Source organism: Streptomyces sp. B8-7, from assembly GCF_058833805.1.
In genome coordinates this window covers 228,393-285,264 of sequence record NZ_JBYRRL010000004.1, presented here as the reverse complement: position 1 = coordinate 285,264, position 56,872 = coordinate 228,393, and the positions used below count along the sequence as shown (strand labels likewise).

Here is a 56,872-nt window from a genome sequence, read left to right as displayed (position 1 = left end):
GCGTTGACCAGGGGAGCGACAGCATCACTGTCCACGCCGTGGATGTGCGCGTTGCCGCCGCTCACCGCGACCGCGCAGGCCAGGGTGCCTGCCTCGATCTTGTCGCCGGGTACCCTCCACGCGATGGTGTCACCGGAGACGGACCGAGGCGGCTGGAGCGCGAGGACGGTCTCGTTGACCCGGCACTCCCACCCCGCCGTCCGCAACGCCTCTACGACACTGAGCACTTCGGGCGACAGATTCGGCTGGCCCAGACGCAGCGGCCGTCCGGCGACGGCCGCACGCAGGAGGGCGGCGATGCTCGCTCCGCGGGACCGGAAGGGCAGCATGACCGACACCGTCCCGCGTCCACCCGGGGCCGCTTCCACGAGGTAGCCGTGGTCATCGACGGTCGAGCGGTCACCGAAGCGCTCGTACACCCTGAAGTGCTGTTCCATCCCGCGTTCCCCGATGCTGCACCCGCCCGGCCAGGGCAAGCGGGCCCGTCCGTACGCACCAAGGAGCGCGGGCACGAGGTAGTACGAGGCGCGGATGAGGGCAGCGACCTCGGGATGGGGGTCCGGCTGCGGCTTGTCGCTCGGCAGGATCACGGTGGTGTGCGGGTCGCTGACCGGGCGGGCCGCGTGCCAGCCGGCCTGCTGGAGCAGGGTGAGCATCGTCTCGACGTCCGAGTTCGCAGGGACGTTGCTCAGGTGTACCGGGCGGTTCAGGGCTGCCGCGGCGGCCAGCAAGGGCAGCGCCGCGTTCTTCGATCCGTCGACGGTGATGGAGCCGGCCAGCGGAATGCCTGGTCGTACGGCGACCACTTCCGCGGCGACTGGGGGAATCCGTACGGCTGTCAACAGTCAACTCCTCTGCAAGGGCAGGTGTGATGCGGCGGGTAACAGTGGGGCGCTGAACTCGAACTCGGCCCAGCAGCGCTTGCCGGACGGCAAGGGGTCGAAGCCCTGGCGATCCGCGAGCGCCGCGACGAGGAACAGACCGCGTCCGCCCTCCGCGTACTCCTCCGACAGTCCGACCTCTGGGGCGTTCGAGCTGGTGTCCGTCACCGCAATCCGCAGTCCCGTGCCGTTCAGGCAGACATGGGCCGTGATCGGGCCATCGGGCGCGTGCCGTACGGCATTCGCGATCAGCTCAGCGGCTACCAGCTCCGCCGATTCCAGGAGCTCAGACCCGAGCAGGGTTCCCCAGGCCCGTATCCCTTCCGCGAGCCGCCGCCGCGCGGACGTGGCACCCGCAGGTGTGCCGGAGACGGGAATCCGGATCTGATGCGCTTCCATGAGCGGCCTCCTGGATCGGTACGGCCACTCCAGGCAACCGCTGCACGGACAGCTCGAACCAGTCCGTGTGCCGGTGCCGCATCGTCTATGCAGGAGCTGCATCACGGTGAACTGCCATTCCATTACGCTCGGTTGAGCAGGCAGGATCGGCGACGGCGGGAGGAGCCGTGGCTCAGATGGCCGAAGCGCAGAGCGAAGCGAGACAGATCGGTGAAGTGATCCGCCAGGCACGCGTGTTACAGCGGCGCTCACAGAAGGACGTCGCCTCCGCCCTGGGCTATCACCAGTCCAAGGTGAGCCGTCTGGAGAACGGCAGAGGCACGGAGGACGTCCGCATGCTGCGCGAGGTCGCCCAGGTACTCGCGATTCCGCTACACCACCTCGGCCTCGCCGCCACTTCGGACATCAGCCCATCGAACATCAGCCCTTCCGACCCCGAGACAGAGGACATGCGCCGCCGTACCGTGCTCGCCGCAGGCATCGCCGCGCTCGCGGCCCCGACCATCCCCAGCGCCGCCCACCAGGACCTGGTCCAGGCTCTGCTCCCCGGAGCGGCCCATACGGCCACCGAGCGAGTGCCGGACGTCCGGAAACTGCGTGATCAGGTCGCCGACGCGCGCCGCCTCTTCTACACCTGTGACTACACGCAGCTGGAGGGCACGCTGCCCGGCCTGATCGGGCAGCTACGGCAGGCCATCAGCGATGCCCCCGGCTCGACCGGTCTGTCCGGGCTCCTCGCGACGGCGTATCAGACCTCGGCGAGCCTGCTGCTCAAGCAGAGCGATCAGGGCAACGCCTGGCTCGCGGTCGGACGGGCCATGGCCGAGGCCGAACGCTCCGGCGATCCCGTCGTCCTCGCCTCCAGCGTCCGTGTGCACGCCCACGCCCTGGCCCGCGACAACCACACCGCCCAGGCCGTTTCCCTGGTCCGTCACACCACCGACCAGCTCACGGGCTCGTACGACCAGCGCTCTGCGAAGTACCTCGCGGCACTCGGTCTGCTGCTTCTGCGCGGGGTTACCGCTGCCAGCAGCGGTGGCGACCGCGCCTCCACTCAGGATTTCCTCACCGAGGCGAAGGAAGTCGCCCGCTACGTCGCGCTCGACAGCCCTGACGCCTGGGCCAACTTCAGCCCGACGAACGTCGCCCTGCACGGCCTCAGCGCGGCCGTCGCCTTCGGGGACGCGGGCGTCGCTCTGGAAACCGCCCGGCCTCTCATGCGCCGGCACATCCCGGTCCCCGAGCGCCGTGCTGCCCTTTGGATCGAAGCGGGCCGCGCCTACAGCCAGCAGGGCCGCTTGGCCGACGGGTACCAGGCACTGCGCATCGCCGAAAGCTGCGCGGCCCAGGACATCCGCCGCCCCGCAGTCCGCGAGCTGGTCGCCGACATGGCCGCCCGCGACCGTCGCCGTACGCTGCCCGAACTGCACCGCTTCAGCCGTCAACTGGGAGTCCCCGCGTGAATGACCAGCCAGACCGGCCAGACCGGCCAGATCAGCAGGCCGAGAAGCCCTTCCTGTACGTCATCGTGTGCGCGTCCGGCATCGCCGGCGACGTCGGCAAACTGATCACCGCAGCCCAGGAGACGGACTGGGACGTGGGCGTCATCGCCACCCCACAGGGCCTGGGCTTCATCGACGCCGAAGCCGTCGAGGCGCAGACCGGCTACCCGATCCGCTCGGCCTGGCGCTCACCCGGCGACCCCCGACCGCTGCCGCCCGCCGACGCGATCGCGGTGGCCCCGGCCACCTTCAACACGATCAACAAGTGGGCTGCCGGGATCTCCGACACCCTCGCGCTCGGCATCCTGTGCGAGGCGTACGGATTCGGCATCCCCACCGCCGTCCTGCCGTACCTGAACTCCGCCCAGGCCGCCCACCCCGCGTACCGGCAGAGCCTGGACCGGCTACGCGAGATGGGCGTCCTGACCGGCTCCTACGAGCCGCACCGCCCGAAGACCGGCGGCGGGGCCGACCGTTTCCGCTGGGAGGAGGCGCTCGAACTGCTCACGCCCAAGCTGCCTGTGCGATCGTGATCAGCGTCGCCGTGCGTGTGACGGCTGGGGCCGGGGCGGCGGGGTGGCTGATGATGGCTGTACGTGCGTGTTCGGAGACTGTGCTCCACTCCGGACCTGTGCCGCAGGTGCGTGGGCGCTGGGTACCGTCCTCGTACTGAGGCGTTCGACGCGCCACGTCAGCACGCGCGCGGGCTGGCGGGCGTCGTCGAGTGCTCGCTGGTCGGCGGCCTGTTGTAGGAGTTGCTTCGGGTCGTGTCCGGTCTTCTCTGCGTCCGCGAGTGCGGTGGCGAGCGCGTCGAAAGCCGGGTCCTCCAGCACCTGTTCTGCGTGATTGGGCACGGTCTGCCGGATGAGGAGGATGTGTCGCTCCACTACCTGGGTGGGTGGCCGGCGTTGGGCGAGCACGGTCAGTGGCGCGACGGCAGTCTGTTCGTAGGCGGCCTGGAGGTGGAGCAGGGTCTGCTGGGCTGCGACGACCTGTTGGTCGTGGTGGCGTTGCTGGTGCCAGCGGGCGGCGGCGATGACGGCGAGGATCGCGGCGTCGAGGAACATCGCCAGCAGGGCGCCGTCCTTGGGGGCAGGTTCGCGGACCATGGCCCGCACAGCGCCGCGTAGGGCGCGGGCGTGCTGGTGCTCGGCCTGGATGCGGGATCGGGTGGCGCGCTCGAACGCCTCAGCTGCCTGACGGAGCTGGGACTGAACTGCCTGGGGTGCGCGAAGGGGCAGGACGTCGAGGGCTTCACCGAGGACAGCCAGATGGGCCTGGGCCGCTGTGTCTTCACTGTGCTCTAGGCGGTGGGGGATGCGTTCTGCGGCGGCGGTGGCCTGGTGCCACGGGTTGGTCCTGCGGGGGCCTTGCTGCGGTTCGGTGGCGCCAAGGCGCTTACGGATTTTGGGGAGGGACAGGTCCGGGGAGAGGACGGAGCCCGAGTACCAGATCGGTTCCTGCGCGGCGTTGACGTCGCCTTCGAGGGCGACGGTGTAGCCGCGTACGTCTCCCGACGGGAAGTGCTTGACCTCGACGAGGATGCCGTCGGTGTGCTCCAGCAGGTAGACGAACTCCTCGGTGCTGGTTGCGGCGGCCACGGCGGTGCGCACGGTGGTGCGCAGGCGTTCGCGGGCGGTGCGGGCCTGGCCGGCGCGCTTGGCCTTCTCCTGCTCGGCGCGGGTGAGCCGTTTGGCAGCGGTGCGGTCCCCGCGCACGATCTGGTGCAGGCCGTGTTCCTTCTCGATGGCGGCGAGTTCGCGGTCGGCGGTGAGGTAGTCGTTCCAGTGCCGGGCGGTGCGTAGGTCGGCGCGGACGGTGGTCGCGGCGATGTGGATGTGGTCCGGCGCGTGGCGTACGGCGACCCACCGGCAGCTGTCCGTATCACCGCCGGGGGCGATGCCGGTGGCGGTGACGACGCGGCGGGCGATGTCGCCCCACTCCGCGTCGCTGAGGTGCCGGTCGGTCCCGGTGGCGCGGATCGAGCAGTGCCACACATGCTGCTTCGGTGCGCGGCCGAGGCGCTCGGCCTGTTTGACGTGTAGGTCGAGGTCGGCGACGAGGAGCTTCTTGGCGGCGTCGAAGTCGTCGGTGCGGCCGGGGTCGGGGGCGAAGCCGTCCCAGGAGGCGACGAGGTGGGGGTCGGTGTGGTCCTTGGCCTTCTTGGTGTCGTAGAGGTAGCGGATCAGGCCAGCGGTGCTCTTTCCGCTGCTGATCTTCGCGATCATCGGGCCGCCTTGTGGCTGACGGCCTGGTTGGCGGCTGCTGCGATGTGGCGTACGGCTGTGCCGACGGCGTCCAGGGTGCGGTCGGTCTGGGCCAGTAGGGCGCTGTCTCCAGGGTGTGGATGGCCGCCGGAGTTGAGCTTCGTGGCGATCTGGTTGACGTTGTGGCCAACGAAGGCGACCTCGCGGCGCAGGGCGTTGAGTTCGTCGATGTAGTCGTCGAGTTGGGTGCGCTGGCCGGGCACGGTGAGGTCGCCGTGGACGTGGGCCAGGGTGACGACGGCGACGTAGTGGGCGCCGCTGACGTTCAGCGACCTGGCCTTGGCGAGGATGACGGCCTTCTCCTCGGCGCTGTAGCGGGCATCGACCCGCTTCTTGCGCTGGCCGTTCGGGTCGGGCTTGCGACGTCGGGCGACTCGTTGCAGGGCGGCGGCGTCGGCGGCACGTGGCAACGGCGCGTCGGCAGCAGCGGCGATGTCGTCGGCGGCGGGCTGTTCCTCCTCGGGCACCCCCTGGTGCCCGAGTGCCTCCGCCACCCCCGGGGCGGAGGCATCCCCGTGAGGCCGGCCTGTGGACGGTCCAGCGGGATACCTTGCTGACGCGGTCGTGGGTGCTGTGGCCTTGGTCATCTCCAGCTGTGCGGTGGGCAGTTCGTGCTGCGGTGTGGGCATGGGTGTCCTACTCAGCGGGGTGTTGGCGGGGTGGGTCGGTGATGTCGAGCCGACTTGTTGCGCAAGGGGGGCTCGCCCCCGCGCCGTTCTGCGCGGGGACGAGTGATGCCGACGTGGGCGGCAGTGGCGGGTGGTCAGGAAGCGATGGCCGTCTTCGAGAGCTGGCTCGGCTCGGCTGCGGCGGCTTCGTCGAGTTCGGCCTGGAGCGCGTCCTTGACGCGCTCGGCCTCGTCCTTGCCGATCGGGCGGCCGGTGCTGCGGACCGTGTCCTCGATGTGGCGGCGCGAGGCTTTGCCTCCGCGCCCACGCGGCGCACGGCGGGCAAGGGCGAGTAGATCGGGATCGATAGTGCCCATGTCCACTTCGGGATCTGCTGTGGAGGTGGCGCTGGGCTCCGCCGCATCGGCAGCGGCTTCCGCCACGTCTTCCGGGGTGCCCGCCACCTTGAGCTGCGTGGGCAGGTGGATGCCGGGCGTGGCGGCGACCGTCTTGGCGGGCTTGGTCGGCTTCGGGTTGTGGTGCAGCGCCTTGGCCACGAGGTCCGATCCGAAGTAGATCGATCCGACCGGGAGCGAGGTCGCCAGCAGCACGAGCGCGTAGTTCACCGGGTCCCAGTCGGCCAGTCGGCTCCATCGGGCTGCCTCGGTGTGCAGGGCCGGTATGAGGCCGTGGATGTAGTTCAGCAGGAGGCTGGCGAGTGTGTAGGCCGCCAGGACCCGCAGAGCGAACTTCCGGTCCGGGCCGGTCAGTACGAGCGTGGAGATGAGTGCGAGGGCCATCAGCCCGTCGATCACGATCGGGTAGAGCAGGGCGGCGGTGGAATCGGCGCCGATGGCCCGGGCCACGTCGGACAGGGCGTTCCACGAGACCCGGAAGGCCATGAGGACGATGGCCGCCAGGCCGAGGACAAGGGCGGTGCGCGTGTGTGTCCGTAGGGCAGTTCCAGGAGCGGCAGCAGGTTGCCGTCGACGTGACGTGATCCGGCGGAACCACGTGGTGAAGGCGTTGATGCGGGCGAACAAGCGGGGTCCTCCGGGTGGGCTTGGGGGCGGCGGCGGTCTCGGCGCAGGGCAGGGCGTGGCCGCCGTGGGGTGCTGGGACTCGTACCACTCGTCGCGTGCCTGCTCAGCACAGGTACGAGTGGCGTGGTGATGCCGAGACGACTCGTTGCGGGCCGTTCACTCGTCCCCGCGCTGACCTGCGCGGGGACGAGTGATGCGAGTGGTGTCGAGTCAGGCTGCGGTGCCGGGTAGCGGCCCGCCGGCCGGTGAGGCGGGAGCGTCCGCCTCCTTCGGCTCGGGGCAGTAGCGCGCCCAGGTGTCGAGGAACTGGTTGCGCGCGAAGCCCTTGGCCTGGGCGCCGTCGGGGAAGCGGCGGTTGGCCGAGCCGATGCCGTACGGCTTGAGCAGCAGCTGCAGGCCCCGCGGGGTCAGGCCGTTGGCGCCGTACTCCGCCCACGGCGCTTCCTTGTCCGCGTTGAGCGCCTCCAGCAGGTGCTTCGTGCTCAGCACGGCCGGATCGCCGACGGCGGCGAAGGCGCGGCGGATACCGGTCAGGAGGCGGGGGCGCAGACCGCCCTCCTCGTCCTGGCCGGCCTCGTAGTCGGTCATGGCGCGGCAAGCGGCACGGGCCAGAATCGGCCAGTCGCCCCCGGCGAGGTCGGCGATGATGACCAGCGGCTCCCAGGTATCCGCCGCGCGGTCCTCGACCGGCATCGGCGGCTCCACCTCCATCGCCTGCTCGTAGAGCGGCTGCAGCCAGGCGTGGAGACGGTCACGGATCGCGTTCAGAGCGGGTGTGTCCCGCCCGGTGCGGAAGTGCGCGACCTTCTCCCCCGCCGCGCGGCGCCGCATCCGGATCACCACCGCCCGATCCATGATCGTGTCCGGCAGGTCACCGATCCCGGCGAGCGCGGCCATGGCGAAGGTCGGGAACTCCTGCACCTGGTGCTCGGGCCCCGACACCCGCAGCGTCGGTCGGCCACGCTGGTGCCCGGCGTTGATCAGACCGCGCACCTCCTCGTTCCTCTCCGCGACCCTGGGGCTGCTGAACATGGCGTCCGCCTCGTCGACCAGAAGCGTCGGCGGGTCGTCCCCGTCGATCGACCGGAAGATCGCCGCCGCGCTGGCGTTGACCGTGATCAGCCGGTGGTGCACCGTCTCGGTCACCACATCCAGCAGCCGCGATTTACCGCACCGCTTCTCCGGAGCGACGATCGCCAGGCGCGGCGCGTGCTGCCAGGCACGCTGCAGATGCGTCGCCGCGATCCACAAGGCCACCGCCGTGACGGCTTCCTCGCTGGGCATCGCCACGTACCGCTTGAGCTGTGCCCGCAGATCGTTCAGGATCTGCACCCCCTCGGGCAGCGGTGGCGCCGAGGCGGCGGCGTCACGGTCCTCCTCCGCCGGAGGTGCGGTGGAGCCAGCCGGTTGGCCGGGCACGGCAACTGGAGGCCACGATGTGCCAGGGCCGTCGGGAAGGGATGGCGTATTCGGCTGGGCATCGGTCATACTGGGCATCAGCTCCTCTGCTTGCGGGCCATATGGGACGGCAATCCCGGTCTCCGCAGGTTGATCGCTAGGGATGGCGGTTGAGAGGTTTGCGCTTGAGCCCCCGGCATTGTCGGGGGCTTCTTTCATGTGATGTGCGGGCGTGCGGACTCCTGAGGTCGGTGGGGTGGGGGTGCCACCAGTATGCCACATGAATTGCAGATCGCAGAAGTGTTTTGCATCTCGCAGTAGAGATGCTACTGTTTAAGCTGTGCTGCAAACCGCAGTGCAGTGCTACGAACCGAAGGAGGTGGCAGTGACGGAAGAAGAACCGTCCGAGGGCGTGCTGCTCAGCGGCGAGGCGAACGTCGCGACCCGCATCAGGGTGGAGCGCGAGGCGCGCGGCTGGAGCACGAACGCCCTGTCCGACCGGCTCAACGAGGCCGGATTCGACATGAACCCGTCCGCGGTCTGGCGGATCGAAAACGGCAAGCGCCGCATCAACCTCGACGACGCCATCGGCTTCGCCGAGGTCTTCGGCATCGACCTGCGCAACCTCGTCGGGCCACCCCAGCTGGCCGCCAAGGCTCGCGCCATGGAGCTCATCGACGAGGTCGTGGACGCTTTCCGCGCGACGCAGAGAGCCAACATGGCCTTCACCGAAGCGCGCGACGCTCTCGACGCCTACCTCGCCGAGCACCCCGACATCCGGGAGGAAGCCGACCTCATGGTCCAGAGCGCCATGGCGGAGGAGGCCAGCAAGACCATGCTGAAGATGCACGGTCCTCCGTCCGGCGAGCACGGTGACACCGGCTCCGCCGCCGAGGCATAGCTTCCGGCTCCCACTCCCGTCCTGGGCCCGCAAACCCCCAGCACGGGCATCTCATCCACATCCCTAGCGATCGACCGGCGGGTCGGCGTTGCCGCGCCCTCGACCCGCCAGAAGAGGACTCACCCCTTGCGTCCACCCGCGATAGCCCCTGCCTCCGAACCGACTTCGCCCGTCGAGGCCGGCCTGCCGCGCCTCTACGTCCCCGAGGAAGTCGCCGCCGTCCTCGGCTGCTCCGCCTGGTGGGTCAAGGACCGCGCCCGCCGCCGGCTCATTCCGTTCACCCGCGTCGGGCGTGCTTACCGCTTCTCGGACGAGCACCTCGCGGAGATCATCCGCATGCACGAAGAGCGCCCAGCCGTGAATGCGCAGCGCCCTGGCGTCGCCGTTGCGCCGACGCGTAAACCTCCCGCTCGGCACCGGCCGGATGCGGCTGTGCCCACCGTCCGGCTCCAGGCCCGGCCGCCGCGCCGGATGGCCAAGTCCCAGTACGGAACCGCTGCTTAATGCACCCCACACGACAGAAGGGAGGGAAATCTGTGGGGTACGCGGAGAAGCGCAGCGGCTACTGGCGAGGCCGCTACAAGATCGAGGACGGCAGGTACGGCACCGTCGCCGATTCCACGGGCGCCGTGATCAAGTTCGCCACCAAGCGCGAGGCCAAGCAGGCCGCAGACGCCGAAGAGGTGACGGTTCGCCGTGGCCAGTGGCGCGATCCGGGCCTCGGTCAGGAAACCTTCGGCGAGTACGCGAGCCGCTGGTACGCCGCCCAGGACCTGGCCGCCTCGACGATGCAGAACTACAAGCGCCACATCGAGGAGCACCTGCTTCCCGACTTCGAGGACAAGGCGCTCGCGGGCATCCTGCGCACGGACGTCGACGCCTGGGAGAAGAAGGAGCGGGCTGCGTACGCGGCCTCCAGTGTCAAGACCTGGCGCTCGACGCTCCACCTGATCTTCGAGGACGCGATCGACGAGGGCCTGCTCACGTCGAACCCGGCGGCGAGGCGGCGCGGGCGGGGCAAGCGCGCCGGCCGCTCACGGGACCGTGGCCCGGAGAAGGTCGTCACCGACGCACTCGGCATCCTGCTGACCGCCGAGCGGGCCGCCCTGCTTTCCGGACGTGACGACGAGTTCGTCGCCACGGTCCTCAAGGGCTACACGGGCAAGCGCTGGGGCGAAATCGTCGGCCTGCAAACGGAGTTCGTGCGCCGAGACGCCTTCCGCGTCGAGTGGCAGCTGTACGAGCTGGACACCGGCGAGCTGGTGCGCTGCCCGCCCAAGGACGACAGCTATCGCGACATCGACTCGATGGACTGGCTGTCGGCCCTGGTCTTCAACCACATCGCCCGTACGAAGCCGACACCCTGCCCGTGCCACGGCAGGACGTACGTCTTCCGGGGCCAGGGCGCGGCGCGCACCGGCGGCCACCAGGGCGCGAAGCTGGTCGACGTCGCCCGTCGTGCCGGAGTCTCCACGGGCACGGTCTCGAACGTCCTCAACCACCCCGACCGGGTGCGTGAGGACACTCGCGTACGCGTCGAACTTGCCATCGCAGAGCTCGGGTTCGTACGCGGAGGTGCCACGTCGGAGCACGCGGCCCACTGGCGCCGCAACGGCTTCGCCACCTGGCTGTTCACCCCGGCGGTCTCTGGCTGGTACCCGAAGAAGGCGCCGCAGGAGGCCCGCCCGGTGCCGATCCTCGGCGAGCCCTGGCCCGGCATCCCGGCCCGAGGCCGAGGGGCAGCCGCACGGGCGGACGCCTGCTGGGTTCCGATCGCCAAGGGCCTCACACCCCATGGCCTCCGCCACACCCACCGGACGATGATGGAGGACCTCGGCACCGAGAAGGTCCTCATGGACCAACGCATGGGCCACATCGACGGTTCAGTCTCGGCGCGCTACGCGCACGTCACGCCGGGCATGCGCCGGCGCCTCCTGATTAGCCTGACGGAGCAGTGGGAGGCCGCCCTCGACGCGCGGCGCGCCATGTGCTCTACGTCGCCAGTTCGAGTTCTCGATCGCCTGCTGCGGTTGTAGGAACCGGGTACCTGGCAATCAGTGACAGGCGGGGTTGCCGTCAAGACAGCCCCGCCTCGTCCGATTTGGGCCGCTAGTCGTCTCCTCCTAGCGAAGGGTCAGGACCAAACGCAGTGACAACCATGCGGGCGAGCCCGCCGGGTGGACTGGTCAGTGTGCCGCTCACACGGACAGGGATGCCGGCATCGTGGCAGTGAACAGCCGTGTGATAGTCCCTGTCGGCGAGGTCCATCCATACCGTGCGGCTGCGACGCTGAATGAGCGTTTGTACTCCGACGCGGCCGGTGTCGTCATCGGGGTGGCGGCTGAGGTCTGTGACCACGCCGTAGATCAGGTGCTCGCGTGTGTAGACCTTGGTTTTGAGCTGTTCCGATACCAGGTCGACGATCTCGATCGCATCGCGGTTGAACTCGACACATGCTGGCGTGCCTGGTGGTGGTGCAGCCACGCGGGACCAGTTGAAGGCCACGTCGAGCGCGCTGACGGACTCTGTGTTCACGACTTTGGCGAGGGCCCGACACAGCTCGTAGGAGACCCCCTCGCCGATAGAGTCATTGATCTCGCTAGGAGTAGGCTCGCGGTCGGCACCCGCCATGTCCTCCAACACGCCTAGCGCGCGAGACATCGTGGCAGTTACCCGGCGGTCGAAGAGAGTCTCCTCGACCTGGACGTCGATGTGCTCCTGACGCGGCGCGTAGACGTCCTCGGGGGAGCGTGCCTGGCTGATGATGGGCACGATGTAAGAGCCGCGACGTGTCTGTCCCAGGCGAACCTCTGTTGCCTGGTTCCGCGCCCGAGTAGGGAAGTTCCGGAAGTGCCCTTGGCGTCGGATGGTCGCCGCAGCAGAGGCCACACGGAGGCGCTTCGCGGAGACGAAGAGTTCATAGCCGGACTCAAGTGGGATCGATCCATCACTCATCGATGGGTGAGAGGCCCGGAGGTCAGTGACGTCGTTATAGACCGTTGCGATGGCATCGTGGACTGTCTGGACGTCTTCGCTCCCGACCCTCGCCAGGTCCTGGATGAGGATACGTGCCCTCTTGGCGAAGTCTGGTGCGCCAGGTTTCATTGGGACGAGGACGACTTCGTCCGCTGGCCCTGGGAGCCTCCAGAGTTCGGCTACGTCCCCGCCTGACACAGGGGCCCAGCCGGTGACCTTGAGGTAGCTGCGAATCTCTTCGGGGCCGAAGTCTGGGGTGTTGTCCGCCATGTCAGCTCAACCCCAGATCGGTGCTGTTGGTCATGCGTCGCGCAGCATCGAACATGGTCCCCATGGCCTTCGCGGTGAGCTCTTGGTGCTCAGGAAGGTGGATCGCAGTAGTTGATCCACCAGGGGCGTGTCCCATCCCGTAGAGGGAGGGGACCTGTCCCCGAGTGGTGGACACCTCTGAGCCCGGCCCCGGCAGGGGCCGGGTAGGAGGCATCTTTTATGGTGATGAAGGTCTACTCGCCCGAGTTCAAGGCGGACGCCGTCGCGCTGTACCTGTCGGACCCGGGCCACACCTTCGAGGGCATCGGCAAGGACCTGGGGATCAGCCGGGAGACGCTGCGTAACTGGGTACGGACCGAACGGGCCCGCCACGGCGGGGGCAGTACGACGAGCACGAGCACGGAGAAGAACACGGTGGATTCCCCGCCGACGGCCGAAGAGCTTCAGGCCGAGAACGAGGCCCTGCGCCGTGAGCTGGCGACGGTGCGCAAGGAGAACCAGAAACTGGCCACCGAGCGTGACATCCTGCGCAAGGCCACGAAGTTTTTCGCACAAGAGATGACCTGGTGACCAGCCGCTTCCAGTTCGTCGAGGACCACCACCACGCCTGGGGCGTGAAGCGGTTGTGTCAGGTGCTGGAGGTCGCCCGCTCCAGCTTCTACAAATGGCGGGCCGGACGCGCAGCCCGTGCCGCCCGCGAGCGGGCCGATGCTGCTCTCGCCGAGCGGATCAGGGCCGTGCACACCGAGTGGGACGGCACCTACGGCCGCCCCCGTATCACCGCCGAACTGCGCGACGAAGGCGAGCTGGTGAACCACAAGCGCGTCGGACGGGTCATGCGCAAGTACGGCATCGCCGGCCTGCGACTGCGCAGACGCCAGGTCACCACCGTGCCCGAACCGTCCGCCACCCCGGTGCCGGACCTGTTCCGGCGCGACTTCACCGCGAGCGCCCCGAACCTGAAGTACGTCGGGGACATCACCTACCTGCCGGTGGGCGACGGCGAGTTCCTGTATCTGGCGACAGTGATCGACTGCTTCTCGCGCCGCCTGGTGGGCTGGGCGATCGCCGACCACATGCGCACCTCACTGGTCGCCGACGCACTCCGGGCAGCCGCCCGGGTCCGCGGCAGCCTGGCCGGATCCGTCTTCCATAGCGATCACGGAGCCCAGTACACCTCCCGCCAATTCGCCGATGCCTGCGCCGAGTTGGGGGTACGGCAGTCCATGGGCGCGGTTGGCACGAGCGCGGACAACGCACTCGCCGAGAGCTTCAACGCCGCCCTCAAACGCGAGACGCTCCGCGGCGCCCGCCGCTTCGACGGGACGCACGCCTGCCGCCTGACGGTCTTCCGCTGGGCCACCCGATACAACACCCGCCGACGGCACTCCGCGAACGGCCAGCAGGCACCGATCGCCTACGAACAGCAGTCAGCTACCCTGACACTCGCCGCATAACAACACGAACAGGTGTCCACTCCTCGGGGACAAGGCCCGAGGACCAGTAGCCGTGGCAAGCAAGGACGATCGAGTCTGGCTGGTGGATCACCCAGCGACCGATGTCGGGCGGGACTATGAGGAGCGCAAGGTGAGCAGGTGCTGAGCGCTCAGGGTCACGCAACTTGTCGTAGGTCTCGATGTCCAGGTCGAAGCTGTAGCCGCTTCTGATGGCGCGTGGGTTCTGTGTGCATTTGAGCTGGATATCGACCATGAGGCCGCGCGAGCGCAGTGTGACGTCGACCCCGTCCTTGTCCACGTTCCAGTCGCAGATCGTGTACCCGCCTTGTGTTGCTAAGGCATGCACATACGCGCGACTGACTTGTTCCTTCTGCCAGCTCGTTGCCCCAGCAGCCATGCCCACCCCCCCCGGTCGCGTGATCGCGAGGATAAGTGGGATCGGAGGGTGAGGGAATACCGCATCCACGACCCATCACTGGGCGTCCTCGCTGCCTTGCTCTGGGGTATCCCGATTGGCGAGTGCACAGGTTCAGCCGTGTGACGGCTGCTGGGTGCTGCCCTCACGATGTAGGACCGTCTGGGAGAAGCCGACCAAGATCTTCTCCCAGATTTCTCCCAAACGATCACCGGAGACGCAGGAAGGGCCTGATCCGTTTCCGGATCAGGCCCTTGACCTGGTATTTCTCTGTCGGGGTGGCGGGATTTGAACCCACGACCTCTTCGTCCCGAACGAAGCGCGCTGCCAAGCTGCGCTACACCCCGATGTCGCTGCTTGTCGCGGCGACGACGTTTACTTTAGCCCACCGGGGGCTGGAGACGAAATCCGGTTCTGCCTCGATGGCGGACCGGGTTCGGGCGGATGCGGTCGAGGACGACCAGGAGGACGGCCAGCGCGTAGAAGGACAGGCCGAGGAGGAGGGCGTTGCCCAGGACGGCCTTGTAGCCGTGGGCGTCGACGTCGAGGAAGGAGTAGAGGTAGCGGCCCTGCGGGGTGCCGGGCAGCAGGAGCACGCCTCGCGTCAGGGAGAAGACCAGGTAGGCCATGGGATAGATCAGCCAGGTCGCCGCCTGGCGCAGTTGGAGGCGGCCGGGAGTGGTCAGCAGCAGCCAGTCGAGGACCGCGGCCGCGGGGACGACGGTGTGGAGGACGTGGTTCGAGACGGCGTGCCAGCCCGTGGGGGCGGCGGCGTTGTCAGCCATCGAGAACGGGCTCGACGCGTTCGCCAGCAGCAGGTGGTAGACGAGGCCGGTGATCGCGGCGTAGAGCAGAGCGGCTCCGGTCAGGCCTCCCGGCAGCGGCCGGCGTGCGCTCCAGGCGCGGCGCGCTGAGGAGAGCATCACCAGGGCCAGCAGCAGACTGGCCTGGACGGTGAAGAAGCTCAGGACGCGCAGCGGGGTGCCCAGCAGCATCTCGATGGTCACGCCCCCGATCGCCAGCAGGGCGGTCAGCAGGCGGAACGCGGCGATGAGGGGCCGGCGGACCGGCGCCACCACGGCCGCTGCGGGGACGGGCGAGGGGAGCAGCGCGGGCGTGCCCGGGATCGCGGGGAGGTCCGGCATGTCCCTGGGTATCGGGGCGGTCATGCTCACACGCTAGGCATGTCCGTCATATCGGGCGATGCGGAGCGGGCTGTACGGGTTACTCCCGCCTCGGTCGCGTCCCCGGCCCCGGTGGCCCCCCCCGGACCCGGCCCCGTCTCATCCCGCCTCGGCCCTCCGACGTCGGCCCCTGCCCCCTGCCCCCTGCTCCGCCCCGGCTCCGGCTCGTGACCTGGGCGGCTCGGATCGGGCCGAGACCGGGCTCAGGTGTGGATCCCACCGGCCCGTCCGGACCCGGGGGCCGTGCCCGGCGTGGTCCGGCCGGTTCCGAGGGGATCCGCGGCTACGGCAGCCGGGCCCCGCCGCGCTACTCCCGCCCCACCAGCGTCAGCAGCGTCGCCTCCGGCGGGCAGGCGAACCTCACCGGGGTGTAGCGGCTCGCACCGCAGCCCGCCGAGACGTGCAGGTGCGCCGTACGGCCTTCCGCGGTGTGGGTGGACAGGCCCTTGACCCGGTCGGTGTCCAGGTCGCAGTTGGTGACGAAGGCGCCGTAGAAGGGCAGGCAGACCTGGCCGCCGTGGGTGTGGCCGGCCAGGATCAGCGGGTAGCCGTCGGCGGTGAAGGCGTCCAGGCTGCGCAGATACGGTGCGTGCACCACGCCCATCGAGAAGTCCGCCGTGCCGGACGGGCCGCCTGCCACCTCCGCGTACCGGTCCCGCTTGATGTGGGGGTCGTCCACACCGGTCAGCTCGACCGTCACACCGTCCGCCTTCAGCACGCCCCGCGTGTTCGTCAGGTTGATCCACCCGGCCGCGTCGAAGCTGTCCCGGAGGCCTTCCCACGGCAGGTGGACGACGCCCTTGGCGGGCGGGTTGCCGTTGAGGCCGTGCCGGCCCTGCACCTTCTCCACCAGGTAGAGGGCCGGGTTGCGCAGCTTCGGCCCGTAGTAGTCGTTCGAGCCGAAGACGTACGCTCCCGGGAACTCCATCAGAGGCCCCAGCGCGTCCAGCACCTCCGGCACCCCCTCCGGGTCGGACAGGTTGTCCCCGGTGTTGATCACGAAGTCGGGGCGCAGCCCGGCCAGGGACCGCAGCCAGCGCTGCTTCTTGCGCTGACCGCTGACCATGTGGATGTCCGAGACGTGCAGCACGCGCAGCGGGCGCATGCCCGCGGGGAGCACGGGCACGGTGACCCGTCGGAGGCGGAACGAGCGGGACTCGAAGCCCGCCGAGTAGAGGAGGCCGGCGGCCGCGACCGCCGTGATGCCGAGGGGTACTCCGTAGTGCGCGCGCATGCGTCCATCGTGTCAGACCCTCAGGTCCGGCCGTGTGCGCGGCCGTCCGGGCACACGCGCATACGAGCGCACGCGCATACGGGCGCACGCGCACCCGGGCGAACGAGGAGAGCGACCGGAGGACCGGAGGAGAGGAAGCGGGCGTGCGAGGAACCGGGCGTGCGGCTGGTTGCCGCCGGGCCCGCCCTCCCACCGTGCCTGCCGCCTGCCGCCTGGAGTGTCACCGTGCTGCCGCTCTGCCATGTCATCGTGCTGCCGTCGCGGTCGGGGGCCGGTCCGGGGCCGGCGTCGGCAGTGCTGCCGCAAATGCGGGGGCGGCGCTGCCGTCGCACCTGCGACAATCAGGCCATGACCACGCTCAAGTCGAAGCTTCAGGAAGACCTCAACGCCGCGATCAAGGAGCGCGACGAGCTGCGCTCCTCGACGCTCCGGCTGACGCTCGCCGCGATCACCAAGGAGGAGGTCGCGGGCAAGGAGAAGCGCGAGCTCTCCGACGACGAGGTGCAGAAGGTGCTCACCCGCGAGGCGAAGAAGCGCCGCGAGGCGGCGGAGGCCTTCGCGCAGGGCGGCCGCGCCGAGCAGGCCGAGCGGGAGAAGGCGGAGGGCGAGGTCCTTGCCGCGTACCTGCCCAAGCAGCTGTCCGACGAGGAACTGGAGCAGATCGTCGCCCAGGCCGTCGAGGAGGCCAGGGCGGCCGGGGCCGAGGGCCCGCGGGCCATGGGCGCGGTCATGAAGATCGTGAACCCCAAGGTGGCCAGCCAGGCCGAGGGCGGCCGGGTCGCCGCCGCGGTCAAGAAGCTGCTCGCGGGCTGACACCCGTCCTCGGCGCCGGCCGCGGCCATCGGGGCCGGCCGGCCGAGTCGTACGACGGCGGGGCGCCCCTCCCAGAAGGGGGGCGCCCCGCCGTCGTGTGCTCCGGACCTGTTCCTCGGCCTCAGGCCTCGGCCCCGGCGGGCCTCGGTTCCGGCCTCAGCCCAGGGCCTCGGCTCCGGGCTCAGGGAAAGATGCCGGAGTTGCCGTTGCCGCCGTCGGCGGTCCCGTCGTTCCCGCCGTTGCCGGTGCCCTGGATCCAGCCCTCGGGGATGGTGAAGGAGGGCGAGGGGAGCCCGCCGCCGCCGAGCAGGCCGCCCCGGTCGTCGCCGTTGCCGTTGTCGTCACGGCCTCGGCCGCCTCGGCCCCCGTCGCGGTCCCGGTCCCGGTCCTGGTCCTTGTCCTCCTCCTTCGGCGGGTCCGGGATGTCGACGAGGTTGAAGGGGGGAGCGTCCTTGCCCGCCAGCGCGCCGGTCATCATGTCGCGCCAGATCGGGCCGGGAACCTGGCCGCCGAAGACCTTGTCGTGCCAGACGCCGCCGATGGTGATGCCCTCCATCTTGCGGCTGTGCGCCGGGTCCCCGACCCAGACGGCACCCGCCATGTTCGGGGTGTAGCCCACGAACCAGGCGGCGAAGCGCTCGTCGGTCGTGCCCGTCTTGCCCGCGCTGGCGCGGCTGCCCAGGCCGGCCTGGGTGCCCGTACCGTCCTCGACCACGCCGCGCAGCAGCGTGTTCACGGTGTCGGCCGTGGTCTCGGACATCGCCCGCGAGCAGGTCGACTTCGGGACCTCCAGGGACTTGCTCTCCCCGCCGACGCGCTGGCTGATCGACTCGATGGCGATCGGCGTGCAGTACATGCCCCGTGCGGCGAAGGCGGCGTAGCCGTTCGCCATGGTCAGCGGGGACATCTCCTGGGTGCCGAGGGCGATCGACGGGCCTTCCTTCATCTTGTTGCCGTCGGCGCGCTCGACGCCCATCTTCTTCGCCATGTCGATCACCGGACAGATGCCGATCTCACTGATCATCTCGACGAAGTAGGTGTTGACGGACTTCGCCGTCGCTTCCTTCATGTCGTACGGGCCGGACTCGGACCTGTTCTCGTTGGTGAGCGAGATGCCCTTCTCGTTCCACGTCCTGCCGTCGCAGGCCTGGACCGGGCTCGGGTAGTCCATCTCGTACGGTGAGTCGTAGACCTTCGTCGCCGGCATACCGCCCTCCATGGCGGCCGCGGCCACGATCGGCTTGAACGTCGAACCGGGCTGGTAGCCGACGCCGCCGCCCATCGCCTTGTCGACGGAGAGGTTGATCTGCGTCTCGTTCTTGCCGAAGCCGTACGGCCGTGACTGGCCCATGGCGAGGATCTTGCCGGTGCCGGGCTCGACGATGGTCGCGGCCGTCGCCACCTCGTCGTTCTGGTTCACATGGTCCTTGACGGACTGCTGCACCGACTGCTGGGCCTGCGGGTCCATGGTCGTGCGGATGGTCAGGCCGCCCTGGTTCCAGATCTTCGCCCGGTCCTCCCTGGTCTTGCCGAAGACCGGGTCGCTCAGGAACACCGCGCGGACGTAGTCGCAGAAGAAGCCCGCGCCCTTCACGGCGGTGATGCAGCCGTTCTTGGGCCGGCTGACCTTCAGGCCGAGCGGCTTCTCCTTGGCCTCGTCGGCCTCTTCCTGGGAGATGTCGCCGACCTCGGCCATGCGCTGGAGCACCGTGTTGCGCCGCTTGGTGGCCTCCGTCTCGTCGTTGACCGGGTCGTACCGGCTGGGCGACTGGACGATGCCGGCGAGCAGCGCGGCCTCCTGGACCTCCAGGTCCTTGGCGTGCTTGGAGAAGTAGCGCTGGGAGGCGGCCTCGACGCCGTAGGCCTGCTGGCCGAAGAACGTGATGTTCAGGTAGTTCTCGAGGATCTTCTTCTTGCCGAGTTCCTCCTCCACCTGGATCGCGTACTTCAGCTCCTTGATCTTCCGGCCGATGGTCTGCTGGGTGGCCTGGGCGACCTTGGTGGGGTCGTCGCCGGCCTCCTCCACGAAGACGTTCTTCACGTACTGCTGGGTGAGGGTGGAGGCGCCCTCGGCGACACCGCCGCTCTGCGCGTTCCGGTTGACCGCGCGCAGGACGCCCTTGAGGTCGACCGCGCCGTGCTCGTAGAAACGCGCGTCCTCGATCGCGACGATCGCCTTCTGTACGTACGGCGAGATGTCCTTGAGCTCGACCACCGTGCGGTCGCGCGAGTACACCGTGGCGATCGCTCCGCCCTGGGCGTCGAGGATCGAGGTGCGCTGGCTCAGCGGCGGCGTCTTCAGGTTGGCCGGGAGTTCGTCGAAGCTCTCCGCCGACCCCTTGGCCGCGAGCCCCAGCGCGCCGACTGCGGGCAGCGCGATACCTGCCATGACGGCACCGGCCAGCACACTGACACCGAGGAACTTCGCGGCCTGCTGCGTGGGCGACAGGCCCCCGCCCGAGGGCTTCTTTGGCATAGGGGCAGCCTACGTTCTCATTCGCCGGACACGCGTATAGGCCTTGGCCTAAGCTGCTCTCAACTGTCACAACAGCGCGGTCATGTATCAATACGTCCGGCGACGCCGAATCGTTTCGGATGTGACCGACTTTTTTCGTGACGGCGTGTCCGAATCCGCCTTGTGTGTCACAGGGTGTCCGTTGTGGCACGGCTGAAGCATCCCCTTTTGTGGGGATCGTCACGCATGTCGCCCGCTCACTCCCGCGGGTGATCTGCCGCTTACGCATAGTCCGTTCGGGCCATTCAAGATTGGGCCCGAAGGGGGTGTTGCGCTGCCCCCACCTTCCGTAACGTCCTCAACTGGCGGCGGTGAATATGCCGCTGCCGCCGTGGGGGAGCCTCGATTCGGGAGAGGACGGCGCCGGTATGGGCTGGGTAACCGACTGGAGTGCGCAGGCGGCCTGCCGCACTACCGATCCGGATGAACTGTTCGTTCAGGGAGCAGCGCAGAACAGGGCCAAGGCGGTGTGCACGGGATGCCCGGTGCGCACCGAATGTCTGGCCGATGCGCTCGACAACCGCGTCGAGTTCGGCGTGTGGGGAGGCATGACGGAGCGGGAACGCCGCGCACTGCTGCGCAGGCGCCCCACGGTGACCTCCTGGCGCCGACTGCTGGAGACGGCTCGTACGGAGTACGAGCGCGGGGCCGGCCTGGTGCCCCTCGACGACGACCAGGTGTACGAGAACTACGCGGCGGTGAGCTGAGGCCGAGTGCAGGCCCCTCCTCGCTGACGGCCTGCGGACCAGGCCCATCGGCCGAGGGCAGACACGGCCACCGCCGTCCAGGCCCTGCCGAGCCCCGGCGCCCGCTGCCGAGTGCCGCTCCGGATGCTGCCCGGGGCTGCCGAGGCCGCTGAGCCGAGTCCTACCGGACTCCGCGCCACCGGTCCGACTCCGCGCCACCGAACCGGCTCTGCGCTGGTCTGCACGCCTGCCTGTGACGTGCTTCCTGCGCTTCCCGCGCCGCGGAGTGCCTCCTGTCCGTTCCCTGCTTCCGGTCCGTTCTGTGCCTCCTGGCCGGTCCGTGCCTCCTGTGATTCCTGTGTCTCTGTTGCCCTCGCCGTCCGGTGTCCGTCCGGGTGTCCGTCCGGGTGTTCGTCCGAATGTTCGCCTTTGGTGCGCGCCGTCGTGTGCCTTCGGCCGGCGTGTGGTTCGGCCGGTCGGGTACCGCGGTGCCCGCTGCCGATGCCAGGGTCCGGACGCGATCCGGGCCCACGACGCGGCGGCCCGTGACACGGCGACCCGCGGCCCGCGCACCGTCGGCCGGCGACGCGCCGTTCACGACCCTGCGCCCTGCCCCGGGCACCGGGCGGCGCCCCGGCCGTCGGCCGCGGGGCAACGGCGCGACCACAGGACCGCGTGACCGTCGAGGTCGTACGGCCGGCTCGCTGCGGGCCCGCCGTCACCGCCGTGCGGGCGGCCGCGGCGCCTTCCGCCGCTCGGCCGGGTGGCCGAGGCGTGGCTCCGCCGCCCGGACGAGCGGCCCCGGGCGGCCTGCGCCGGCACTGGCTCCTGCTCACCGGCTCCTGCTCACCGGCTCCTGCGCACCGGCTCCTGCGCACCGGCTCCTGCGCACCGGCTCCTGCTCACCGGCTCCCGGGTTCGGGCAGCTCCGGCCGGTTGGCGGCGAGCCGCTCGCCGATGTCCCGCAGCCCGGCGAGGTCGTGCACATCGCTGGGCAGCGCGGCCACTTCCGCCACCGCCACCTCGGGGTGGAGCGACGTGAAACGGTCACGCGTGCGCTGCTCGCGGGACAGCAGATGCATGCGGTCCGCGTGCAGCCTCAGCAGGCCCGCGGTCAGTTCTTCCGCGGACCGGTCAGGTTGTGGGTCGGGTCCGGTGCCCTGGGCGGCACCGGCGACGGCGTCCGGTTCGGGGGAGTGGGAACAGCCGTCGTGCTCGGGGGAGTTACGAACGTCAGCTTTCCCGTCCCGCTGATCGACAATGCGGGACTCCTCAAGATTTTCCGCGGCGGCCAGCGCCCGCTCGGCCGACAGCCGGGCGGCGCCGCTGCCATGCACCCGGTTGAGCACCAGACCCGCGAGCGGCATGTCCTCGGCGGCCAGGCGCTCCACGAAGTAGGTGGCCTCGCGCAGGGCGTCCCGCTCCGGAGCCGCGACCACCAGGAACGCCGTCCCGGGCGCCTGGAGGAGCTTGTACGTCGCGTCCGCACGGGTCCGGAACCCGCCGAACATCGAGTCCATGGCGGCCACGAACGTCTGGACGTCCTTCAGCAGCTGCCCGCCGAGCAGTTTGCCGAGGGCGCCGGTCATCATCGACATCCCGACGTTCAGGAACTTCATCCCCGCCCGGCCGCCCACCTTCGCCGGCGCCAGCAGCACACGGATCAGCTTGCCGTCCAGGAAGGAGCCCAGCCGCTTCGGCGCGTCCAGGAAGTCCAGCGCCGAACGGGACGGCGGCGTGTCGACGACGATGAGGTCCCACTCGTCCCGCGCACGCAGCTGGCCCAGCTTCTCCATCGCCATGTACTCCTGCGTGCCCGCGAAGCCCGCCGAGAGCGACTGGTAGAAGGGGTTGCTCAGGATCGCCGAGGCCCGTTCGGCGTCCGCGTGCGCCTCGACGATCTCGTCGAAGGTGCGCTTCATGTCCAGCATCATGGCGTGCAGTTCGCCGCCCGCCGTGTCGTCGATGCCCTTGACCCGGCGCGGGGTGTTGTCGAGCGAGTCGATGCCCATGGACTGAGCGAGGCGGCGGGCCGGGTCGATGGTCAGCACCACCACCTTGCGGCCCCGCTCGGCCGCCCGCAGGCCGAGGGCCGCCGCGGAGGTCGTCTTGCCGACCCCGCCGGAGCCGCAGCACACGACGATGCGCGTCTGCGGGTCGTCGAGCAGCGGATCGAGGTCCAGTACGCGTGCGGGGGACAGATGCCGGTCCTGGGCGGTGTCCGCGCTCATGCGATCCCCTGCTTCCGCAGCTCGGTTGCCAGTTCGTACAGCCCCGCCAGGTCCATGCCCTCCGCCAGCAGCGGCAGCTCGTGCGCCGGCAGGCCCAGCTCGCCGAGGACGGCCCGCTGCTCCTGCTCCAGCGCGTGCCGCTCCGCGTACTCCGAGGCCTGCTCCAGCAGCGGGCCGACCAGCCGCTCCGCGTTCCCGCCGCGGCGCGCGCCGCCGAGACCGGCGGCCGACAGCGACCGTGCCACCGCCGTGCGCGGCAGCCGCCGTACGAGATCCAGGCCGGCCGCGTCCAGCACCTCCGGCCGCACCATGTTCACGATGACCCGGCCCACCGGGAGCCGGGCGGAGCGCAGCTCGGCGATGCCGTCGGCGGTCTCCTGGACCGGCATCTCCTCCAGCAGGGTCACCAGGTGCACGGCCGTCTGCGGCGACTTCAGCACCCTCATCACGGCCTGCGCCTGATTGTGTATCGGGCCGATCTTCGCCAGCCCCGCGACCTCGTCGTTGACGTTCAGGAAGCGCGTGACGCGGCCGGTCGGGGGCGCGTCCATCACCACGTGGTCGTAGACGAATCGGCCGGCCCGGTCCTTGCGGCGGACCGCCTCGCACGCCTTGCCGGTCAGCAGCACGTCCCGCAGTCCGGGCGCGATCGTGGTCGCGAAGTCGATCGCGCCCAGCTTCTTCAGGGCTCTGCCGGCGCCTCCGAGTTTGTAGAACATCTGGAGGTAGTCCAGCAGGGCCAGTTCGGGGTCGATGGCGAGCGCGTGCACCTCCCCGCCCCCGGGTGCGACCGCGATCTTGCGTTCCTCATAGGGCAGCGCCTCTGTCTCGAAGAGCTGTGCGATGCCCTGCCGGCCCTCGACCTCGACGAGGAGCGTCCGCTTCCCCTCCGTGGCCAGGGCCAGCGCTAGGGCTGCGGCCACCGTTGTCTTGCCGGTACCGCCCTTGCCGCTGACAACCTGGAGCCTGCTCACGTCTTCGAGCGTAACCAGTCCGGCCGCGCAGCAGTCAGAGGCTGTGGACAACCGGCCACGCCCGCCTGTGGAGAAACGGTTCCTGAGCAGGGCGGACAGGGCGTGCGAGCCCGTTTCGGCCGGGTTCGCTCCTGCTTCCGGTCCGGTCCGGGCCCGATGCGGCCCCGCCCTGCCCTGGCGCGGCCCCGCCTCACTCTGCCCTGCTGCATAGTATGTTGCGGTTTGCCACGATATGGGCGAGGGGGGTTCCGGACCGTCCGGGACGGCGGCCGCGGGCCCCGGCGGCGCGGGGCGGACCCGGCGGCCACCCGCTGCGGCGGGCCCCGCCGCAGCGGCTACAGTCGGCCCCATGACCAAGTGGGAATACGCAACCGTGCCGCTGCTCGTCCATGCCACGAAGCAGATTCTGGACACCTGGGGCGAGGACGGCTGGGAGCTCGTCCAGGTCGTGCCGGGCCCGAACAACCCCGAGCAGCTGGTGGCCTACCTGAAGCGGGAGAAGCAGGCGTGAGCGCGGTCGAGGCGAAGATCGCCGAACTCGGGCTGACGCTGCCGCAGGTGGTGCCGCCGCTGGCCGCGTACCAGCCGGCCGTGCGCAGCGGCGCCTACGTGTTCACCGCGGGCCAGCTGCCCATGGTGGACGGCAAGCTTCCGCTCACCGGCAAGGTCGGCGCGGAGGTCACCCCGGAAGAGGCCAAGGACCTGGCCCGGGTCTGCGCCCTGAACGCGCTCGCGGCCGTGAAGTCGGTCGCCGGTGACCTGGACCGCATCGCGCGCGTGGTGAAGGTCGTCGGCTTCGTGGCGTCGGCCTCGGACTTCACCGGCCAGCCCGCCGTCCTCAACGGTGCCAGCGAGCTCCTGGGCGAGGTCCTCGGCGACAAGGGCGTGCACGCGCGCAGCGCGGTGGGTGTCGCGGTGCTGCCGCTGGACGCGCCGGTCGAGGTGGAGATCCAGGTGGAGCTCACCGAGGCCTGAGCGCCTGCCGCCAGGCCCGCGGCCGGGTCCCGGAGCCCGGCGCGCCCGCGCCTTCCCGGCCCGGCCGCGGGCTGCTGCGGGGCCCGCCGACGGCCCACCGGTCCCGGCGCGGCCTCCCGGCCTCCCCCGACGGCCCGGGCTCCCCATCAGCCCTCCGGCAGGGATCCCGGCCCCGGAGGACGATCCCGGCCCCGGGCCCGGAGGACGCCCGGCGGCAGCCGGGCCGCACCCGCCGACGACATGGCCGGCCTGCCGGGCGCGGCTCCTCCGGCTCCCGCCACGGTGCGCCCGGCCCGGCCCGGCCCGGCCCGGCCCGCTCGACCGGTCCTCCGCCGGGCCCCTGGCGCGGCCGCCCTGCCCCCGGACGCGGTCCGGCCCCGGCCTGCCTGCCAGGCCGCCTCGCCGGCCGCTCACGTCCGGCTCCGCCGGCCGTCGGCGCCCGTCGGCGGCCGTGGGCCGTCGGGCGTCGGCCGTCAGCGGTCCGCCGTCGTCAGTCGTCCGCCGCCGTCCGTCGGTCCGCCGGTTGCCGGCCACCGGCCACGGGTCGCCCTAGGCCAGCCGTTCGCCTGCCGCCTGCCGCCTGCCGCCTGCCGCCTGCCGCCTGTCGCCTGCCGCCTGTCGCCTGTCGCCTGCCGCCTGCCGCCTGCCGTCCGTCGCCGGTCCGCCGGTCCGGCCTGTTGTCGGCACCGGCCACTGGTCGCCTGGCGCCCCCCGCCTGCCGTCCGTCGTCGGTTCGCCTTTTGTCTGCCGCCCTCGCCTGCCGTCCGTCGCTGTCGTCTGCCGCCCGTCCCCCGTCCCCCGTCCCCCGTCCCGTGTCGCCGGCCTCCGCCGCTCGCCGCCGTGGCCCGCTGCCCGGCCTCCCGGCGAGGCGCGTTCGCGCGCCGCCGCTGCCGGTGGTGCCTCCGCCCGCTCGCCGCGCACCGTGGGCGAAGACCGTTCCGTCCTCGTCCCCCGTCGCCGTCCCCCGTTTCCATCCCGTTCGTCGTCGCACCCGCACGGTGCATCCCCTCCGCGGCCCCCGGCCGGCCGCGTGTCGCCTCCGTCGGACCCCTCTCGAACATCCGCCCGCCACGGGATAGCCTCCGGCCATGGCGAACGGTCAGTGGTACCCCCCGCAGTGGCCCGACCGGATCCGCGCGCTCGCGGAGGGCACGCTCACCCCGGTGCAGCCCCGGCGCGCGGCCACCGTGATGCTCCTGAAGGACGGGCCCGGCGGCCCGGCCGTGCATCTGCTGCGCCGACGCACCTCCATGGCCTTCGCGGCCGGCGCGTACGCCTATCCGGGCGGCGGCGTCGACCCGCGTGACGACGACCTCCGGGTGAGCTGGGCGGGCCCCACGCGCGCGTGGTGGGCCGAGCGGCTGGGGGTGGACGAGCCGGGCGCCCAGGCCATCGTGTGCGCCGCCGTCCGGGAGACCTTCGAGGAGGCCGGTGTGCTGCTCGCCGGGCCCGCACCGGACACGGTCGTCGGCGACACCACCGGCGACGACTGGGAGGCCGACCGGGTGGCCCTGGTCAGCCGCGAGCTGTCCTTCGCCGAGTTCCTCGACCGCCGCGGCCTGGTGCTCCGTTCCGACCTGCTGGGCGCCTGGACCCGCTGGATCACCCCGGAGTTCGAGGAGCGCCGCTACGACACCTGGTTCTTCGTCGCCGCCCTGCCCGTCGGCCAGCGCACCCGCGACGTGTCCACCGAGGCCGACCGCACGGTGTGGCTGCGCCCGGCGGACGCCGCGGCCGGCTACGACCGGGGTGAGCTGCTGATGATGCCGCCCACCGTCGCCACCCTGCGCCAGCTCACCGCGTACGCCGCGGCCGCCGACGCGCTCACCGACGCCCCCGCCCGGGACCTGGCACCCGTGCTCGCGCAGGCGCGCCTGGAGGGCGGCGAGATCATCCTGACCTGGCCGGGCCACGACGAGTTCACCAAGCACGTGCCGGCCGCCCCCGCCGCGTCCCCGGCGGCCGGCTCCCGTACGACGCCTCCGGCAGCCGCTCCGGCACAGCCCCCGGGCCCGGCACAGCCCCCGTCCCCGTCCCCGGCCCCGCCTTCGACCTCGACGGGTGGAGCCTCCTCATGACCGACGCGAGCACCCTGCCCGGACAGCCGCGCGGCCGGGTCCTGTCCGGCCCCGCGACCGCGCGGGCCGTGAACGTACTCGCGCCCAACCCCTCCGCGATGACCCTGGACGGCACCAACACCTGGATCCTCGCCGAACCCGATTCCGACCTGGCCGTGGTCGTCGACCCCGGCCCGCTGGACGAGGGCCATCTGCGCGCGGTCGTGGACACCGCCGAGAAGGCCGGGCGGCGCGTCGCGCTGACCCTGCTCACGCACGGCCACCCCGACCACGCGGAGGGCGCCGCCCGGTTCGCCGAACTCACCGGCACCCGGGTGCGTGCCCTCGACCCGTCGCTGACCCTGGGTGAGGAGGGCCTCGCCGCCGGGGGCGGCATCGAGGTGGGCGGCCTGGAACTGCGGGTCGTACCGACCCCGGGGCACACCGCCGACTCGCTGAGCTTCCACCTCCCGGCCGACCGGGCGGTCCTGACCGGTGACACCGTCCTCGGGCGCGGCACGACCGTCGTGGCGCACCCCGACGGCCGCCTCGGCGACTACCTGGACTCGCTGCGCCGCCTGCGGTCGCTGACGGTCGACGACGGCGTGCACACCGTGCTGCCGGGCCACGGGCCCGTCCTGGAGGACGCCCAGGGTGCGGTGGAGTTCTACCTGGCCCACCGCGCCCACCGGCTCGCCCAGGTCGAGACGGCCGTGGAGGACGGCTACCGTACGCCCTCGCAGGTCGTGGCCCATGTGTACGCCGACGTGGACCGCTCCCTGTGGCCCGCGGCCGAGCTGTCCGTACGGGCCCAGCTGGAGTACCTGACGGAGCACGGCCTCATCTGACCGGAGGCGGCCCGCCGCGTGCCCGCAGCCGTGGGCCACGGCCCGGCCGTCGCCCTCCCGGGGCCGGGGGGTCTCGTGCCGTGCACGCGCGTGTACTCCGCCGCCGGCCAGGGCCCCGGGTCGTCGACGTGGGCGCGCAGCGCGCCGGGGTCGTCCACGGGCTCGTGGCCGAGACGGGCGGCGGTCCGCAGCTGCCCGCCGCGCTCGGGGTGGTACCGGGCGAACGTCTCGGCCATCTCGTGCAGGTCGCTGGTCCAGCCGTTCCAGCGCGGCATGACGAGGGTGAAGGCTGTGCGTACCAGGTGCCGGGAGAGGTGCCGGGAGAGGTGCCGGACCAGGGTTCGCCGCCGGCCGGGTGTCGCGGCCGAGGCGATGCGCTCCCGCCGGCGCGGCGGCAGCAGGGCGAGGTCGCCGTTGGTCTCGCGGGCCGGCCGGGTGCCAGGGCGGTAGCGCGGCAGGTACCCGGCGAGGTCCTCCCCGAGCAGCGGGGTGCACAGGCGGGCCGCGAACCGGTCCAGGTCGTACGTCGCCGGGTCGCTCAGCAGCCGCGCCCGGCCGAACGGCAGCGTGCCCACGCCGTCGATCTGCCCGAACCGCCGGTCGAGCTCCTCCTCCCGGCCCGTACGGCGTCCCGGTCCGCGTCGGCCGGCTCCTCGGGCAGCGCCACCAGCAGGTCCAAATCGCTGCGTCCCACGCGCGGGGTGCCGCGCGGCACCGACCCGTAGGGGCAGGCGCTGTGCAGCCGGTTCCCGAAGAGGTCCAGCAGCCCGTCCCGGGCTGCGGCGACGACGGGCCGGAAGGCGGGCGGGACCAGTCCCGGGGAGCCCTCGCGCTCGATGCAGCCCCGGCTGTCGAGGCCGGGGCGCTCGGGCCGCGGGGTGCGCCGGGCGCGGCGGACCGTCTGCGTCATGGGTCCACTGTGCCCTGGGCCGGGCACGGCGGCGGTCCGTGTCGGGCGCGGAGGGCGGGAACGTCACCGGCCGTTCAGACCGGCGGCACTCACCGGGAGCGCTTGGCGAGCCGCTCCACGTCCAGCAGGATCACGGCCCGCGCCTCCAGACGCAGCCAGCCGCGCTGGGCGAAGTCGGCGAGCGCCTTGTTGACCGTCTCGCGGGAGGCACCGACCAGCTGGGCGAGCTCCTCCTGCGTCAGGTCGTGGACGACGTGGATGCCCTCCTCGGACTGCACGCCGAAGCGGCGGGAGAGGTCCAGCAGGGCGCGTGCGACCCGGCCGGGCACGTCGGAGAAGACCAGGTCCGACATGGCGTCGTTGGTCTTGCGCAGCCGGCGGGCGACGGCGCGCAGCAGCGCGGAGGCCACCTCGGGGCGGACGTTCAGCCAGGGCTGGAGGTCGCCGTGGCCCAGACCCAGCAGCTTGACCTCGGTCAGTGCGGTGGCGGTCGCCGTACGGGGGCCCGGGTCGAACAGCGACAGCTCGCCGATCAGCTCGCCGGGGCCGACGACGGCGAGCATGTTCTCGCGGCCGTCGGGGGAGGTGCGGTGGAGCTTCACCTTGCCCTCGGTCACCACGTACAGCCGGTCGCCCGGGTCGCCCTCGTGGAACAGGGAGTCGCCCCGTGCCAGGGTCACCTCGCTCATGGAGGCGCGCAGCTCCGCGGCCTGCTCGTCGTCGAGGGCCGCGAAGAGCGGATTGCGCCGCAGGACGTCGTCCACGAGTTCTCTCCTTGTCGACCTGCTCAGGGGATCTTGCTCCCCCGGTGTACCAGGGGACCGTGGTGCCCATTTTGCGGGACAGTCCAAACAGTGTGATCTGTCACAAGGATGCCGCACTGGTGTCCGCTGGTAAGCGGCAGGGGTCCAATTGGGGGCCGATCTTCAGGGTCCGGGGCGGATGTCGGCGCCGGGCCGTAGGCTGGCCGGGTGTCCGAAACGCCGGTGAGAGCGCAGGCCGAGGGGGCTGGGCGGATGGTGGTACGGCGGGATTCCGCTGTGGGCGAACAGCCTCCTGACGGTGACGGGGAAGCGGCGGACGCGGCCCGGAGGACCTCCGGCGCGAGCAGGGCGAGCGGCCGGACGAAGGCCGTTCCGGCGGAGCAGGCACCCCCTGCGAAAGAGGGCGTCGAGACCGGGAAGGGCGTCGCAGTGGAGAAGCCGGCAGCCAAGAAGACGGCGAAGAAGACGGCGAAGAAGACGGCAGCGCAGAAGACGGCGGCGAAGAAGACGCTCGCGAAGAAGGCGCCCGCCGAGCCGACCGCGGGGAAGGCGACCGCGAAGAAGGCTGCGGCGGGGGGTGCCGCGGGAAAGTCCGCTGCGAAGAAGGCGGGTGCCGCGACGAAGGCGGCTCGCGGCGGGGCCGCCGCGAAGCGAGCCACCGGGCGGGCGACGGGAGAGACGCCCGCGAAGGCCGCGGCCGGGGCCCCTGTGAAGACCGCGACCAGGTCCGCCGCGAGGCCTGCGGCCAAGGCTCCCGCCGGGCCGGCGGCCGGCTCCGCGGGCGGACCCGCGGTCGGGTCCGCCGAGTCCGCCCGGAAGCCGGCGAGGAAGCTCGCGAAGAGCCCCGCGAAGAGCCCCGCGAAGAAAGCCGCGCCGAAGACGGCGCAGAAGACGGCGCCGAAGACGGCGAAGAGAGCCGCGAGGAAGCCCGCCGTGCTGACCGGCGGGGCCGGAGCCGCCGTGGCCGCGGCTCCCGCGTCGACGATCGCGGCGGCGTCGCCGAAGCCGGGCGAGACGCGGACGGCACTGGTGCGCCGGGCCCGCCGTATCAACCGGGAACTCGCCGAGGTCTACCCGTACGCCCACCCCGAGCTGGACTTCGACAACCCCTTCCAACTGCTGGTCGCCACCGTGCTGTCGGCGCAGACGACCGACCTGCGGGTGAACCAGACCACCCCGGCGCTGTTCGCGAGGTACCCCACCCCGGAGGACCTCGCCGCAGCCGACCCGGAGGAGGTCGAGGGCATCCTGCGCCCGACCGGGTTCTTCCGCGCCAAGACCAGGTCGGTCATCGGCCTGTCGAAGGCGCTGGCGGAGCAGTTCGGCGGGGAGGTGCCCGGCCGGCTGGAGGACCTGGTCAAGCTGCCCGGCGTGGGCCGCAAGACGGCGTTCGTCGTGCTCGGCAACGCCTACGGCCGGCCCGGCATCACCGTGGACACGCACTTCCAGCGGCTGGTGCGGCGCTGGCGGTGGACCGACGAGACCGACCCCGACCGGATCGAGGCCGCGGTCGGCGCGCTGTTCCCGCGCGGCGACTGGACGGACCTGTCGCACCACGTGATCTGGCACGGCCGCCGCATCTGCCATGCCCGGAAGCCGGCCTGCGGCGCCTGCCCCATCGCCCCGCTCTGCCCGGCGTACGGCGAGGGAGAGACCGACCCGGAGAAGGCCAGGAAGCTCCTGAAGTACGAGAAGGCGGGCCTGCCCGGGCAGCGCCTCAACCCTCCGCAGTCCTACCTGGACGCGGGCGGCCGGGCCGCGCCGCCGCTGGGGGCCGGGTGACCGGCGGCCGGGCGGGGGAACGATCACGGCGGGTCCCGGCGTTGGACCGGGTGGAGCGGGGGTGGCCATGAGGCGCGGGAGCCATACGCAGGGCGGACCGGTGGCGCTGAGCAAGGACGGGCTGCCGGACTGGCTGGATCCGGTGGTGCGCGCCGTGGAGACGGTGAAGCCGCTGGAGCTGAGCCGCTTCCTGCCGCCGGAGGACGGTGCGGGCCGCCAGTCCGCCGTGCTGATCCTGTTCGGCGAGGGCGAGCGCGGGCCCGAGCTGCTGCTGATGGAGCGGGCCGGTTCGCTGCGCTCGCACGCCGGCCAGCCGGCCTTCCCCGGGGGCGCCCTGGACCCGGAGGACGGCGACCCGCAGACCGTCGGCCCGCTGCGCGCGGCCCTGCGCGAGGCCGAGGAGGAGACCGGGCTCGACCCGGCCGGTGTGCAGCTGTTCGGCCTCCTGCCGCGGCTGTACATCCCGGTCAGCGGCTTCGTGGTCAGTCCGGTCCTCGGCTGGTGGCGGGAGCCGACCCCGGTCGGCGTCGTGGACCCCAACGAGACCGCCCGGGTCTTCACGGTCCCCGTGGCGGATCTCACGGACCCCGGCAACCGCGCCACCACCGTCCACCCCAGCGGCCACAGAGGACCGGCATTCCTGGTCGAATCGGCCCTCGTCTGGGGGTTCACGGCCGGTGTGATCGACCGTCTGCTGCACTTCTCCGGCTGGGAACGCCCCTGGGACCGCAGCAAGCAGGTCCCGCTCGACTGGCGCTCATGACAGGGTGGCCACCACGCGGGCCGTACGGGCGACAGCCGTACGGGGGACACTGTGTCCGTTCGCCGGGGCGCGGAGGTCCGGTGCCCCGGCCGGACGGAGCGGACGGAAGATGACGAGGCGAGGCCCGAAGCAGTGAACGTGCTGGACATCCTGTTGCTGGTCGCTGCCGTGTGGTTCGCGATCGTCGGCTACCGCCAGGGGTTCGTCGTCGGCATCCTGTCGGTGATCGGCTTTCTCGGCGGCGGACTCGTCGCCGTCTACACCCTGCCCGTCATCTGGGACGCGCTGACCGACAACGCCGAGGTCGGTACGACCGCCGCCGTCGTCGCGGTCGTCGTCGTGATCGTCTGCGCCTCCGTCGGCCAGGCCCTGACCACCCACCTCGGCAACAAGCTGCGCCGCCACATCACCTGGTCCCCGGCCCGCGCCCTGGACGCCACCGGCGGCGCCCTCGTCAACGTCGTCGCCATGCTCCTGGTCGCCTGGCTCATCGGCTCCGCGCTCGCGGGCACCACCCTGCCGACCCTCGGCAAGGAGGTGCGGAGTTCCAAGGTGCTGCTCGGCGTGTCCCGCGCGCTGCCCGACCAGGCGGACACCTCCTGGTTCGCGGACTTCTCCTCCGTCCTCGCGCAGAACGGCTTCCCCCAGGTGTTCAGCCCGTTCGCCAACGAGCCGATCACCGACGTACGGCCGCCCGACCCCGCCCTGGCCGAGAGCGCCGTCGCCGCCCGTGCCAAGCGCTCCATCGTCAAGGTGATGGGCACCGCGCAGAGCTGCGGCAAGGTCCTGGAAGGCACCGGCTTCGTCTTCGACGACCGCCGGGTGATGACCAACGCGCACGTCGTCGGCGGCGTCGACGAGCCGACCGTCCAGATAGGCGGCGAAGGCCGCCGCTACGACGCCACCGTCGTCCTGTACGACTGGAAGCGCGACATCGCCGTCCTGGACGTGCCCGACCTGAACGCGCCCGCGCTGCGCTTCGCCTCCGCCGACGCCGGGAGCGGCGACGACGCGATCGTCGCCGGATTCCCCGAGAACGGCTCGTACGACGTGCGCGCCGCGCGGGTACGCGGCCGGATCCCGGCCGACGGACCCGACATCTACCACCGCGGCACCGTCCGCCGCGACGTCTACTCGCTGTACGCGACCGTCCGCCAGGGCAACTCCGGCGGCCCGCTGCTCACCCCCGAGGGCGACGTGTACGGCGTGGTCTTCGCGAAGTCCCTGGACGACGCCGACACCGGCTACGCCCTCACGGCCGACGAGATCGCCGCGGACATCACCGAGGGCCGCACCGCGACCCAGCAGGTGGGCAGCGACAGCTGCGCGCTGTAGGCCCGTACCGCGGGGACGGCGTCGGCCGGCCGGGCGGTGACGGCCTGTGAGGTGGCGGCGCGCGCGGGGCGGTGCCGGTCACGGGGCCGGCACCGCCGTGGCGGGGTGCCGGCCGTGGGAGGCGGCAGCGGTCGGGGCGGTGAGCTCTGCCGACGTCAGCCGCGGGGATGGCGCAGGCGTACCGAGACCCAGCGGGCCCGGCGGCGCAGGATGCGCGGGATCCCCACCGGCAGGCCGGTCCCCGGTGACTGCGGGGTGCCTCGCTGGCGGGTGCTCAGGGAGCGGCCCGAGCGGCGGTTGCGTGCTACGTCACTGTAGTCGTGCGTCCAGCCCATACCCCGACGTCTGCCCCCGCCCCAAGGTCGATAACCTCCGCCGTGCACCCCAGTTGGAGTATGCGCCAGGCAATTGGCCGTTCGACGGACAGGTGTTCCGGCCGCCGGTACCGGGCGCACGGGGGCCGTCACGCACCGAAGGCGAAACGTTGCCGTACCGGCACCCGTTCGGGTGGTGCGACGCCTCCACCGGGGGCGGGGCAGGCGGTTGTCCCGGCCCCGGAGCCGGCCGCGGGGACCGGTTCAAGCGGTCCGTATCACGTGGCCGGGTTCGCCTGGCCGGGTCCACGCGCCGGGTTCGCCTGGCCGGGTCCACGTGCCGGGTCCACGCGCCGGGTTCGCGTGGCCGGGCTCACGTGGTCCCGCGCGGGCGGCCCGGTGCTCGGCGGGGGCTCAGCGGTCCGGCTCAGGGTCCTTCAGCCAGTTGATGAGCTCGGTGGAGAACGCCACCGGGTCCTCCTCGTGCGGGAAGTGCCCGAGTCCGTCGAACAGCCGCCAGCGGTACGGCGCCTCGACGTACTCGCCGGAGCCCGCCGCGCTGCGCGTGCGCAGCACCGGGTCGAGGGAGCCGTGCAGATGCAGGGTCGGCACCCGCACCGGCCGCTTCATCCGCCGGTTGAACTGGATGCCGTCCGGCCGGGCCAGGGAGCGGACCAGCCAGCGGTACGGCTCGATGGAGCAGTGCGCCGTGGAGGGGATGCACATGGCCCGCCGGTAGGTGCGCACCGCCTCGTCGTCCGGCAGTCGCGGGCCGGACCATTCCCGGATCAGCTGCCCGACCAGCGCCCCGTCGTCGGCGACGAGCTGCCGTTCGGGGATCCAGGGCCGCTGGAACCCCCAGACGTGGGAACTCGCGGTGGTCTGCTTGACGTCGGCGAGCATCGCCGCACGCCAGCGGCGCGGGTGGGGCATCGAGGCCACCGCCAGACGCCGGATCAGCTTGGGCCGCATCACGGCCGCCGTCCAGGCCAGGTAGCCGCCGAGGTCGTGGCCGACCAGGGCGGCGTCGGGCTCGCCGAGCGACCGGATGACGCCGGTGATGTCGAGGGCCAGGTTGGCCGGGTCGTAGCCGCGGGGCGTGCGGTCGCTGCCGCCGACCCCGCGCAGGTCCATGGCGACCGCCCGGAAACCGGCGTCGGCCAGCGCGGTCAGCTGGTGCCGCCAGGTCCACCAGAACTGGGGAAAGCCGTGCACCAGCATCACGAGCGGGCCGTCGCCGAGCTCCGCGATGTGGAAGCGCGCCCCGTTCGCGGCGACCTCGCGGTGCGTCCAGGGGCCCTGCGGTCGTACGACCGAAGCGGGCGGGGCCGGGGAAGTGGCAGGGTCCGTCATGACGACGAGCGTGCCACAGCCTCGATGGCCGGGGGCGCGGCTTCCTCCGGCAGCGCGGCACGCGGGTGCGGCTTGGCGCTCTGCAGGACGCCCGCCGACTCCTTCACCGACGCGGCGACCTTCTGCGGGCTCTTGCTGCGGGCGGCCTTCTTGGCGAACGCGACGCCGATCAGTCCGAGCACCAGTGCGATCAGCACGTTCGCCAGGAAGGACAGCAGGAAGCACAGGGCCAGGTTCCAGTCGCTCCAGGTGCGGATGCCGTACGCGAGAGCGAAGTTGAGCATGGGCAGCGAGAACAGCAGCACCGCCCCCGCCACGGCGAAGGCACCGCCGCTGACCGCGCCGCGCCGGACGTCCTGCTTGAGCTGAGCCTTCGCCAGCGCGATCTCGTCGTGCACGAGCGCCGACAACTCGTTCGTCGCGGAGGCGAACAACTGGCCGATGCTGCGTTCTGCGCCGACCGGGCTGCCGTCGGGTGCGCTCATCGCGGTCTCCCTCTTCTGACTGGGGCTGGATGTCGAGTCTTTTGTACCGTCCCGTCAGATCATGCCGGACGGTCGTTCCCCTCGCCTGCCCCACCCGTCACTTCGGCAAGCCGCGCCGCGGCCTTCTCCTCCGCCAGACGGCGGTGCTCGGCGGCCTTGTGCTCGTGGATCTCCGCCATCCGCAGGTGGTAGGCCGGGTCGTCCTGCTCGTAGATGTCGGGGATTCCGTCGAGATCCTCGTCGCGTTCCTCGTCCTCGCACAGGCGGCGGTACTTGGCGTTGCGGATCTTGAGCAGGACGGTGGCGAGGGTCGCCGCGATGAGCGAGCCCATCAGGACGGCGGCCTTGATCTCGCCGGTGAGCGTGGGGTCGCCGTCGAAGGCCAGCTCGCCGATGAGCAGCGACACCGTGAACCCGATGCCGGCCAGCGAGGCGACGGCGAAGACGTCCGGCCAGGCCAGTTCCTCGCTGAGGGTGGCGCGGGTGAAGCGGACGGTCAGCCAGGTGCCGCCGAAGATGCCGACTGTCTTGCCGACGACGAGACCGAGGACCACACCGAGGGTCTCCGGCCGGGTGAACACGTCCGCCAGAGCGCCGCCCGACACCGACACGCCCGCGCTGAACAGGGCGAACAGCGGGACGGCGAGCCCCGCCGACACCGGGCGCACCAGGTGTTCTATGCGCTCACCGGGGGAGTGGTCCTCGCCCTCGTGGGTGGTGCAGCGCAGCATCAGGCCCATGGCCACGCCCGCGATCGTGGCGTGGATGCCGCTGTTGTACATCAGCCCCCAGATGACCAGGGCCAGCGGCACGTACACGTACCAGCCGCGGACGCCCCTGCGCAGCAGCAGCCAGAACAGGGCGAGGCCCAGGACGGCGCCGCCGAGCGCGGGGAGCTCGATCTGGTCGGTGAAGAACACCGCGATGATCAGGATGGCGAACAGGTCGTCGACCACGGCCAGGGTGAGCAGGAAGGCCCGCAGCGCGCTGGGCAGGGAGGTGCCGATGACCGCCAGCACCGCGAGCGCGAAGGCGATGTCGGTGGCCGTGGGGACCGCCCAGCCCTTCAGGGAGCCGCCGCCCGTGGTGCTGGTGAGGACGTAGACCAGGGCGGGTACCGCCATGCCGCACACCGCGGCCACCACGGGCAGCACGGCCGCCTTGGGGTCGCGCAGATCGCCCGCGACGAGCTCGCGCTTCAGCTCGATGCCGGCCACGAAGAAGAAGATCGCGAGGAGGCCGTCGGCGGCCCAGTGGGCGACGGAGAGGTCGAGGCCGAGCGCGGACGGCCCGAAGTGGTAGTGCGAGACCGTGTCGTAACTGTCCTGCAGCGCCGGTATGTTCGCCCAGAGCAGTGCGGCCACCGCGGCGACCAGGAGCAGGATGCCGCCGACGGTCTCGGTGCGCAGGGCGTCCGCCACGTAGGTGCGCTCGGGCAGGGACATGCGTCCGAGGAACTTGCGGGGGGCGGTGTTGCGGGGCGCGGCCACGAGGAGGACCTCCGGTCGGTGGGCAGGACGGAGCGCATGCCGACCAGACTTCCCGGCGCACCTTTTTGCTTAGTTTACCTAAGGTGCGTCGGGGCCGTCCGATCATCCTCACGTTAAGCGCAAAAGAGGCACCCGGCGCGGGGGGTGCCGGGTGCCTCTCCCGGGTCTCGGAGCGCGGTGCTCCGCTCCTGCGGCGCGGGCCGGGCGGCCGGTCCGCGCCGGGAGCCGGGTGCTCAGTCCTCGCTGGTCGCGGCCGGGAGCTTCGCCTGGATGAAGTCCATCACCGTGGAGTCGGTCAGGGTGGTGACGTCACCGAGCTGGCGGTTCTCCGCCACGTCCCGCAGCAGCCGCCGCATGATCTTGCCGGAGCGGGTCTTGGGCAGCTCGGCCACCGGCAGGATCCGCTGAGGCTTGGCGATCGGGCCGAGCGTGGCGCCGACGTGGCTGCGCAGCTCGTCCACGAGGGAGTCGTTCTCGGACGCCGTACCGCGCAGGATGACGAACGCGACGATCGCCTGCCCGGTCGTCTCGTCGGCCGCCCCGACCACGGCCGCCTCCGCCACGGACGGGTGCGACACCAGCGCGGACTCCACCTCGGTGGTGGAGATGTTGTGCCCGGACACCAGCATCACGTCGTCCACCCGGCCCAGCAGCCAGACGTCACCGTCGTCGTCCTTCTTCGCCCCGTCGCCGGCGAAGTACTTTCCCTCGAACCGCGACCAGTAGGTGTCGATGAACCGCTGGTCGTCGCCCCAGATGGTGCGCAGCATCGACGGCCACGGCTCGGTCAGCACCAGATAGCCACCGCCGCCGTTCGGCACCTCGCGGGCCTCGTCGTCGACGACGGTCGCGGAGATGCCGGGCAGCGGGCGCTGGGCGGATCCCGGCTTGGTCTCGGTGACCCCCGGCAGCGGGGAGATCATCATCGCGCCGGTCTCGGTCTGCCACCAGGTGTCCACGATCGGGGCCCGGTCCGCGCCGATGTGCTTGCGGTACCAGATCCAGGCCTCGGGGTTGATCGGCTCCCCCACCGAGCCCAGCACCCGGAGACTGCTGAGGTCGAACTTCGCGGGGATGTCGTCGCCCCACTTCATGAACGTACGGATGGCGGTGGGCGCCGTGTAGAGGATCGTCACGCCGTACTTCTGCACGATCTCCCAGAAGCGGCCCTGGTGCGGGGTGTCCGGGGTGCCCTCGTACATGACCTGGGTGGCGCCGTTGGCGAGCGGCCCGTAGACGATGTACGAGTGGCCGGTCACCCAGCCGACGTCCGCGGTGCACCAGTACACGTCGGTCTCCGGCTTGAGGTCGAAGACGGCGTGATGGGTGTAGGCGGCCTGGGTGAGGTAACCGCCGGAGGTGTGCAGGATGCCCTTCGGCCTGCCGGTCGTCCCGGACGTGTAGAGGATGAACAGCGGGTGCTCGGCCTCGAACGCCTCGGCGGTGTGCTCGGCGGGCTGGCGGGCGACGATGTCGTCCCACCACACGTCCCGGCCTTCGGTGAAGGCGACGTCCTGGCCGGTGCGGCGGACCACCAGCACGTGCTCGACGTTGTCCACCTTGCCGATCGCCTCGTCCACGGCGGGCTTGAGGGCGGACGGCTTGCCGCGCCGGTAGCCGCCGTCCGCGGTGATGACGACCTTGGCGTCGGCGTCCTTGATGCGGGTCGCGAGCGCGTCCGCGGAGAAGCCGCCGAACACGACCGAGTGCGCGGCGCCGATCCGCGCGCACGCCAGCATCGCGACCGCGGTCTCCGGGATCATCGGCATGTAGACGGCCACTCGGTCGCCCGCGCGGACACCCAGCTCCAGCAGCGCGTTGGCGGCCCGGGACACCTCGTCCTTGAGCTCGGCGTAGGTGATGGCCCGGCTGTCGCCCGGCTCGCCCTCGAAGTGGATGGCGACGCGGTCGCCGTGGCCGGCCTCGACATGGCGGTCGACGCAGTTGTACGCGACGTTCAGCTCGCCGTCCTTGAACCACTTCGCGAACGGCGGGTTGGACCAGTCCAGGGTCTCGGCCGGTTCCTTGGCCCAGGTCAGGCGCCGGGCCTGCATGGCCCAGAAACCGAGCCTGTCAGCCTTGGCCTGCTCGTACGCCTCCGCTGTGACGTTGGCGTTCGCGGCCAGGTCCGCGGGCGGCGCGAACCTGCGCTCCTCTTTGAGCAGGTTGGCCAGGCTCTCGTTGCTCACGACATCTCCCTTTCCCGGGGTGTCCGTTGTGTCCCAGGCCACAGCTCATCAGACCAGGGGGGCCGATGACAAGGGTCGGCCGAGAATTGGTGTAGACCTGTCGGGGTCGAGATGCCGGGCCATGGACCGGCGCGTCCGTCCCCGTGACCGGGCGTACGACGGTTCACACGGACGCCCCGGCCCTCGGGTTCACCGTGCGGCGGTCTGCGCGCCGGCCGCGAGCGGCACTTCCCCGTGTGCCCGACTCGCCTGGCGGCGGCCCGGCGCAGCGAGTCGCCGCCAGGCGGCACTCCGGGGTTCCCAGGAGAGCCGAGGCCGGAGGCAGCGGGCGGGTGCAGGCAGCCGGGGCCGGGCAGCCCCGCCCGGCTGCTCGGGCCGCCCCGCCCGGAGCTCCGGTGCGGTCCGCCGGGATGCGCCCGGGAGCGACGGGTGGTGGGTCCGGAGGCCCGGCGCCTTTGACGGGCGCCGGGGCCGACCGGGCCCCGGCCCCATGGGTGCCGGCCCCTGCCGTACGGGGACCGGGTGTCGGGCGCGTGGGGCGCACAGGCGGGCCGGGTCCAGGGGCGCACGCCTGCCGGCCGCCCGTGTCACGCCGGGCTGGGCAGTTCCTCCGCCCCGGTGACGTGAGTGAACAGCTCCCCTCCCGCTCCGCCCGTGAGGAGGTACGCCTGTGCCTCGCCCACGTGGAAGTACACCCCGTGGAGCTCCAGCGCACCTTGCCGGAGCGCGCGGGCGACCGACTCGTGAGCGCGCAGATGCTCCAACTGCTGGACCACGTTGGTCAGGCACAGCTGCTCGAAGGCGTCCGCGGGGCGCCGCCCGGCGATCCGGGCCCAGGGCCGGCTGCCGTCCGCCATCCGCTCCAGGCTCGGCAGGCCGTGCCGCAGCCACCGCTTGAGCGGTGTCTGTACACCCCCCGGCTCGGAGTTGAGCAGCGCCTGCATGGCACCGCATCCCGAGTGCCCGCACACCGTGATGGACCGTACGTTCAGCACGTCCACCGCGTACTCGATCGCCGCCGCGACCGAGTCGTCGCCGCTCTCCGCGCCCGGCAGCGGCACGAGGTTGCCCACGTTGCGGACCACGAACAGGTCGCCCGGACCACTGGAAGTGATCATCGAGGTGACCACGCGCGAGTCGGCACAGGTCAGGAACAGCTGGGCGGGACGCTGGCCCTCGCGGGCCAGCCGTGCCAGCTCGCCCCGCACTCTGGGGGCGGTGTTGCTCTGGAACGCGCTCATGCCACGGACCAGTTGGTGCTCACCCGTGTCCTCCCCTCCGGGGCGGAGTCCGGCGGAGGGTGCTGTCCGCCGGGCGGTGCCGTGCGGCTGTCCGCCGGATGGGCCGGACGGCCGGCCCCCGGTGGAGGGGCCGGGGGCGTCGCCCGTGGCCGGCGCCGAGGAGGGTGCGGCGGCCCCCCGGAGCTCGGGGGCTCTGCCGAGGAGGGGTGGGCCGAGGGGCGGTCCCGGCGTGCTGTTCTGTTCGAGGGCTCCTTCCGGTGTGCGGGTGGGCGGGTCGCTGAGAGGGTGCGTGAGGTCGGGGAGCGGGCCCTTGGCGCCCTGGGCCGGGGTGTGCCCCTGTGCGGGGTCGCCGTACGGGAGCAGACCGGTGTCCTGGTCCGTGCCCGCGTCCGGGGCCGCCGGGGTCCGCGGCCTCGCGCACTGGTGGTTGCGCCAGGGCGTCCAGGGGCGGCAGCGGCAGTCGGACGTGCCGGCCGGGGAGCGCCCGTCGGTGGTGACGTGGTCCTCGCGGAGGTCCGCGAGTTGGGCGGGCTCGGCGATCCGGACTCCGGCGCGGCGCCCGGTCAGTTCGACCGTGCCTCCTTGGGCGGTGTGCGTGCTCTGCCAGTCCTGCAGTGTCTCGTAGGCCGCGTGGTCCATGAACGAGCCGTCCAGCTCCACGACGACCGAGGCGCCTTGGGGTACGAGATGCAGGACGCGGCTGAGCCTCGGTACCGCGAGGAACGTCAGCTGGCCGCGGACATGTACGTGGTGGACTCCTTCCTGCTCGTCGTGGGTGATGCGGGTGCGGGCGAGGCGGTGGAGGGCGACGGCGACGGCCACGGCGATGCCGAGTGCCACGCCTTCCAGGACTCCGAGGAGCACCACGCCGGAGATGGTGGCGGCGTAGGCGAGTGCCTCTCGGTGGCGGGTCACCGTGCGGATGTGGTTGAGGGACACCATCTGGATGCCGACGGCCATCACCAGGGCGGCGAGTGAGGCGAGCGGGATGAGCTCCAGGATCGGGACCATCAGCAGCGCGGCGACTACTACGAGAACGCCGTGCAGCATCGTGGAGTTCCGGCTGACGGCACCGGATCGGACATTCGCCGAGCTGCGCACGGCCACACCGGCAACGGGCAGTCCTCCGAGGGCGCCTGAGACGATGTTGGCCGCTCCCTGGCCGAGGAGTTCGCGGTCGAGATCGGACCGGGCGGGGTCGCGTCCCGGGCCGGCATCGGCTCGTCCTCTTCCGCGCCGGCCGGGTCCGGGCTGTCCCGGTCGGGGCCGGTCGGGGCTGTGGCCGGGCCCGGAGCCGGACTCCTCGGTGCCGTGCAGGGCTGTCCCGGACGCGGCCGCGTCGGAGTCGGCCGTGCCGGGGCCGACGTGCGCGGCTCGTCGCGCGGCGATCAGCTTGTCCACGGCGACCGCGCCGAGCAGCGACTGCACGCTGCACACCAGCGTGATGGTGAGGACAGCCGCGGCGAGACCGGCCACCGGACCCTCGGGCAGGCCGGCCAGGGCGTGGCTGCTCCAGGACGGCAACTCCACCTTGGGCAGGCTGAGTGCGGTGAGCGAGGCGGTGGCGGTGGCTCCGGCGACCGCGACGAGCGGGGCCGGGACGGCGCGCAGCAGTCGGCCGATCCGGCCGGGGAGTCTGGGCCAGAGCAGCAGCAGGGTGAGGGTGAGGATGCTCATCAGCACGGCCGCGGGGTGCAGATGCGCCAGTTGGGCGGGCAGGGCGGTCAGGTTGTCGAGGACCGCGCTCTGCGGGGTGCCGCCGAGGACGATGTGCAGCTGGGCGACGGCGATGGTGACGCCGATTCCGGCGAGCATGCCGTGGACGATCGCGGGGCTGACGGCGAGCGCGGTACGGGCCACCCGCAGTCTGCCGAGCAGGAGTTGGGTGCATCCGGCGAGGAGGGTGATGGCGCAGGTGGTGCGCCAGCCGTACCGGTGGATGAGGTCGGCGGTGACGACCGTCAGCCCGGCGGCGGGACCGCTGACCTGGAGCGGGGAGCCGCCGAGGAGCCCCGCGACGATGCCGCCGACCGCGGCGGCGACCAGGCCGGCCTGGAGCGGGGCGTCGGTGGCGAGGGCGATGCCCAGAGAGAGGGGGAGGGCGATCAGGAAGACCGCGATCGACGCGGACACGTCGGCGCCCGAGAGGCGGGCCCGTCGGCGGTGCGGGCCCGTCGGCGGGCTGTGCGGCCGGTGGATGCGTTCGGTGCGGGTGGAGTCGGCTGGCGCCTCCTTCGTCACGGGTGCGGAGTCCAGGGGCTGGGGGTGTGCGGGGACGCTGGCTGACATGTTCCCGTCTCCTCCGGGGCGGCGCGGTCGCGGAAGCAGGGGGGTCCCCGCCGGGGCGGGGTCGGTCGCGGCCGTGGGTCACGGCGTGCAGCGGCGGGATGGATCAACGCTCGGTAAACGGATCGTAATGCAGAGTAAAGGCTCAGCATGGACATTCGACGCATTTGGGCTAACGCGTCACCACAAAGAGTGAAGTGGTCTTCTGGTCGGCTTGTCGTACTAATTCCGTCCCGGTCCCGTGCGAGGTTGGCGGCGCTGTCGGTTCGTCCCGGCACATCAGCTCGCACACGCCGTCATCAGCATGGGCCCGAGAGAAGGAAGAAGGTGGGCGGAAGATGGCCGCCACCCAGAGGATCGCCGTGGGCGCCGTGGCCGTAGCGGCCTGCGCCGCGTCCCTGGCCGGTTGCGCGAACGGCGCCCGGGACGCCGACCAGGGAGCGCCCGGACCGCAGAAGGTGAAACCGGCCCCGGCACCCGCGAAGGTGGTCCGTCTCATCGGCGACGGTTCCACCGCGTACACCGGCGCGCAGCCGCACCTGCCGCGGGCGGAGCGGCTGAAGCCCGGTCAGAAACCACCGCAGTTCGTCGTGTTCTCCTGGGACGGCGCGGGCGAGGACAGTCAGCGGCTGTTCTCCCACTTCCGCAAGGTCGCCAAGGACAACAACACGACCATGACCTACTTCCTCAGCGGCGTGTACCTGCTGCCCGAGGACAAGCGCGATCTCTACCGGCCCCCGCAGCACTCACCGGGCCGCTCGGACATCGGTTTCAACGACAGGCAGGGCATCGCCGACACCGTCAAGCAGCTGCGTCTGGCGTGGCTGGAGGGCAACGAGGTCGGCACGCACTTCAACGGCCACTTCTGCGGCAAGGGCGGCGGTGTCGGCGAGTGGTCGGTCGAGGAGTGGAAGGACGAGATCGCGCAGGCCAAGCACTTCGTGAAGTCCTGGAAGACGAACACCGGGATGACGAAGGCCGCCCCGCTGCCCTTCGACTACGAGAAGGAGCTCGTCGGCGCCCGCACGCCCTGTCTGGAGGGTCAGGAGAACTTCCGCAAGGCCGGCCGGGAGCTGGGCTTCCGCTATGACACCAGCGGCGTCAACAACCAGGTGTGGCCCGGCAAGAAGGAGGGGCTGTGGGATCTGTCGATGCAGCTGGTCCCCTTCCCCGGCCATTCCTTCGAGCAGCTCAGCATGGACTACAACTTCATGGTCAACCAGTCGGGCACCGCGACCCAGGGCGATCCGGGCAAGCACGCCTTCTGGGGTGACCAGATGCGTGACGGCCTGCTGGCCGGCTTCGACCGCGCCTACAACGGCAACCGCGCGCCTCTGATCATCGGCAACCACTTCGAGTCCTGGAACGGCGGCACCTACATGCGCGCCGTCCAGGAGGTCATCGAGCGGGTCTGCACCCGTTCGGAGGTGCGCTGCGTGTCCTTCCGGCAGCTCGCCGACTGGCTGGACGCGCAGGACCCGACGACGCTGGCCAAGCTGCGTACCCTGGGCGTCGGCGAGGCGCCCGCGCAGGGCTGGCAGTCCTTCCTGTCGGGCAGCCCGGCCGCCCCGGCCCCGAAGGGCGTGCCGGGAGCCCCGGCGGCCGGGTCCTGACGGTGCCGTACCGGGCGGGGCTCACGCCGGCTGCGTGACGCTCTCGCCGAGGACGAAACCGGGGTCGATCTGCGCCGCCAGGTCGACCCCGGTGCGCTCGTCGCCCCACGACCGGGCGTTCTTCAGATGGAAGTGCACCATGTGGCGGGTGTAGCGCTCCCAGTCGCGCCGTGCGTACGTCGCATCGACGGCTGTGTGCAGGGTGCTCAGGGCGTCGCGGTTGGCCTCTTCCAGGAAGGCGAACCGTGGCGGGCGGCCCTTCTCCATGGCGCGCACCCAGTCGGAGTGGCCCACGGTCACGAGCAGGTCCTCCCCGACCTCGGCGTGCAGGAAGTCGAGGTCGTCCGGGCCTTGCACCTTGTTGCCCACGACCTTCAGTTCGACGCCGAAGTCGCGGGCGTACTCCTTGTACTGGCGGTAGACGGAGACCCCCTTCCGGGTCGGCTCGGCGACGAGGAACGTCATGTCGAAGCGGGTGAACATGCCCGAGGCGAAGGAGTCGGAACCTGCCGTCATGTCGACGACCACATACTCGCCGGGGCCGTCGACCAGGTGGTTGAGGCAGAGCTCCACCGCTCCGGTCTTGGAGTGGTAGCAGGCGACCCCCAGGTCCGCGTCGGTGAAGGGGCCGGTGACCATCAAACGGACGGCACCGCCGTCGAGTTCCACCGGCCGGGCGCAGGCGTCGTAGACCGGGTTGTCCTCGTGCACCCGCAGCAGCCGCGAGCCCTGACCGGGCGGTGTCGTCTTGATCATCGTCGCCGCGGAGGCGATGCGCGGGTTGCTGCCGCGCAGATAGTCCTTGATCAGCGGCAGTCGCTCGCCCATGGCGGGCAGGCCCGCCGCCTCCGCCTCGTCGAGGCCGAGCGCGGCGCCCAGATGCTGGTTGATGTCGGCGTCGACTGCGACGACCGGTGCTCCGCTGGCTGCCAGATGGCGGACGAAGAGGGAGGACAGGGTCGTCTTGCCGCTGCCGCCCTTCCCGACGAAAGCAATTTTCATGTTCAGAAAGCGTAGTGGCGCAGAGTGCGCAGGGGCGGGCCGTACGTGAAGAAGACCACTCCTTCGTGGGGCGCGGGCGCGGGTTGCGTACTGTCGTACCCATGAGTACGACTGGTGCGACCGCCGATCCGATCGCGGCCCTGGGCGCACTGCCCGGTGTGCCCGACTCCGTCGAAACCGTGCGCAAGTCCGTGGACCGCGTCTACGGCCACCGGGTCATGCGCCGTCGCGGCAACGAGGTCACGTCCGAGGCGGCGTTGCGCGGGGCGCGCGGCTCGGCGGCTCTGTCGGGCGCGGACTGGGCCCTGGAGGAGGTGCGCCGGCGCACCGACTTCAGCGGCGGCGACGAGGCGCAGGTGATGGGAGGCGCGCTGCGGCTGACGGCCGAGGCGGGGCAGCTGCTGTCCATCTGGCGTCAGTCGCCCTTGCGTGTGCTGGCCCGGCTGCACCTGGTCGCGGCGGCGGCCGACACCGGTCGCACGGGGCGGCCGCGCCTGGCGGGCGAGCCGGTCGACGAGCCACTGGTGGAGCTTCCGCTGCCGGATGCCGACGCGGTCGCCGGTCGCCTGGAGGCGCTGTCGGAGCTGATCGTGGCGGGCAGCTCGGCTCCGGCGCTGGTCACGGCGGCCGTGGTGCACGGTGAGCTGATGGCGCTGCGTCCGTTCGGCTCGCTGAACGGGCTCGTGGCGCGGGCGGCCGAGCGGATCGTCCTGGTCGGCAGCGGTCTGGATCCGAAGTCCGTCTGTCCGGCCGAGGTCGGCCACGCCGAGCTGGGCCGGGCCGCCTATGTGGCGGCGCTCGACGGCTATGCGTCCGGCACGCCCGAGGGCATGGCGGCCTGGATCGCCCACTGCGGCAGCGCTGTCGTGCTGGGTGCGCGCGAGTCCACCGCGGTCTGCGAGGCACTCCAGCGCGGGGCGGCGTAGGGCGTGTTTCGAAAGTCCCGCCTGCCTGGCGGCGTCTGGCACGCACGCTCGCCGCGTTGTCGGGCTCGCCCCGATACATCCAGTATCGGGGCGACCCTCCGCCTTGCGATCGCACGCACCAGACGCCGCCAGGCCTGCCCTTCGGGCAGACGACGCTACTTTCGAAACACGCCCTAGAAGGCTGCTGAAAATCTTGTTGGGGGCTGTCCGGCCTGAGGCCGGATGGCCCCTTTCCCTATGCGGTGGCGGGGGTGAGGTGCCAGGTAGTGCTGGTCCGGGTGAGTCCGAGGTTGATCAGTCGGCGGAGGTTGAGGGCGGCGGCGCGGTGGTGGAGCCAGATGTTGTTGGCGATCACGCCGCGGTGGGGGACTCTGCGGTTGCCTTTGCCGACGAGCCAGGCGATGGCGCGTTCGACGGGGGGCCGCCATCGGCGGTATTCGTCCTGCCAGGCGGGGTCGGTGGCGGCCTGGTGGCGGGCGGCGGCCAGCAGTTCGTGCTGGGGGTGGACGTTCACGGTGCGTCCGGTCTTGGAGGTGGTGCAGCGTTCCCGCAGGGGGCAGTCGGCGCAGAGGCGTTTGAACTGGGCGGTGCGGGCGCCGTCTGCTTTGACCTGCCCGAGGTTGGCGGTGTGTCCGGCCGGGCAGGTCGCGGTGCCGGCGGCCAGGTCGAGGCGGAAGTCGTCGATGGTGAAGCCGCCGGGGACGGCCGTCCGGATCGGCGGCGGTTTGATCACCAGGGTGTGGCCCTGGCCTTGAAGGCGCTCGCGCAGTTCGCCGGTGCCGTAGGCGGAATCGCCGAGCACGGTTAACTCCGTGCCCTCTTCTTCGTCGGCCAGCAGGTCGGCGGCGATGGCGGCCTCGTGGTTGCCGGGCCCGTAGCCGCCGGTCAGGGCGACGGCGGTGAACAGTGCGGTCTCCGGCTCGAAGGAGACATGTCCTTTGAAGCCGTCCTGGTGGCGGGTGCGGTTCTTGTGGATGTGCCGGGCGTCGGGGTCGACGGTGGACACCGTCCGGTCGGGTGCTGTGCGCTTGGCGATGCGCCAGCGGCCGTCGCGGCCGTCGGAGTCCTTGGCGGGTTCCACGTCCTGTCCGGCGACCAGGGCCAGCAGGCCGACGGCGTCCGCCGCCTTCTCGCCCAGGTTCTGCTCGGGCAGGTGTCCGAGCAGGTTGAGGGCGTCGGTGACCAGCGCGTCGACCAGCGCGGCGCGGGCCGTCTCGTCGTCCCAGGCGATCCTCGGTTTGCCCGGGTTGGTGTAGTCGTGGGCCGTGCACCACCGGCCGGCCGTCTCCTGGCCGCCGGGAACCTCTCGGATCACCCGCCGGATCGCGGAAATGATCTGGGTGACGGTGTCCTGGGTGGCCACCGCGTCATCGAGGACGGTGGAGTCCAGCGCCCGCCGCTGCTTGCCCTTGAGCACCCCGGTCGCGGCCACGACCTCCTTGACCTTGGTGAAGATCCGCGTCGGATCGGCCGAGTTGCGCAGGCGGCGCCGGAAGTACGTCAACAACGACGGATCGAACGCGGTGTCGTGCAGGCCGAGCCCGCAAGCGGCCTTCCACCGCAGGTCACACCGCAATTCCTGAACGACCTCGAAGTCCGACAGCCCGTGCAGGCTCTGCAGCACCACGGTCGCGGCCAGGACCTGTGGCGGCAGACTCGGACGGCCGTTGGACGAGGGATACATGTCCGCGAACATCTCCGCCGGGAACAGCACCTCGCGGTGCTCGGCCAGGAACGCGAACACACTCCCCGCCGGGATCAGCTCCCGGCACGTCTCCCACACATCCGGCCCGACCGGCTCCCCGGCCCATTCCCCCTGCATGCCTACAAGACTGGCCCCGACTCCACCGAGCCGGGGCCAGAACACCAGATTTTCAGCAGCCTTCTAGGTGTATCGCCCCGGGAGGTTGTGGACGGGTGATGGAGGTCTCGGCTGGGACTGCTTGAACGGGTGAGGGCCTTCCGGGTTCGGTGTGGATTGCGACGTCTACACCGACCAGAAAGGCCCTCGTGCCCCACCGTAATGCACCCCTGACCGAGACCGGACGCCTGCGCCTGGCCCGCTGTGTGGTCGAGGACGGCTGGCCGCTGCGGCGGGCCGCCGAGCGGTTCCAGGTCTCGCCCACCACCGCCCAGCGGTGGGCCGCCCGCTACCGGGCCCTGGGCGAGGCCGGAATGGCCGACCACTCCTCCCGCCCGCACCACAGCCCCCGGCGGACGCCGACCCGCACCGAACGCCGGATCATCAAGATCCGGCTCCTGCGCCGGTGGGGACCGGCCCGCATCGCGCACCTGCTGGACCTGGTGCCCTCCACCGTCCACCGGGTCCTGACCCGCTACGGCCTGGCCCGCCTCACGCACCTGGACCGGGCCACCGGCCGGAACATACGCCGCTACGAACGCGAACGTCCCGGCGAACTGGTGCACGTGGACATCAAGAAGCCCGGCAACATCCCCGACGGCGGCGGCCACAAGACCCTGGGCCGCCAGGCCGGCCGCAAGAACCGCCGGAACGCCGGCTACAGCTACATCCACACCGCCGTCGACGACCACTCCCGCCTCGCCTACAGCGAGATCCTCACCGACGAGAAGAAAGAAACCGCCACCGCCTTCTGGACCCGGGCCCACGCCTACTTCACCGGCGTCGGGATCACCGTCGAGCGCGTCCTGACCGACAACGGCTCCTGCTACAAGTCCCACGCCTGGCGCGACACGCTGGCAGCGGCCGGGATCACCCACAAACGAACCCGGCCCTACCGGCCCCAGACCAACGGCAAGGTCGAACGCCTCAACCGCACCCTGCTCGACGAATGGGCCTACGCCCGCCCCTACCGCTCAGAACAGGAACGACGCGACGCCTTCCCCCAGTGGCTGCACACCTACAATCACCACCGCGGACACACCGCGCTGAAGGGCAAACCACCCGCCAGCCGCGTCCCCAACCTCACAGGGCAATACACCTAGGCGCGGCCGCCCCGCGCCGGGGTTCCTGCCGCCGGTCGGACCAGGGGGCCGTCCGCGTGCATGCCGGGGACGGAGGGTGTCTCCGCTCCTCCGCTCCTCCGGTCGCCTGCAGTCGGAAGCGTCTGGGCGGGAAACATCCGGGCGGGAAGCGGACGGACGGCGTCCGGCGGACACCCGGGCGGGGGCCGCCGTTCGGGACCCCGGAAAGAGGTTGCGGCGGTACGAGTTCTCGTACCGCCGCTGGCATGTTCACCCGGTTACCAAGCGTCCTCGATGTGTTGCCCATCAGGTCGGGATCTTTGCCCGTCACCTGGTGCGGCTGGCCCGTATTCGACGGGTCGACGTCGCGTGGGTGCCCGGTGTCCATGCGCGGTCCGTGGGGCCGAATGCGTAGTTGAGGTGATCCTCGCGGATGTCCTTGGTCTCGCGGGCCGTTGACTCCTTTGTACTCCAGGTCGGGAGCAAGTGGTAGTCCTGGCCATACTTCTTTACTTTCCCGCTCAAACGGGATGAAGGCCGGCCTCCGTTTCCCGGTGCGCCCGGCTGTGCCGAGGCAGGCGCAGGTCAGGCCGTCGCGGCACGGCGGCGGCTGGCGTACCAGACGAACCCCGCGGTGGCCGCCGCCGCCCCGATGGCAGCCGCGGCGACGAGCGCCGGCCGCGGCGGCACGGAGAAGGCGGGCAGCCGCTGCTTGAGCCGCACGGGCCGGTGGAAGTCCAGAACCGGCCACCCCCGGGCGAGGGCCTCGCGGCGCAGGGTGCGGTCCGGGTTGACGGCGTGCGGATGGCCGACCGCCTCCAGCATCGGAAGATCGGTCGCCGAGTCGCTGTAGGCGTAGCACCTCGAGAGGTCGTACCCCTCGGACTCGGCCAACTCCCTGATCGCCTCCGCCTTGGTCGGCCCGTAGGCGTAGTAGTCCACTTCCCCGGTGAAGCAGCCGTCGTCCCCCACGACCATCCGGGTGGCGATCACGCGGTCGGCGCCCAGCAGCTCACCGATGGGCTCGACGACCTCCGCGCCCGAGGTGGAGACGATCACCACGTCGCGGCCGTCGACGTGGTGTTCCTCGATCAGGGAGGCGGCCTCGTCGTAGATGATCGGGTCGACGATGTCGTGCAGGGTCTCGGCGACGATCTCCTTGACCTGCCGGACGTTCCAGCCGCGCACCATCTGGGACAGGTAGTCGCGGGTCCGTTCCATCTGGTCGTGGTCCATGCCGCCGACGAGGAAGACGAACTGGGCGTATGCGGTGCGCAGGGCGGCCCTGCGGTTGATCAGCCCGCCTTGGTAGAACGACTTGCTGAACGTGAGTGTGCTCGACTTCGCAATGACCGTCTTGTCCAGGTCAAAGAAGGCGGCTGTGCGGGGCATCGAGTGGTTTTCCACGCCTCTGAGCATAGGCGCAGCCCATTCGGCGTAAGGTAGGGCGTGTGGGTTTGCCTGAGAAGGCTCTCGGGTACACCATGGAAGTCACGGATCGTTCGCGACCGTGCTAACCCGGCCCGACTCCTCCCCCCCCGAGTCGGCCGTGGGGACGACCCCCGCTCTCCCCCCCGGCGGGGGTCGTCGCATGTCCGGGTGGGTTTTCCTGTGTTCCGCGCGGCGTCGGGCCGTATCCGGGTGACGATGGCAGAGTGATTGTCATGCCCATGATTGATTACGTGGAGTAGTTGTCGGACTCCTCTGCGGGTGTCGTACTGGAGACGGTGCACGGTCACCGGTATGGGTGAAGGAGATATTCACAACCACTCGGCCGTCCACAGATATCGACCAAGATCCACACGTTTTGCGGGATCGCTGCACCGTGATTCCAGCGCGTCCCGAACACGGCGAGTTCGTGACCTCTTCCGTTTGCGGGACGCGCTTGACCGGTTTCTGGCGGCCCCTCATATGGAAGCCGCTCACCCGGTTCTTCACACCCACGGGAATCGCGGGGCCGCACGGGCCCCGCGGGACACGCAGCGAAGGGGGAGCCGCACCATGGCCGACGTCATCACCCACGATCCACCGCCCGCCGCGGGAGGCAGGCCGAGCCGGCCGCTCATCGTCACCGAGGACCCGGATCTCCTCGACGACCTGCTCCGGCTGTGCGCGGCCGCGGGCGCCACGCCCGAGGTGCGGCCCGCCCTGCCGGCCCGGCGGGACGGCTGCGGCGGCTGGGAGGCCGCGCCCCTGGTCCTGGTCGGCGACGACGCCTCCGGGCGAGTGCGAGGAGCCGCCCGCAGACGCGGAGTGGTGCTGGTGGGCCACGACCAGGACGACTCCGGCGTCTGGCAGCGCGCCGTCGAGATCGGCGCCGACCACGTGCTGATGCTGCCCGACGGCGAACAGTGGCTCGTCGACCGACTCGCCGACGTCGCCGAGGGCGTCGGCCGGCCCGCACTCACCGTCGGGGTCATCGGCGGCCGCGGCGGCGCCGGAGCGTCCACCCTGGCCGGCGCCCTCGCCGTCACGGCCGCCCGCGAAGGGCTGCGCGCCCTGCTCGTGGACGCCGACCCGCTCGGCGGCGGGCTCGACGTCCTGCTCGGCGGCGAGAGCACCGAAGGACTGCGCTGGCCCGCCTTCGCGGGGTCGCACGGCCGGGTCGGCAGCGGAGCCCTGGAGGAGTCGCTGCCCGAACTGCACTCGCTGCGTGTCCTCAGCTGGGACCGCGGCGACCGGGTCGCCGTCCCGCCGCAGGCCGTCCGCGCGGTGCTCGCCGCCGCCCGGCGCCGCGGTGGCACCGTCGTCGTCGACCTGCCCCGCCGGTTCGACGAGGGCGTGGCCGAGGTGCTGTCCCAGCTCGACGTCGGCATCCTCGTCGCCCCCGCCGAACTGCGCGCCGTCGCCGCGGCCGGGCGCGTGGCCTCCGCGTTCGGCATGATCCTGCGCGACCTGCGCGTCGCCGTCCGCGGTCCCTTCGCCCCCGGCCTCGACGCGCGCGAGGTCGCCCGGCTCCTCGGGCTGCCCCTCGTCGGCGAGGTCCCGGTCGAGTCCGCACTGCTGCGCCCGCACGCGCGCAGGACCCCGCCCGGCGTGGGCGGACGCGGCCCGCTCGCCCGCTTCTGCAAGGAGTTCTGGGAGCGCGCCCTCACCGAGGCGGGGGCGGTATGACCAGCCTGCCCGGGCCCGGAAAGCCGGCCGCGCCGCGCCGAGACCCGAACCTGCTGTCCGGCCGCCCGGCGCTGCTCCAAAGCCAGTCCGTCAGACCGGCCGGACGCCGGGACGCGTCCACTCACGTGCCCTCGCACGGCATGCCGTGGCCGGCCGACGGCCGCGGTGCGGCCACCCCCGGGCTGCTGGAGGGCGTACGGCGCCGGCTGGCCGAGACAGGCGCCGAACCGACCCCCGCGCGCGTGGCGCAGGCGCTGCGGGAGCAGGGGCGGGTGCTCGGTGACGCCGAAGTACTCAGAGCGGCCGAACAGCTGCGGTCGGAGCTGACCGGCAGCGGGCCGTTGGAGCCGCTGCTCGCCGATCCCCGCGTGACCGACGTGCTCGTGTCGGCTCCCGACCGGGTCTGGGTCGACCGGGGTGGCGGCCTGGAGCTGACCCGGGTCGCGTTCACCGACGCGGCCGCGGTACGGCGGCTCGCGCAGCGCCTGGCCGCGGTGGCCGGACGGCGGCTCGACGACGCCCGCCCCTGGGTCGACGCCCGGCTGCCCGACGGCACCCGGCTGCACGCGGTGCTGCCCCCGGTCGCCGTCGGCTGCACCTGCCTGGCCCTGCGGGTGGTGCGGCCGCGTGCGTTCACACTCGACGAACTGGTGGCCGCGGGCACGGTTCCGCCGGGAGGGGACCACGTCCTGCGAGCCCTGCTGCGGGCCCGGCTGTCCTTCCTGATCAGCGGAGGCACCGGAAGCGGGAAGACGACCCTGCTCAGTGCCCTGCTCGGGCTGGTCGGGCCCGAGGAGCGGATCGTGCTCGCCGAGGACTCGGCGGAGCTGCGGCCCGATCACCCGCACGTCGTGCGCCTGGAGACGAGGCCCGCAAACCAGGAGGGCGCCGGGCTCGTCACCCTGGAGGACCTCGTCCGCCAGGCCCTGCGGATGAGACCGGACCGGCTGGTCGTGGGCGAGGTGCGCGGGCCCGAAGTGGTGCATCTGCTCTCGGCTCTGAACACCGGCCACGACGGTGGCGGAACCGTGCACGCCAACGCCGCCGCCGATGTGCCCGCGCGGCTGGAGGCGCTCGGGACGGCGGCAGGGCTCGACCGGTCCGCACTGCACAGCCAGTTGGCCGCCGCCCTGTCGGTGGTGCTGCACCTGGCGCGCGACGGGACCGGGCGCCGCAGGGTCGCCGAAGTGCACGTGCTGGAAAGGGACTCCGCCGGCCTGGTGCACACGGTGCCGGCGTTGCGCTGGGGAGCGCGGGCCTTCCGACGCGAGCCGGGCTGGACGCGGTTGCGAGAACTGCTCGGGGAGGACTGCCTGGACCAGCAGCGGCAGCAGCAGCGGCGACAGAGCCGCCCGGGCCTGGAAGAGCACGGAGGCTGCGGAAGCGACGGAAGCGACGGAAGCGATGGAAGCGACGGAAGCGATGGAGGCGATGGAGGCGATGGAGGCGATGAAAGAGGCGGAAGTGACGGAAAGAACGGAAGCCGGGCAGGCGAGGGGCGTGAGACACGTGCACCGGATGGGACGGATCGGGAGGGAGCAGGCGTGTGGACGCGGTGAGTGAGACGGGGGTCGCGGCGGCCCTGGTGTGTGCGGCGGGAGCGGCCTGGCTGGCCGGTGAACGGCAGTCGGGTGCCCGGCGGGCGCGGACACTGCTGGCCGGCGGCGGTGCGGTGGGTTGGGGTCCGCCCGCATGGTCACAGCTGACCGGCCCGCTGCGCCGGCTGCGGGAGCGGGTGCGGCCCGAGTGGTGGTCCCCCGTCGCGGGGCTGGTGGTCGGCGTACTGGGTGCCTCGGTGCTGCCTGCCGTCGCGGGAGCGGTCGCGTTGCCGGTCCTGCGGCGGGTACGGCTGGCCCGCGAGGCCCGCAGCGCGCGGGACCGCCGGGCCGACGCGGTCATCGCCCTGTGCGGCGAACTCGCCGGCGAGGTACGGGCGGGGCGGCAGCCGGGCGAGGCGCTGCTGCGGGCCGCGCAGGCGTCCGGCGGGCTCGGAGAGGGCCGGTCCGCCGTACTGGCGGCCGCCCGCTTCGGCGGAGACGTACCCGAAGCCCTCGCGGTCGTCGCGGACCGGCCCGGGGCGGAAGGGCTCCGGGGGCTGGCCGCGTGCTGGCAGGTGGCCGTGGACCAGGGCGCCGGACTCGCGGCCGGGATCGACCGGCTCGAAGGGGCGCTCCGGGCGCAGCGCGATCAGTGCGCCGATCTACGGGCCCAACTGGCCGGGGCGCGTTCCACCGCGGTGCTGCTCGCCGGGCTTCCCGTGCTCGGTCTGCTGCTCGGGGCCGCTCTCGGCGCGGACCCGCTGCGGGTGCTGCTGCACACCGGTGCGGGGTGGGGCTGTCTGCTGGCCGGCGCGGTGCTGGAGGGGGCGGGTCTGTGGTGGGTGATGCGGATCGTCCGGGGAGTGGAGGCGTCATGAGCCACGAGATCGTCCACAGGCTGTGGGCCCTGCCGGCGGCGGGTCTCGCGGTGATCTGGGCGGGCCACCGGATCGCCGGCGTGCGAAGCGAACGCAGGATCAGACGTCGGCTGACCACGATGCTCGCGTTGGAGGCGGCGGTCGTCCGGCGGGAGAGGTCACACAGGGTCGCCGTGCTGCGGAGATGGCTCCCTCCGGTGGGCGTGGCGAGTGCCGGATGGGTGCTGTTCGGCGGGCTGACCGGAGTGCTGGCGGGGCTGGCGGGGGCGGTCGTGTTCTGGCGCTGGCGACACCGTCGGGGCAGCGGGGCGCCTGCACGTGGTGATGAGGCCGGGCGGGGCGCTCCGGGGTCCGGTGAGCTTCCGCTCGCGGCGGATCTCCTGGCGGCCTGTATCGCCGCCGGGGCCGGCCCGGTGGTCGCGGCTCAGGCGGTGGGTGACGCCGTGGGCGGCCCCTTCGGGAGGGCACTCGCCTGCGGCGCGGCCGAGGTCCGGCTCGGCGGAGACCCGTCCGGGGCCTGGCGGGAGCTCGCCGCACTCCCGGGCGCGCAGGGCCTGGCGCGGCTGCTGGAGCGAGCCGCGGTCTCAGGGCTCCCCGCGGCAGCGCCCGTCGCCCGGCTCGCGGCGGACGCCCGAGCGGAGTGGACCCGCGCGGCGACGGCCCGCGCCAGACGGGCGGCCGTATTCGTCACGGCTCCGGTCGGACTGTGCTTCCTGCCCGCCTTCATCGCGGTGGGCGTGCTGCCCGTGGTGATCGGACTGGCCGGGTCGGTACTGGAGGCCGGACGGTGACCGCGGGTGGGCCGCGGCACCTCGGCCCGGCGGTGCGGCCTGGACCGGCGGCGTGGTGTGGCGGCGTGGTGTGGCGGCGTGGTGCGGGCGGTGGCCTGCCATGACGGCGCGGCCTGACGCCGCGAGGCACGGCAGGTCCGGCGGTCGACTGCCCGGCGGTGCCCGGCGCTGAACGCCGACTGTCGGACGGGTGCTCGGACGGTGGTGCAGCGCTGGCGACGGATGACAGATGACAGATGACAGATGACAGATGGCGGACGGTGGTGCGGTGGTGCGGGGGTGCGGTGGTGTGGGCGGACGGTGCGTCGGCGTCCGTCGGTCCGTCACCCGGTCGGCAGCGGTCCGTGGAACGCGAGGTGGGCGACGGAGAGCGCGACCTGGCGGCTGGAGGCAAGGAAAGGAACGGAAAACTCATGGAGGTCGGGATGTGCGCAGTGGTTCGGGCGCGGTTGGGCGCTCTGGTGCGTGGGGCGCGCGGCTGGCGCCGGGCATGGCGGGCGGATGCGGGGATGGTGACCTCGGAGTACGCCCTGGGCATCGTCGCGGCGGCCGCTTTCGCCGTGGTGCTCTACAAGGTCGTCACCAGCGGCCAGATCAGCGCCGAGTTGCAGGCCGTCGTGAAACGGGCCCTCGATGCGGGGGTGTGAGCAGCGGTCGGACCGCGGGTTCGTGACGGCGGAGACGGCTCTGGTGCTGCCGGTGCTGGTGATGTTCACCATGGCGCTGATGTGGGGGTTGCTCGTGATGACCGCGCAGATCCGCTGCATGGACGCGGCCAGGACGGGTGCCCGCGCGGCGGCCCGGCAGGATCCTGACGACACGGTCGTGAGGCTGGCCCGCGCGGCGGCGCCGGCCGGAGCGAGGGTCAGTGTCACCCGGCAGGGTGATCTCGTCCGGGTCGCCGTGGTGGCCGAGCCGCCCGTCCTGACGGGACTGCCCTTCGAGGTGAGGGAGGAGGCCGTGGCGGCTGCGGAGCAGAGGGTGGGGGCAGGGCCGTGAGGGCGTGGGAAGCGGCGGAGCCGGGGCTGTTCGGGGGGACGGGCCCGGCCCCGGGGCGACGGCCGGGTGCGGACCGTGGCTCCGCGACCGTGTGGGGCGTGGGCGCGATCGCGGTGCTGTGTACCGTGTTCGGCGTCGCGCTCGCGCTGGGACAGGTCGTCGTGGTCCGGCAGCACGCGGCACGCGGCGCCGATCTGGCGGCGCTCGCCGCGGCGGATCGCTGGGCCCGGGGCGAGCGGGCCGCCTGCGAGCACGCGGCGCGTGTGGCGCGGGCGCAGGCGGTGAGACTGGTGCGATGCGTGCTGACGGGCGACCTCGCGGAGATCACCGCGGCCTCCGACCGCGGCCCCTTCACGGCCGAGGCGAGATCCCGGGCCGGCCCGGCGGGGACGGACCCACGAGAGCCGCTCTGGCCGCCGCCGGGGGTGGCGCCCGGCACGACCGGCCCGGGGGCGGATCTCGGTCCGGGGCCGCGATAGGACGGCCGGGGTCCAGGCGGGGTGGGGTGCACTCCCCGCGAGC

Annotated in this window: 48 protein-coding genes, 1 tRNA gene and 1 pseudogene (1 of these 50 running past the window's edge); 25 read left to right on the top strand and 25 right to left on the bottom strand. The window is 71.9% G+C overall.

Annotation, left to right across the window (positions count from 1 at the left end; translation table 11 throughout):
* Both AC5K6T_RS21150 and AC5K6T_RS21145 read right to left on the bottom strand, forming a co-directional pair.
* Positions 1–806 carry the 5' portion of a carboxyvinyltransferase gene (locus AC5K6T_RS21150; protein ID WP_493212156.1) on the bottom strand. It extends 478 nt beyond the left edge of the window, so 806 of the gene's 1,284 nt are visible here — the first part of the coding sequence; its start codon is at positions 804–806; the stop codon falls past the left edge of the window.
* A 39-nt stretch (positions 807–845) separates the two neighbouring features.
* A complete protein-coding gene (locus tag AC5K6T_RS21145) occupies positions 846–1,280 on the bottom strand; it encodes an ATP-binding protein (RefSeq protein ID WP_493211261.1) in 435 nt (144 codons plus the stop codon).
* Positions 1,281–1,456: 176 nt separating this feature from the next.
* Between AC5K6T_RS21145 and AC5K6T_RS21140 the strand changes: the two genes are divergently transcribed.
* A complete protein-coding gene (locus AC5K6T_RS21140; RefSeq protein WP_493211260.1) occupies positions 1,457–2,743 on the top strand; it encodes a helix-turn-helix domain-containing protein in 1,287 nt (428 codons plus the stop codon).
* Complete coding sequence (locus AC5K6T_RS21135) at positions 2,740–3,315, top strand: flavoprotein (RefSeq protein WP_493211259.1); 576 nt, start codon at positions 2,740–2,742, stop codon at positions 3,313–3,315. Before AC5K6T_RS21140 ends, AC5K6T_RS21135 begins: the two co-directional genes overlap by 4 nt.
* Here the strand turns inward: AC5K6T_RS21135 and AC5K6T_RS21130 are convergent, their stop codons facing one another.
* The 4 genes from AC5K6T_RS21130 to AC5K6T_RS21115 form a co-directional block, all read right to left on the bottom strand.
* Entirely contained in the window at positions 3,316–5,010 is a 1,695-nt protein-coding gene (locus tag AC5K6T_RS21130) for a relaxase/mobilization nuclease domain-containing protein (RefSeq protein WP_493211258.1), read from the bottom strand. It lies immediately after the preceding gene.
* Positions 5,007–5,543: a plasmid mobilization relaxosome protein MobC gene (locus AC5K6T_RS21125; RefSeq protein WP_493211256.1), complete on the bottom strand. Its 537-nt coding sequence runs from the start codon at positions 5,541–5,543 to the stop codon at positions 5,007–5,009. The genes AC5K6T_RS21130 and AC5K6T_RS21125 overlap by 4 nt, the downstream gene beginning before the upstream one ends.
* A 269-nt stretch (positions 5,544–5,812) precedes the next feature.
* Positions 5,813–6,559, bottom strand: a complete 747-nt coding sequence (locus tag AC5K6T_RS21120) for a DUF2637 domain-containing protein (RefSeq protein WP_493211255.1) — start codon at positions 6,557–6,559, stop codon at positions 5,813–5,815.
* Positions 6,560–6,910: 351 nt separating this feature from the next.
* Positions 6,911–8,188: a DUF3631 domain-containing protein gene (locus AC5K6T_RS21115; RefSeq protein WP_493211254.1), complete on the bottom strand. Its 1,278-nt coding sequence runs from the start codon at positions 8,186–8,188 to the stop codon at positions 6,911–6,913.
* Positions 8,189–8,483: 295 nt separating this feature from the next.
* Between AC5K6T_RS21115 and AC5K6T_RS21110 the strand changes: the two genes are divergently transcribed.
* The 3 genes from AC5K6T_RS21110 to AC5K6T_RS21100 all read left to right on the top strand — a co-directional run bounded on the left by AC5K6T_RS21110 (position 8,484) and on the right by AC5K6T_RS21100 (position 11,035).
* Positions 8,484–8,999, top strand: a complete 516-nt coding sequence (locus AC5K6T_RS21110; RefSeq protein ID WP_493211253.1) for a helix-turn-helix domain-containing protein — start codon at positions 8,484–8,486, stop codon at positions 8,997–8,999.
* Between the two features lie 126 nt (positions 9,000–9,125).
* Complete coding sequence (locus tag AC5K6T_RS21105) at positions 9,126–9,503, top strand: helix-turn-helix domain-containing protein (protein WP_493211251.1); 378 nt, start codon at positions 9,126–9,128, stop codon at positions 9,501–9,503.
* Between the two features lie 32 nt (positions 9,504–9,535).
* Entirely contained in the window at positions 9,536–11,035 is a 1,500-nt protein-coding gene (locus AC5K6T_RS21100; protein ID WP_493211250.1) for a LacI family DNA-binding transcriptional regulator, read from the top strand.
* A gap of 73 nt (positions 11,036–11,108) precedes the next feature.
* Here AC5K6T_RS21100 and AC5K6T_RS21095 read toward each other — a convergent pair whose 3' ends face one another.
* On the bottom strand, positions 11,109–12,245 hold the full coding sequence (locus AC5K6T_RS21095) for a hypothetical protein (RefSeq protein ID WP_493211249.1): 1,137 nt from the start codon (positions 12,243–12,245) through the stop codon (positions 11,109–11,111).
* Between the two features lie 219 nt (positions 12,246–12,464).
* Between AC5K6T_RS21095 and AC5K6T_RS21090 the strand changes: the two genes are divergently transcribed.
* A protein-coding gene (locus tag AC5K6T_RS21090) for an IS3 family transposase (protein WP_493209579.1) occupies positions 12,465–13,702 on the top strand; the annotation gives its coding sequence in 2 pieces (ribosomal slippage) (positions 12,465–12,794 and positions 12,797–13,702; 1,236 coding nt in all).
* Here AC5K6T_RS21090 and AC5K6T_RS21085 read toward each other — a convergent pair.
* The 4 genes from AC5K6T_RS21085 to AC5K6T_RS21070 form a co-directional block, all read right to left on the bottom strand.
* Positions 13,680–14,099: a DUF4365 domain-containing protein gene (locus AC5K6T_RS21085; protein WP_493211247.1), complete on the bottom strand. Its 420-nt coding sequence runs from the start codon at positions 14,097–14,099 to the stop codon at positions 13,680–13,682. The genes AC5K6T_RS21090 and AC5K6T_RS21085 overlap by 23 nt on opposite strands.
* A 291-nt stretch (positions 14,100–14,390) precedes the next feature.
* Positions 14,391–14,464, bottom strand: a tRNA-Pro gene (locus tag AC5K6T_RS21080).
* Between the two features lie 33 nt (positions 14,465–14,497).
* Positions 14,498–15,286 carry a Pr6Pr family membrane protein gene (locus AC5K6T_RS21075; RefSeq protein ID WP_493211245.1) on the bottom strand — a complete coding sequence of 263 codons (789 nt, stop codon included), beginning with the start codon at positions 15,284–15,286 and terminating at the stop codon, positions 14,498–14,500.
* 322 nt (positions 15,287–15,608) lie between these two features.
* A complete protein-coding gene (locus AC5K6T_RS21070; protein ID WP_493211243.1) occupies positions 15,609–16,535 on the bottom strand; it encodes a metallophosphoesterase in 927 nt (308 codons plus the stop codon).
* Between the two features lie 348 nt (positions 16,536–16,883).
* On the opposite strand from AC5K6T_RS21070, the gene AC5K6T_RS21065 reads away from it, so the two are divergent.
* Complete coding sequence (locus AC5K6T_RS21065) at positions 16,884–17,348, top strand: GatB/YqeY domain-containing protein (protein WP_493211241.1); 465 nt, start codon at positions 16,884–16,886, stop codon at positions 17,346–17,348.
* A 181-nt stretch (positions 17,349–17,529) separates the two neighbouring features.
* Here AC5K6T_RS21065 and AC5K6T_RS21060 read toward each other — a convergent pair whose 3' ends face one another.
* On the bottom strand, positions 17,530–19,824 hold the full coding sequence (locus AC5K6T_RS21060; protein WP_493211240.1) for a transglycosylase domain-containing protein: 2,295 nt from the start codon (positions 19,822–19,824) through the stop codon (positions 17,530–17,532).
* Positions 19,825–20,231: 407 nt separating this feature from the next.
* Between AC5K6T_RS21060 and wblA the strand changes: the two genes are divergently transcribed.
* Positions 20,232–20,570, top strand: a complete 339-nt coding sequence (gene wblA / locus AC5K6T_RS21055; protein ID WP_063608098.1) for a transcriptional regulator WblA — start codon at positions 20,232–20,234, stop codon at positions 20,568–20,570.
* Positions 20,571–21,451: 881 nt separating this feature from the next.
* On the opposite strand, the gene bagB is transcribed toward wblA, so the two are convergent.
* Entirely contained in the window at positions 21,452–22,780 is a 1,329-nt protein-coding gene (gene bagB / locus AC5K6T_RS21050) for an ATPase BagB (RefSeq protein WP_493211239.1), read from the bottom strand.
* Complete coding sequence (gene bagA / locus AC5K6T_RS21045) at positions 22,777–23,754, bottom strand: ATPase BagA (protein ID WP_493211238.1); 978 nt, start codon at positions 23,752–23,754, stop codon at positions 22,777–22,779. The genes bagB and bagA overlap by 4 nt, the downstream gene beginning before the upstream one ends.
* Before the next feature lie 349 nt (positions 23,755–24,103).
* On the opposite strand from bagA, the gene sp36 reads away from it, so the two are divergent.
* From sp36 to AC5K6T_RS21025, 4 genes are all read left to right on the top strand, one after another.
* A complete protein-coding gene (gene sp36, locus AC5K6T_RS21040; protein WP_003975360.1) occupies positions 24,104–24,265 on the top strand; it encodes a Sp36 family protein in 162 nt (53 codons plus the stop codon).
* Entirely contained in the window at positions 24,262–24,729 is a 468-nt protein-coding gene (locus tag AC5K6T_RS21035) for a RidA family protein (RefSeq protein WP_493211237.1), read from the top strand. Before sp36 ends, AC5K6T_RS21035 begins: the two co-directional genes overlap by 4 nt.
* A 1,088-nt stretch (positions 24,730–25,817) precedes the next feature.
* Positions 25,818–26,807 (top strand): NUDIX hydrolase, encoded by a 990-nt coding sequence (locus tag AC5K6T_RS21030; protein ID WP_493211236.1) that lies wholly within the window; start codon positions 25,818–25,820, stop codon positions 26,805–26,807.
* The gene (locus AC5K6T_RS21025) at positions 26,804–27,634 is read left to right on the top strand and encodes an MBL fold metallo-hydrolase (protein WP_493211235.1); all 831 of its coding nucleotides are present in this window, start codon (positions 26,804–26,806) and stop codon (positions 27,632–27,634) included. Before AC5K6T_RS21030 ends, AC5K6T_RS21025 begins: the two co-directional genes overlap by 4 nt.
* A gap of 59 nt (positions 27,635–27,693) precedes the next feature.
* Here the strand turns inward: AC5K6T_RS21025 and AC5K6T_RS21020 are convergent.
* Positions 27,694–28,544: pseudogene (locus tag AC5K6T_RS21020) on the bottom strand (nucleotidyltransferase); the annotation flags it as partial.
* A gap of 89 nt (positions 28,545–28,633) precedes the next feature.
* Positions 28,634–29,308, bottom strand: a complete 675-nt coding sequence (locus AC5K6T_RS21015; RefSeq protein ID WP_279549319.1) for a Crp/Fnr family transcriptional regulator — start codon at positions 29,306–29,308, stop codon at positions 28,634–28,636.
* A gap of 708 nt (positions 29,309–30,016) precedes the next feature.
* On the opposite strand from AC5K6T_RS21015, the gene nth reads away from it, so the two are divergent.
* From nth to AC5K6T_RS21000, 3 genes are all read left to right on the top strand, one after another.
* Positions 30,017–31,090, top strand: coding sequence for an endonuclease III (nth, locus tag AC5K6T_RS21010; RefSeq protein WP_493212154.1), 1,074 nt, complete (start codon positions 30,017–30,019; stop codon positions 31,088–31,090).
* A 67-nt stretch (positions 31,091–31,157) separates the two neighbouring features.
* The gene (locus AC5K6T_RS21005; protein ID WP_493211234.1) at positions 31,158–31,853 is read left to right on the top strand and encodes an NUDIX hydrolase; all 696 of its coding nucleotides are present in this window, start codon (positions 31,158–31,160) and stop codon (positions 31,851–31,853) included.
* Positions 31,854–31,985: 132 nt separating this feature from the next.
* Entirely contained in the window at positions 31,986–33,188 is a 1,203-nt protein-coding gene (locus AC5K6T_RS21000; protein ID WP_493211233.1) for a MarP family serine protease, read from the top strand.
* A gap of 155 nt (positions 33,189–33,343) precedes the next feature.
* Here the strand turns inward: AC5K6T_RS21000 and AC5K6T_RS20995 are convergent, their stop codons facing one another.
* The 6 genes from AC5K6T_RS20995 to AC5K6T_RS20970 all read right to left on the bottom strand — a co-directional run bounded on the left by AC5K6T_RS20995 (position 33,344) and on the right by AC5K6T_RS20970 (position 42,549).
* Complete coding sequence (locus tag AC5K6T_RS20995; RefSeq protein WP_493211232.1) at positions 33,344–33,523, bottom strand: hypothetical protein; 180 nt, start codon at positions 33,521–33,523, stop codon at positions 33,344–33,346.
* Positions 33,524–33,916: 393 nt separating this feature from the next.
* Positions 33,917–34,855 carry an alpha/beta fold hydrolase gene (locus tag AC5K6T_RS20990; protein WP_493211230.1) on the bottom strand — a complete coding sequence of 313 codons (939 nt, stop codon included), beginning with the start codon at positions 34,853–34,855 and terminating at the stop codon, positions 33,917–33,919.
* Positions 34,852–35,340 (bottom strand): phage holin family protein, encoded by a 489-nt coding sequence (locus AC5K6T_RS20985; RefSeq protein WP_493211229.1) that lies wholly within the window; start codon positions 35,338–35,340, stop codon positions 34,852–34,854. Before AC5K6T_RS20985 ends, AC5K6T_RS20990 begins: the two co-directional genes overlap by 4 nt.
* A 59-nt stretch (positions 35,341–35,399) precedes the next feature.
* Positions 35,400–36,830: a Na+/H+ antiporter NhaA gene (nhaA, locus tag AC5K6T_RS20980; protein WP_493211227.1), complete on the bottom strand. Its 1,431-nt coding sequence runs from the start codon at positions 36,828–36,830 to the stop codon at positions 35,400–35,402.
* Between the two features lie 233 nt (positions 36,831–37,063).
* Positions 37,064–39,019 (bottom strand): acetate--CoA ligase, encoded by a 1,956-nt coding sequence (gene acs, locus AC5K6T_RS20975; protein ID WP_493211225.1) that lies wholly within the window; start codon positions 39,017–39,019, stop codon positions 37,064–37,066.
* A 587-nt stretch (positions 39,020–39,606) separates the two neighbouring features.
* Positions 39,607–42,549 (bottom strand): bifunctional SulP family inorganic anion transporter/carbonic anhydrase, encoded by a 2,943-nt coding sequence (locus tag AC5K6T_RS20970; RefSeq protein WP_493211223.1) that lies wholly within the window; start codon positions 42,547–42,549, stop codon positions 39,607–39,609.
* Between the two features lie 335 nt (positions 42,550–42,884).
* On the opposite strand from AC5K6T_RS20970, the gene AC5K6T_RS20965 reads away from it, so the two are divergent.
* On the top strand, positions 42,885–44,159 hold the full coding sequence (locus AC5K6T_RS20965) for a polysaccharide deacetylase family protein (RefSeq protein WP_493211221.1): 1,275 nt from the start codon (positions 42,885–42,887) through the stop codon (positions 44,157–44,159).
* 21 nt (positions 44,160–44,180) lie between these two features.
* Here the strand turns inward: AC5K6T_RS20965 and AC5K6T_RS20960 are convergent, their stop codons facing one another.
* A complete protein-coding gene (locus AC5K6T_RS20960) occupies positions 44,181–45,161 on the bottom strand; it encodes an ATP-binding protein (protein WP_493211219.1) in 981 nt (326 codons plus the stop codon).
* Positions 45,162–45,262: 101 nt separating this feature from the next.
* On the opposite strand from AC5K6T_RS20960, the gene AC5K6T_RS20955 reads away from it, so the two are divergent.
* On the top strand, positions 45,263–46,087 hold the full coding sequence (locus tag AC5K6T_RS20955; protein WP_493211217.1) for a Fic family protein: 825 nt from the start codon (positions 45,263–45,265) through the stop codon (positions 46,085–46,087).
* 235 nt (positions 46,088–46,322) lie between these two features.
* Here the strand turns inward: AC5K6T_RS20955 and AC5K6T_RS20950 are convergent, their stop codons facing one another.
* Positions 46,323–47,909: an IS1182 family transposase gene (locus AC5K6T_RS20950; protein ID WP_493204868.1), complete on the bottom strand. Its 1,587-nt coding sequence runs from the start codon at positions 47,907–47,909 to the stop codon at positions 46,323–46,325.
* A gap of 188 nt (positions 47,910–48,097) precedes the next feature.
* Between AC5K6T_RS20950 and AC5K6T_RS20945 the strand changes: the two genes are divergently transcribed.
* Positions 48,098–49,051, top strand: coding sequence for an IS481 family transposase (locus AC5K6T_RS20945; RefSeq protein ID WP_493204780.1), 954 nt, complete (start codon positions 48,098–48,100; stop codon positions 49,049–49,051).
* A 564-nt stretch (positions 49,052–49,615) separates the two neighbouring features.
* Here AC5K6T_RS20945 and AC5K6T_RS20940 read toward each other — a convergent pair.
* The gene (locus AC5K6T_RS20940) at positions 49,616–50,449 is read right to left on the bottom strand and encodes an HAD family hydrolase (protein WP_493211215.1); all 834 of its coding nucleotides are present in this window, start codon (positions 50,447–50,449) and stop codon (positions 49,616–49,618) included.
* A gap of 582 nt (positions 50,450–51,031) precedes the next feature.
* Between AC5K6T_RS20940 and ssd the strand changes: the two genes are divergently transcribed.
* From ssd to AC5K6T_RS20905, 7 genes are all read left to right on the top strand, one after another.
* The gene (ssd, locus tag AC5K6T_RS20935; RefSeq protein ID WP_493211213.1) at positions 51,032–52,144 is read left to right on the top strand and encodes a septum site-determining protein Ssd; all 1,113 of its coding nucleotides are present in this window, start codon (positions 51,032–51,034) and stop codon (positions 52,142–52,144) included.
* Positions 52,145–52,284: 140 nt separating this feature from the next.
* Entirely contained in the window at positions 52,285–53,703 is a 1,419-nt protein-coding gene (locus AC5K6T_RS20930) for a TadA family conjugal transfer-associated ATPase (RefSeq protein WP_493212152.1), read from the top strand.
* A complete protein-coding gene (locus AC5K6T_RS20925) occupies positions 53,691–54,560 on the top strand; it encodes a type II secretion system F family protein (RefSeq protein WP_493211211.1) in 870 nt (289 codons plus the stop codon). The genes AC5K6T_RS20930 and AC5K6T_RS20925 overlap by 13 nt, the downstream gene beginning before the upstream one ends.
* Entirely contained in the window at positions 54,557–55,351 is a 795-nt protein-coding gene (locus tag AC5K6T_RS20920) for a type II secretion system F family protein (RefSeq protein WP_493211209.1), read from the top strand. The genes AC5K6T_RS20925 and AC5K6T_RS20920 overlap by 4 nt, the downstream gene beginning before the upstream one ends.
* Positions 55,352–55,776: 425 nt before the next feature.
* A complete protein-coding gene (locus AC5K6T_RS20915) occupies positions 55,777–55,998 on the top strand; it encodes a DUF4244 domain-containing protein (protein WP_493211207.1) in 222 nt (73 codons plus the stop codon).
* Positions 55,985–56,350, top strand: coding sequence for a TadE family type IV pilus minor pilin (locus tag AC5K6T_RS20910; protein ID WP_493211205.1), 366 nt, complete (start codon positions 55,985–55,987; stop codon positions 56,348–56,350). Before AC5K6T_RS20915 ends, AC5K6T_RS20910 begins: the two co-directional genes overlap by 14 nt.
* 26 nt (positions 56,351–56,376) lie before the next feature.
* Positions 56,377–56,829, top strand: a complete 453-nt coding sequence (locus AC5K6T_RS20905) for an Rv3654c family TadE-like protein (protein WP_493212150.1) — start codon at positions 56,377–56,379, stop codon at positions 56,827–56,829.
* The last annotated feature ends 43 nt before the right edge of the window (positions 56,830–56,872 follow it).

What these genes read in the sequence shown, in the direction of transcription:
- AC5K6T_RS21145 (WP_493211261.1), bottom strand. Translation starts at nt 1,280, where the DNA reads ATGGAAGCGCATCAGATCCGGATTCCCGTCTCCGGCACACCTGCGGGT.
- AC5K6T_RS21140 (WP_493211260.1), top strand. Translation starts at nt 1,457, where the DNA reads ATGGCCGAAGCGCAGAGCGAAGCGAGACAGATCGGTGAAGTGATCCGC.
- AC5K6T_RS21130 (WP_493211258.1), bottom strand. Translation starts at nt 5,010, where the DNA reads ATGATCGCGAAGATCAGCAGCGGAAAGAGCACCGCTGGCCTGATCCGC.
- AC5K6T_RS21120 (WP_493211255.1), bottom strand. Translation starts at nt 6,559, where the DNA reads ATGGCCTTCCGGGTCTCGTGGAACGCCCTGTCCGACGTGGCCCGGGCC.
- AC5K6T_RS21115 (WP_493211254.1), bottom strand. Translation starts at nt 8,188, where the DNA reads ATGACCGATGCCCAGCCGAATACGCCATCCCTTCCCGACGGCCCTGGC.
- AC5K6T_RS21095 (WP_493211249.1), bottom strand. Translation starts at nt 12,245, where the DNA reads ATGGCGGACAACACCCCAGACTTCGGCCCCGAAGAGATTCGCAGCTAC.
- AC5K6T_RS21085 (WP_493211247.1), bottom strand. Translation starts at nt 14,099, where the DNA reads ATGGCTGCTGGGGCAACGAGCTGGCAGAAGGAACAAGTCAGTCGCGCG.
- AC5K6T_RS21075 (WP_493211245.1), bottom strand. Translation starts at nt 15,286, where the DNA reads ATGACCGCCCCGATACCCAGGGACATGCCGGACCTCCCCGCGATCCCG.
- AC5K6T_RS21070 (WP_493211243.1), bottom strand. Translation starts at nt 16,535, where the DNA reads ATGCGCGCGCACTACGGAGTACCCCTCGGCATCACGGCGGTCGCGGCC.
- AC5K6T_RS21065 (WP_493211241.1), top strand. Translation starts at nt 16,884, where the DNA reads ATGACCACGCTCAAGTCGAAGCTTCAGGAAGACCTCAACGCCGCGATC.
- AC5K6T_RS21060 (WP_493211240.1), bottom strand. Translation starts at nt 19,824, where the DNA reads ATGCCAAAGAAGCCCTCGGGCGGGGGCCTGTCGCCCACGCAGCAGGCC.
- wblA (WP_063608098.1), top strand. Translation starts at nt 20,232, where the DNA reads ATGGGCTGGGTAACCGACTGGAGTGCGCAGGCGGCCTGCCGCACTACC.
- bagB (WP_493211239.1), bottom strand. Translation starts at nt 22,780, where the DNA reads ATGAGCGCGGACACCGCCCAGGACCGGCATCTGTCCCCCGCACGCGTA.
- sp36 (WP_003975360.1), top strand. Translation starts at nt 24,104, where the DNA reads ATGACCAAGTGGGAATACGCAACCGTGCCGCTGCTCGTCCATGCCACG.
- AC5K6T_RS21030 (WP_493211236.1), top strand. Translation starts at nt 25,818, where the DNA reads ATGGCGAACGGTCAGTGGTACCCCCCGCAGTGGCCCGACCGGATCCGC.
- AC5K6T_RS21025 (WP_493211235.1), top strand. Translation starts at nt 26,804, where the DNA reads ATGACCGACGCGAGCACCCTGCCCGGACAGCCGCGCGGCCGGGTCCTG.
- AC5K6T_RS21005 (WP_493211234.1), top strand. Translation starts at nt 31,158, where the DNA reads ATGAGGCGCGGGAGCCATACGCAGGGCGGACCGGTGGCGCTGAGCAAG.
- AC5K6T_RS20995 (WP_493211232.1), bottom strand. Translation starts at nt 33,523, where the DNA reads ATGGGCTGGACGCACGACTACAGTGACGTAGCACGCAACCGCCGCTCG.
- AC5K6T_RS20990 (WP_493211230.1), bottom strand. Translation starts at nt 34,855, where the DNA reads ATGACGGACCCTGCCACTTCCCCGGCCCCGCCCGCTTCGGTCGTACGA.
- AC5K6T_RS20985 (WP_493211229.1), bottom strand. Translation starts at nt 35,340, where the DNA reads ATGAGCGCACCCGACGGCAGCCCGGTCGGCGCAGAACGCAGCATCGGC.
- AC5K6T_RS20970 (WP_493211223.1), bottom strand. Translation starts at nt 42,549, where the DNA reads ATGTCAGCCAGCGTCCCCGCACACCCCCAGCCCCTGGACTCCGCACCC.
- AC5K6T_RS20965 (WP_493211221.1), top strand. Translation starts at nt 42,885, where the DNA reads ATGGCCGCCACCCAGAGGATCGCCGTGGGCGCCGTGGCCGTAGCGGCC.
- AC5K6T_RS20960 (WP_493211219.1), bottom strand. Translation starts at nt 45,161, where the DNA reads ATGAAAATTGCTTTCGTCGGGAAGGGCGGCAGCGGCAAGACGACCCTG.
- AC5K6T_RS20955 (WP_493211217.1), top strand. Translation starts at nt 45,263, where the DNA reads ATGAGTACGACTGGTGCGACCGCCGATCCGATCGCGGCCCTGGGCGCA.
- AC5K6T_RS20950 (WP_493204868.1), bottom strand. Translation starts at nt 47,909, where the DNA reads ATGCAGGGGGAATGGGCCGGGGAGCCGGTCGGGCCGGATGTGTGGGAG.
- AC5K6T_RS20940 (WP_493211215.1), bottom strand. Translation starts at nt 50,449, where the DNA reads ATGCTCAGAGGCGTGGAAAACCACTCGATGCCCCGCACAGCCGCCTTC.
- ssd (WP_493211213.1), top strand. Translation starts at nt 51,032, where the DNA reads ATGGCCGACGTCATCACCCACGATCCACCGCCCGCCGCGGGAGGCAGG.
- AC5K6T_RS20930 (WP_493212152.1), top strand. Translation starts at nt 52,285, where the DNA reads ATGCCGTGGCCGGCCGACGGCCGCGGTGCGGCCACCCCCGGGCTGCTG.
- AC5K6T_RS20920 (WP_493211209.1), top strand. Translation starts at nt 54,557, where the DNA reads ATGAGCCACGAGATCGTCCACAGGCTGTGGGCCCTGCCGGCGGCGGGT.
- AC5K6T_RS20915 (WP_493211207.1), top strand. Translation starts at nt 55,777, where the DNA reads ATGTGCGCAGTGGTTCGGGCGCGGTTGGGCGCTCTGGTGCGTGGGGCG.
- AC5K6T_RS20910 (WP_493211205.1), top strand. Translation starts at nt 55,985, where the DNA reads ATGCGGGGGTGTGAGCAGCGGTCGGACCGCGGGTTCGTGACGGCGGAG.